At 67.7% G+C, this 55198-nt stretch carries 57 protein-coding genes (2 of these 57 only partly in view); 12 read left to right on the top strand and 45 right to left on the bottom strand.

What is annotated here, in order from left to right:
• Both CCZ27_RS05575 and CCZ27_RS05570 read left to right on the top strand, forming a co-directional pair.
• Positions 1 to 195: the final stretch of a TonB-dependent receptor gene (locus tag CCZ27_RS05575; protein ID WP_232516572.1), read on the top strand. The gene continues 1785 nt to the left of window position 1, outside the view; the window shows 195 of its 1980 coding nt (coding positions 1786–1980); the start codon falls outside the window, past its left edge; its stop codon occupies positions 193 to 195.
• Entirely contained in the window at positions 195 to 1418 is a 1224-nt protein-coding gene (locus CCZ27_RS05570; protein ID WP_198363270.1) for a PepSY-associated TM helix domain-containing protein, read from the top strand. Before CCZ27_RS05575 ends, CCZ27_RS05570 begins: the two co-directional genes overlap by 1 nt.
• 18 nt (positions 1419 to 1436) lie before the next feature.
• Here the strand turns inward: CCZ27_RS05570 and CCZ27_RS05565 are convergent, their stop codons facing one another.
• From CCZ27_RS05565 to CCZ27_RS05440, 29 genes are all read right to left on the bottom strand, one after another.
• The gene (locus tag CCZ27_RS05565) at positions 1437 to 2285 is read right to left on the bottom strand and encodes an amidohydrolase family protein (RefSeq protein WP_096446317.1); all 849 of its coding nucleotides are present in this window, start codon (positions 2283 to 2285) and stop codon (positions 1437 to 1439) included.
• Positions 2282 to 3430: an FMNH2-dependent alkanesulfonate monooxygenase gene (gene ssuD, locus CCZ27_RS05560; protein WP_096446315.1), complete on the bottom strand. Its 1149-nt coding sequence runs from the start codon at positions 3428 to 3430 to the stop codon at positions 2282 to 2284. Before ssuD ends, CCZ27_RS05565 begins: the two co-directional genes overlap by 4 nt.
• 250 nt (positions 3431 to 3680) lie before the next feature.
• Positions 3681 to 4799, bottom strand: a complete 1119-nt coding sequence (sfnG, locus tag CCZ27_RS05555) for a dimethylsulfone monooxygenase SfnG (RefSeq protein WP_096446313.1) — start codon at positions 4797 to 4799, stop codon at positions 3681 to 3683.
• Between the two features lie 37 nt (positions 4800 to 4836).
• Positions 4837 to 5421 (bottom strand): FMN reductase, encoded by a 585-nt coding sequence (msuE, locus tag CCZ27_RS05550; protein ID WP_096446311.1) that lies wholly within the window; start codon positions 5419 to 5421, stop codon positions 4837 to 4839.
• A 91-nt stretch (positions 5422 to 5512) separates the two neighbouring features.
• Positions 5513 to 5878 carry a hypothetical protein gene (locus tag CCZ27_RS05545; protein ID WP_157748450.1) on the bottom strand — a complete coding sequence of 122 codons (366 nt, stop codon included), beginning with the start codon at positions 5876 to 5878 and terminating at the stop codon, positions 5513 to 5515.
• Between the two features lie 11 nt (positions 5879 to 5889).
• A complete protein-coding gene (locus tag CCZ27_RS05540; RefSeq protein WP_096446307.1) occupies positions 5890 to 6708 on the bottom strand; it encodes an ABC transporter ATP-binding protein in 819 nt (272 codons plus the stop codon).
• A gap of 12 nt (positions 6709 to 6720) precedes the next feature.
• Positions 6721 to 7566, bottom strand: a complete 846-nt coding sequence (locus tag CCZ27_RS05535; RefSeq protein ID WP_198363269.1) for an ABC transporter permease — start codon at positions 7564 to 7566, stop codon at positions 6721 to 6723.
• Between the two features lie 10 nt (positions 7567 to 7576).
• A complete protein-coding gene (locus tag CCZ27_RS05530) occupies positions 7577 to 8548 on the bottom strand; it encodes an aliphatic sulfonate ABC transporter substrate-binding protein (protein ID WP_096446305.1) in 972 nt (323 codons plus the stop codon).
• A 275-nt stretch (positions 8549 to 8823) separates the two neighbouring features.
• The gene (locus tag CCZ27_RS23295) at positions 8824 to 9195 is read right to left on the bottom strand and encodes a hypothetical protein (RefSeq protein WP_157748449.1); all 372 of its coding nucleotides are present in this window, start codon (positions 9193 to 9195) and stop codon (positions 8824 to 8826) included.
• 132 nt (positions 9196 to 9327) lie between these two features.
• Positions 9328 to 9615 (bottom strand): hypothetical protein, encoded by a 288-nt coding sequence (locus CCZ27_RS05525; RefSeq protein ID WP_157748448.1) that lies wholly within the window; start codon positions 9613 to 9615, stop codon positions 9328 to 9330.
• Positions 9616 to 9679: 64 nt separating this feature from the next.
• Entirely contained in the window at positions 9680 to 9967 is a 288-nt protein-coding gene (locus tag CCZ27_RS23290; RefSeq protein ID WP_157748447.1) for a hypothetical protein, read from the bottom strand.
• A 202-nt stretch (positions 9968 to 10169) separates the two neighbouring features.
• Positions 10170 to 11048, bottom strand: coding sequence for a DUF817 domain-containing protein (locus tag CCZ27_RS05520; RefSeq protein WP_096446301.1), 879 nt, complete (start codon positions 11046 to 11048; stop codon positions 10170 to 10172).
• Between the two features lie 171 nt (positions 11049 to 11219).
• Positions 11220 to 11675, bottom strand: a complete 456-nt coding sequence (locus CCZ27_RS23285; RefSeq protein ID WP_157748446.1) for a hypothetical protein — start codon at positions 11673 to 11675, stop codon at positions 11220 to 11222.
• Positions 11672 to 13000 carry a DUF6402 family protein gene (locus CCZ27_RS05510; RefSeq protein ID WP_096446297.1) on the bottom strand — a complete coding sequence of 443 codons (1329 nt, stop codon included), beginning with the start codon at positions 12998 to 13000 and terminating at the stop codon, positions 11672 to 11674. Before CCZ27_RS05510 ends, CCZ27_RS23285 begins: the two co-directional genes overlap by 4 nt.
• Before the next feature lie 670 nt (positions 13001 to 13670).
• The gene (locus tag CCZ27_RS05505; protein ID WP_096446295.1) at positions 13671 to 14771 is read right to left on the bottom strand and encodes a porin; all 1101 of its coding nucleotides are present in this window, start codon (positions 14769 to 14771) and stop codon (positions 13671 to 13673) included.
• 74 nt (positions 14772 to 14845) lie between these two features.
• Positions 14846 to 15601 (bottom strand): ABC transporter ATP-binding protein, encoded by a 756-nt coding sequence (locus tag CCZ27_RS05500; RefSeq protein ID WP_096446292.1) that lies wholly within the window; start codon positions 15599 to 15601, stop codon positions 14846 to 14848.
• Positions 15602 to 15614: 13 nt separating this feature from the next.
• Complete coding sequence (locus CCZ27_RS05495) at positions 15615 to 17033, bottom strand: LLM class flavin-dependent oxidoreductase (protein WP_096446290.1); 1419 nt, start codon at positions 17031 to 17033, stop codon at positions 15615 to 15617.
• A gap of 34 nt (positions 17034 to 17067) precedes the next feature.
• Complete coding sequence (locus tag CCZ27_RS05490) at positions 17068 to 18327, bottom strand: SfnB family sulfur acquisition oxidoreductase (RefSeq protein ID WP_096446288.1); 1260 nt, start codon at positions 18325 to 18327, stop codon at positions 17068 to 17070.
• Positions 18328 to 18361: 34 nt separating this feature from the next.
• Positions 18362 to 19603 carry an acyl-CoA dehydrogenase family protein gene (locus CCZ27_RS05485; protein WP_096446286.1) on the bottom strand — a complete coding sequence of 414 codons (1242 nt, stop codon included), beginning with the start codon at positions 19601 to 19603 and terminating at the stop codon, positions 18362 to 18364.
• A 333-nt stretch (positions 19604 to 19936) separates the two neighbouring features.
• Entirely contained in the window at positions 19937 to 20356 is a 420-nt protein-coding gene (locus CCZ27_RS05480; protein WP_096446284.1) for a type II toxin-antitoxin system VapC family toxin, read from the bottom strand.
• Positions 20353 to 20601 carry a FitA-like ribbon-helix-helix domain-containing protein gene (locus CCZ27_RS05475; protein WP_232516647.1) on the bottom strand — a complete coding sequence of 83 codons (249 nt, stop codon included), beginning with the start codon at positions 20599 to 20601 and terminating at the stop codon, positions 20353 to 20355. The genes CCZ27_RS05480 and CCZ27_RS05475 overlap by 4 nt, the downstream gene beginning before the upstream one ends.
• 225 nt (positions 20602 to 20826) lie before the next feature.
• Complete coding sequence (locus tag CCZ27_RS05470) at positions 20827 to 22155, bottom strand: ABC transporter substrate-binding protein (RefSeq protein ID WP_096446280.1); 1329 nt, start codon at positions 22153 to 22155, stop codon at positions 20827 to 20829.
• A 94-nt stretch (positions 22156 to 22249) separates the two neighbouring features.
• Positions 22250 to 23317: a branched-chain amino acid ABC transporter permease gene (locus CCZ27_RS05465; protein ID WP_096446278.1), complete on the bottom strand. Its 1068-nt coding sequence runs from the start codon at positions 23315 to 23317 to the stop codon at positions 22250 to 22252.
• Between the two features lie 14 nt (positions 23318 to 23331).
• Positions 23332 to 24213, bottom strand: a complete 882-nt coding sequence (locus CCZ27_RS05460; RefSeq protein WP_096446276.1) for a branched-chain amino acid ABC transporter permease — start codon at positions 24211 to 24213, stop codon at positions 23332 to 23334.
• A gap of 64 nt (positions 24214 to 24277) precedes the next feature.
• Entirely contained in the window at positions 24278 to 25075 is a 798-nt protein-coding gene (locus CCZ27_RS05455; protein WP_096446274.1) for an ABC transporter ATP-binding protein, read from the bottom strand.
• Positions 25072 to 26310 (bottom strand): AMP-binding protein, encoded by a 1239-nt coding sequence (locus tag CCZ27_RS05450; protein WP_232516571.1) that lies wholly within the window; start codon positions 26308 to 26310, stop codon positions 25072 to 25074. The genes CCZ27_RS05455 and CCZ27_RS05450 overlap by 4 nt, the downstream gene beginning before the upstream one ends.
• A gap of 50 nt (positions 26311 to 26360) precedes the next feature.
• On the bottom strand, positions 26361 to 26555 hold the full coding sequence (locus CCZ27_RS23280) for a hypothetical protein (protein WP_157748445.1): 195 nt from the start codon (positions 26553 to 26555) through the stop codon (positions 26361 to 26363).
• Between the two features lie 152 nt (positions 26556 to 26707).
• Entirely contained in the window at positions 26708 to 27916 is a 1209-nt protein-coding gene (locus CCZ27_RS05445) for an acyl-CoA dehydrogenase family protein (RefSeq protein WP_096446270.1), read from the bottom strand.
• A gap of 61 nt (positions 27917 to 27977) precedes the next feature.
• On the bottom strand, positions 27978 to 29081 hold the full coding sequence (locus CCZ27_RS05440) for a sigma-54 interaction domain-containing protein (RefSeq protein WP_096446268.1): 1104 nt from the start codon (positions 29079 to 29081) through the stop codon (positions 27978 to 27980).
• 341 nt (positions 29082 to 29422) lie between these two features.
• On the opposite strand from CCZ27_RS05440, the gene chrA reads away from it, so the two are divergent.
• On the top strand, positions 29423 to 30787 hold the full coding sequence (chrA, locus tag CCZ27_RS05435; RefSeq protein WP_096446266.1) for a chromate efflux transporter: 1365 nt from the start codon (positions 29423 to 29425) through the stop codon (positions 30785 to 30787).
• Between the two features lie 30 nt (positions 30788 to 30817).
• Here the strand turns inward: chrA and CCZ27_RS05430 are convergent, their stop codons facing one another.
• The 12 genes from CCZ27_RS05430 to CCZ27_RS05375 all read right to left on the bottom strand — a co-directional run bounded on the left by CCZ27_RS05430 (position 30818) and on the right by CCZ27_RS05375 (position 40533).
• Complete coding sequence (locus CCZ27_RS05430; RefSeq protein ID WP_096446264.1) at positions 30818 to 31423, bottom strand: DUF938 domain-containing protein; 606 nt, start codon at positions 31421 to 31423, stop codon at positions 30818 to 30820.
• On the bottom strand, positions 31416 to 31781 hold the full coding sequence (locus CCZ27_RS05425; protein WP_096452211.1) for a hypothetical protein: 366 nt from the start codon (positions 31779 to 31781) through the stop codon (positions 31416 to 31418). The genes CCZ27_RS05430 and CCZ27_RS05425 overlap by 8 nt, the downstream gene beginning before the upstream one ends.
• 195 nt (positions 31782 to 31976) lie before the next feature.
• A complete protein-coding gene (locus CCZ27_RS05420; protein WP_157748444.1) occupies positions 31977 to 32555 on the bottom strand; it encodes a class I SAM-dependent methyltransferase in 579 nt (192 codons plus the stop codon).
• A 129-nt stretch (positions 32556 to 32684) separates the two neighbouring features.
• Entirely contained in the window at positions 32685 to 34556 is a 1872-nt protein-coding gene (locus tag CCZ27_RS05415) for a family 2A encapsulin nanocompartment cargo protein cysteine desulfurase (RefSeq protein ID WP_096446260.1), read from the bottom strand.
• A complete protein-coding gene (locus tag CCZ27_RS05410; protein WP_096446258.1) occupies positions 34525 to 35463 on the bottom strand; it encodes a family 2A encapsulin nanocompartment shell protein in 939 nt (312 codons plus the stop codon). The genes CCZ27_RS05415 and CCZ27_RS05410 overlap by 32 nt, the downstream gene beginning before the upstream one ends.
• Positions 35464 to 35560: 97 nt before the next feature.
• Positions 35561 to 35797: a helix-turn-helix domain-containing protein gene (locus CCZ27_RS05405; RefSeq protein WP_096446256.1), complete on the bottom strand. Its 237-nt coding sequence runs from the start codon at positions 35795 to 35797 to the stop codon at positions 35561 to 35563.
• Complete coding sequence (gene epsC, locus CCZ27_RS05400; RefSeq protein WP_096446254.1) at positions 35781 to 36749, bottom strand: serine O-acetyltransferase EpsC; 969 nt, start codon at positions 36747 to 36749, stop codon at positions 35781 to 35783. Before epsC ends, CCZ27_RS05405 begins: the two co-directional genes overlap by 17 nt.
• Positions 36746 to 37723, bottom strand: coding sequence for a cysteine synthase A (gene cysK, locus CCZ27_RS05395; protein ID WP_096446252.1), 978 nt, complete (start codon positions 37721 to 37723; stop codon positions 36746 to 36748). The genes epsC and cysK overlap by 4 nt, the downstream gene beginning before the upstream one ends.
• A 54-nt stretch (positions 37724 to 37777) precedes the next feature.
• Positions 37778 to 38290: a rhodanese-like domain-containing protein gene (locus tag CCZ27_RS05390; protein ID WP_096446250.1), complete on the bottom strand. Its 513-nt coding sequence runs from the start codon at positions 38288 to 38290 to the stop codon at positions 37778 to 37780.
• 263 nt (positions 38291 to 38553) lie between these two features.
• A complete protein-coding gene (locus CCZ27_RS05385; protein WP_096446248.1) occupies positions 38554 to 39237 on the bottom strand; it encodes an RBBP9/YdeN family alpha/beta hydrolase in 684 nt (227 codons plus the stop codon).
• Between the two features lie 43 nt (positions 39238 to 39280).
• The gene (locus tag CCZ27_RS05380) at positions 39281 to 39496 is read right to left on the bottom strand and encodes a TOBE domain-containing protein (protein ID WP_096446246.1); all 216 of its coding nucleotides are present in this window, start codon (positions 39494 to 39496) and stop codon (positions 39281 to 39283) included.
• Between the two features lie 29 nt (positions 39497 to 39525).
• Positions 39526 to 40533 carry a sulfate ABC transporter substrate-binding protein gene (locus tag CCZ27_RS05375; RefSeq protein WP_096446244.1) on the bottom strand — a complete coding sequence of 336 codons (1008 nt, stop codon included), beginning with the start codon at positions 40531 to 40533 and terminating at the stop codon, positions 39526 to 39528.
• A 210-nt stretch (positions 40534 to 40743) separates the two neighbouring features.
• On the opposite strand from CCZ27_RS05375, the gene CCZ27_RS05370 reads away from it, so the two are divergent.
• The 4 genes from CCZ27_RS05370 (at position 40744) to CCZ27_RS05355 (ending at position 46684) form a co-directional block, all read left to right on the top strand.
• Complete coding sequence (locus tag CCZ27_RS05370; protein ID WP_096446242.1) at positions 40744 to 42342, top strand: ABC transporter substrate-binding protein; 1599 nt, start codon at positions 40744 to 40746, stop codon at positions 42340 to 42342.
• A 175-nt stretch (positions 42343 to 42517) separates the two neighbouring features.
• Positions 42518 to 43345, top strand: coding sequence for a class I SAM-dependent methyltransferase (locus CCZ27_RS05365; RefSeq protein ID WP_096452209.1), 828 nt, complete (start codon positions 42518 to 42520; stop codon positions 43343 to 43345).
• 426 nt (positions 43346 to 43771) lie between these two features.
• On the top strand, positions 43772 to 45973 hold the full coding sequence (locus CCZ27_RS05360) for a PhoX family protein (protein WP_096446240.1): 2202 nt from the start codon (positions 43772 to 43774) through the stop codon (positions 45971 to 45973).
• A gap of 66 nt (positions 45974 to 46039) precedes the next feature.
• Positions 46040 to 46684: a PEP-CTERM sorting domain-containing protein gene (locus CCZ27_RS05355; RefSeq protein ID WP_096446238.1), complete on the top strand. Its 645-nt coding sequence runs from the start codon at positions 46040 to 46042 to the stop codon at positions 46682 to 46684.
• Between the two features lie 188 nt (positions 46685 to 46872).
• Here the strand turns inward: CCZ27_RS05355 and CCZ27_RS05350 are convergent, their stop codons facing one another.
• Positions 46873 to 47271 carry a RidA family protein gene (locus CCZ27_RS05350; RefSeq protein ID WP_096446236.1) on the bottom strand — a complete coding sequence of 133 codons (399 nt, stop codon included), beginning with the start codon at positions 47269 to 47271 and terminating at the stop codon, positions 46873 to 46875.
• A 179-nt stretch (positions 47272 to 47450) separates the two neighbouring features.
• Between CCZ27_RS05350 and CCZ27_RS05345 the strand changes: the two genes are divergently transcribed.
• From CCZ27_RS05345 to CCZ27_RS05330, 4 genes are read left to right on the top strand one after another with little or no spacing between them, the layout of a single operon-like run.
• The gene (locus CCZ27_RS05345; protein ID WP_096446234.1) at positions 47451 to 48428 is read left to right on the top strand and encodes an ABC transporter permease; all 978 of its coding nucleotides are present in this window, start codon (positions 47451 to 47453) and stop codon (positions 48426 to 48428) included.
• The gene (locus CCZ27_RS05340; protein ID WP_096446232.1) at positions 48425 to 49351 is read left to right on the top strand and encodes an ABC transporter permease; all 927 of its coding nucleotides are present in this window, start codon (positions 48425 to 48427) and stop codon (positions 49349 to 49351) included. Before CCZ27_RS05345 ends, CCZ27_RS05340 begins: the two co-directional genes overlap by 4 nt.
• Complete coding sequence (locus CCZ27_RS05335) at positions 49348 to 50358, top strand: ABC transporter ATP-binding protein (RefSeq protein WP_096446230.1); 1011 nt, start codon at positions 49348 to 49350, stop codon at positions 50356 to 50358. The genes CCZ27_RS05340 and CCZ27_RS05335 overlap by 4 nt, the downstream gene beginning before the upstream one ends.
• On the top strand, positions 50355 to 51392 hold the full coding sequence (locus CCZ27_RS05330; RefSeq protein WP_096446228.1) for an ABC transporter ATP-binding protein: 1038 nt from the start codon (positions 50355 to 50357) through the stop codon (positions 51390 to 51392). The genes CCZ27_RS05335 and CCZ27_RS05330 overlap by 4 nt, the downstream gene beginning before the upstream one ends.
• 121 nt (positions 51393 to 51513) lie before the next feature.
• Here CCZ27_RS05330 and CCZ27_RS05325 read toward each other — a convergent pair whose 3' ends face one another.
• The gene (locus CCZ27_RS05325) at positions 51514 to 52710 is read right to left on the bottom strand and encodes a Fic family protein (RefSeq protein ID WP_096446226.1); all 1197 of its coding nucleotides are present in this window, start codon (positions 52708 to 52710) and stop codon (positions 51514 to 51516) included.
• Positions 52711 to 53024: 314 nt separating this feature from the next.
• Here CCZ27_RS05325 and CCZ27_RS05320 point away from each other — a divergent pair, with 314 nt between their 5' ends.
• Positions 53025 to 53585 (top strand): Uma2 family endonuclease, encoded by a 561-nt coding sequence (locus CCZ27_RS05320; protein WP_096446224.1) that lies wholly within the window; start codon positions 53025 to 53027, stop codon positions 53583 to 53585.
• Between the two features lie 42 nt (positions 53586 to 53627).
• On the opposite strand, the gene CCZ27_RS05315 is transcribed toward CCZ27_RS05320, so the two are convergent.
• Together CCZ27_RS05315 and glf are read right to left on the bottom strand one after the other, a co-directional pair.
• Positions 53628 to 54611: a hypothetical protein gene (locus CCZ27_RS05315; RefSeq protein ID WP_096446222.1), complete on the bottom strand. Its 984-nt coding sequence runs from the start codon at positions 54609 to 54611 to the stop codon at positions 53628 to 53630.
• Positions 54608 to 55198, bottom strand: the 3' portion of a protein-coding gene (gene glf / locus CCZ27_RS05310) for a UDP-galactopyranose mutase (protein ID WP_096446220.1). Its footprint extends 564 nt past the window's final position; only the last 591 of its 1155 coding nucleotides appear in the window; its start codon lies beyond the right edge, outside the window; its stop codon occupies positions 54608 to 54610. The genes CCZ27_RS05315 and glf overlap by 4 nt, the downstream gene beginning before the upstream one ends.

Raw genomic sequence — 55198 nt, 5'->3', positions numbered from 1 at the left:
ACCGGCAAGTTCGGCGGCTATGCGCTGGTGAACGTGTCGGCCGCCTATCGCGTGTCGAAGGCGGTGGAGGTCGAACTGCAGGTGCGCAACCTGGGCGACCGTTATTACGAATACGTGTGGTACGACGGCAGCCAGTCCCTGCATGCGCCGGGCAGCCCGCGCAGCATCCACGCGATGCTCACCGCGCGGTTCTAGTGGACGGCGCGGCACCCCCGGAGCAGGTGCGGCGGCCGGCGCGGCGCCAGGCCCGGCGCATCTGGCTGGCCGTCCATCTATGGACCGGCCTGGGGCTGGGAGGGTTGTTCGCGCTGCTGGGGCTCACCGGCAGCGTGCTCGTGTTCTACCTCGACATCGACGCGGCATTCAATCCGGCGATCCGGGCGGCGCACGCGGTTGCCGCGCCCGTGTCCGCCGATGCCGTCCACCACCGGTTGCGCCAGGCGTTTCCCGGGCGCGACGGGCCATGGCGGATCGAGATGCCGCTGTCGCCCGACTCCCCGGTGACGGCGCGCTATTACAGGCCGGCGGAACGCGCCGGGCGCAGCTTCGCGCCGCTGATGGTCACGCTGGACCCGGAAACCCTCGCCGTCACCAGCAGCCGGTTCTGGGGTGACACCGCGATGACGTGGATCTACGACCTGCACTACAGCCTGCTGCTGGACCGCGCCGGCGTGACGCTGGTCGGCATCGCAGGGCTGCTCGCGATGGTTTCGCTGGCAACGGGCCTCTACCTGTGGTGGCCTTCACGCGCGCGCTTCGCGGCGGCGCTGCGTCCCGTTCCGCGCGCCGGGGCGGTGCGGCGGAACTACGACCTGCACGTGATCGGCGGCGTCTACGGCCTGATCGTGCTGGCGGTGGTGACGCTCGCCGGCAGCGCGCTCGCCCTGCCGGAAACGGCCCGCAGCCTGGTGTCAGCGTTCTCGGCCCCGTCTCCGCCGCCCCGCCTGCCCGCCGTCCCGCCGCTGGAGGAAAGCCCTCCCCTGTCGCTGGACGCCGCGGTCGCCCTGGCGGGCCAGCGCTTCCCGGGTGCCGAAGTGCGCTGGATCGAGACCTCCGGCGCCGGCGGCACGCCGGTTTCGGTCCGGCTCCACCAGGCGTTCGAGCCGGGACGGAGATTCCCCCGCACCCAGGTCTGGTTCCATCCGGCGACCGGCGCGGTCCTCGCCATCCGCGACCCCGCCGGGAACGGCGGCGGCGACACCGTGTTCGACTGGCTGCATCCGCTGCACAACGGCGAGGCGTTCGGAACCGCCGGGCGCGTCCTCGCCTGCATCGCCGGCTTCCTTCCCCTGCTGCTGTTCGTCACCGGTGTGATCCGCTGGCGGCAGAAGGTCCGCGCACGCGAAAAAAGCCGGACGGCCCGCCCTGCGTTGGAGCGGCGGGTCCGTCCGGAACACCCAGGATGCGCCAGGCCCTGACCGCCGGCCGGCGGAATATCAGCCCTGCAGCCCGAACAGCCGGGCGGCGTTGCCGTACAGCAGTTTGTCCAGCACCGGCTCGCGAAAGCCGAGTTCGAGGAAATCGCCGATCGACTGGCGGATGGGGCGGAACGGATACGACGAGCCGAACAGGAACTGGTCGGCCAGAAAGCCGTTCACCGCCTCGACGTAAAGCTTGCTGCCGGCGATGAACAGATACATGTCCGGCACCAGGTGGATGTTCTCGTAACGGAACGCCACACCGATGGCCTGCGACACGTTCGGCCACCAGCCGTGGTAGCAGACGATGGGCAGTTGCGGAAACGCGCGCGCCACGTTGGCCAGCGGCGCGGGATCGTTGAAGCGCGGGTCCGGCGTGGTCGGCCCGGTCATCAGGAACACCGGCACGCCCAGTTGCGCGCACACCTCGTAGATCGGGAAATAGGTCGGATCATCGACATGCCGCGCCGGACTGCCGAAGCCCGGCTCGATGTCGATGCCCGCCAGCCCCAGTTCGCGGATCGCGCGCTCGGCCTCGTCCACCGCGCCGCGGCCCTGGATCACCGGATCGACGCCGGCGATGCCCAGCAGTTCGTCGTGGCCGTGGGTGATGCGATGGATCAGCTCGTTGGGCAGACGCTGGGACGGCGTGTGCCGCCCCACCACCACCGCCTTCGCCAGCCCGGCATCGCGCACCTCGGCGAGAAAGCCTTCCTGCGTGTGCGAACGGGTGAAATGCTCGTCGCTGCCGCGGGTGCCGACGCGCCGGTTGAGCCAGCGCGCGGTGTCGTATTCCGGCGTGCCCGGCGTGGCACCGAAGAAGTCGTGCAGGAAGGCCGGCCGGCAGCGCATGTCGATGACTTTCATGCAGCGGCCTTCTCGGCGGACCTGGCGTTGACCGTGCTGGCGTCGAACGGCCCGCCGGTGATCACCTGGTCCTGGATCGTGACCGGCGCCTTGCCCGGCAGCAGCGGGAACACCAGTTCGGCGAAGCGCCACGCCTCCTCCAGGTGCGGATAGCCGGACAGCACGAAGCTGTCGACGCCCAGATCCACGTATTCCTTGAGCCGCGCCGCCACGGTCTGCGGGTCGCCCACCAGCGCGGTGCCGGCGCCGCCGCGCACCAGGCCGACGCCGGCCCACAGGTTGGGGCTCACCTCGAGCTTGTCGCGGCGCCCGCCGTGCAGCGCCGCCATGCGCCGCTGGCCTTCGGAATCCATGGACGCGAAGCGCGCCTGCACCTTGGCGATCGTCTCGTCGTCGAGGCGGCTGATCAGCTTGTCGGCCTCGGCCCACGCCTCTTCGTTCGTTTCGCGCACGATCACGTGCAGACGCACGCCGAACCGGACCTTGCGCCCGCGCGCGGCGGCCCGCGCGCGCACGTCGGCGATCTTCTCCGCCACCGCCGCGGGCGGCTCGCCCCAGGTCAGGTAGGCGTCGACGTGCTCGGCGGCGAGATCGTGCGCGGCGTCGGACGAACCGCCGAAATACAGTGGCGGATGCGGCTTCTGCACCGCCGGGAAGAGCAGTTGCGCGCCTTCCACGCGATGATGCTCGCCGTCGAAATCGACCGTCTCGCCGGCCAGCAGGCGGCGCCAGATGCTGAGGAACTCGCCCGCCTCGCCGTAGCGCGCGTCGTGGTCGAGGAAGACGCCGTCGCCGGCCAGTTCGGTGGAATCACCGCCGGCGACCACGTTGAGCAGCAGGCGGCCGCGGGTCGCCTGGTCCAGCGTCGCCGCCATGCGCGCCGCCGCGGTCGGCTTGGTGAGCGCGGTACGCAGCGCGACCAGCAGCTTCAGCCTGCGCGTGACCGGCGCCACGCTGCCGGCGACCACCCACGGATCGAGGCAGCCGCTGCCGGTGGGGATCAGGATGCCGTCGTAGCCGAGGTTGTCGGCGGTCACCGCGATCTGCTGCATGTATTCGATGGTGACGGGCCGGCCGGAATTGGATTTGCCGAGATAGCGGGTGTCACCTGAAGTGGGCAGGAACCAGAAGATGTCGAGACTCATGGAAGATCCTCGTGGACTTGGAATTTGGAGCCGGGCCGCGGGAAGCGGGGCGGATGCGCGGTCGCCGGCCGTGGCTGCGGGAGTCGACGGCGGCGCAGGCCCTCATTGTCCGGATCGCCGGAGAGAACCGAACCAAGAAAACCTGCGTAGCTTTGCGATGCGCAAGATATGCCGCCCGGGCCGTCCCGCGCCGCACCCGGCGTGCGCACCGCCGCCCCGTTCCTGCCCGGCGGGGCGGCGGCCGCGGAACTCAGGCGAGCGCTTCCGTAGCCTCTTCCCTTTCGCCGGAGGCCGTCTGCGCCTTCGCTTCCAGCTCGCGCACGAGCGGCAGCACCTTCTCGCCGAAATAGGCCACTTCTTCCTGGAAGTGCAGGAAGCCGCCGAGCACCAGGTCCACGCCGACCGCCTTCAGCGCGACGATGCGCTCGGCGATCTGCCGCGGCGTGCCGATCAGGTTGGTCTTGAAGCCGTCGTTGTACTGCACCAGATCCTCGAAGGTGGACTTGGCCCAGTTGCCCTCGCCTTCCGGGCTGGCCTTGCCGGCCTGCTTGACCGCGTCGCCGAAGGCATTGACCGCTTCGCTGTCCGCCTTGTCGATGATCTCCTGCAGCACCGCCCTGGCCTCTTCCTCGGTATCGCGGGCGATGATGAAGGCGTTGACGCCGATCTTGACCTCATGGCCGTTGGCCGCCGCCTTGGCGCGGATGTCGTCCACCTGGGCCTTGATGCCGTCGACGCTGTTGCCGTTGGTGAAGTACCAGTCGGACACGCGCGCCGCCATGTCGCGCGCGGCGCGCGAGCTGCCGCCCTGGAAGATCTCCGGATGCGGCTGCTGCAGGGGCTTGGGCTTCAGCGTGTAGTCGTGGAAGCGGTAGAAATCGCCCCGGTAGCTGAAGTTGTCCTGCGTCCAGATGCCCTTGATCACCTCGATGAACTCCTGCGAGCGGCGATAGCGCTCGTCGTGCTCCAGCCAGGGCTCGCCGATGCCGTGGAACTCGCCGCGGAACCAGCCCGACACGATGTTGACCGCCACGCGGCCGCCGGTGAGATGGTCGATGGTGGCGATCTGCTTGGCCAGCACCGCCGGATGCCACGGGCCGGGCAGGATCGCGGCGATCACGCGCAGCTTCTCGGTGGCCGCCAGCAGCGCATGGCTGATCGCCACCGATTCGTGCTGGTACTCGGCGCCGTAGCCGGCGGTGAAGCGGATCTGCGACAGCGCGTAGTCGAATCCTGCCTTCTCGGCGATCTGCGCCAGCTTGCGGTTGTAGTCGATGTCCCAGCTCGTGCGCTGCTCGATCTTGCTGACGACCAGGCCGCCGCTGACGTTGGGCACCCAATAGGCGAACTTGATGTTTTCGCGGCTCATGCCGAATCTCCTTGGCTCGTTCCGGTTCCGGTAAGGATCAGGCTGCCGCCCGCACGTTCTTCTGCACGCTGGACACGGCCGGCGTGCGCGGGCGCAGGAAGGGACGCGCGCGCTCGGCCGCCAGGTCGATGCGCGCCTGCAGCGCGGGGCTGGTGACTGCGTAGTTCTCGAACTCCGCTTCGCTGCCATACACGCCGATCGGCAGCGTGTGCGACTGGAAGAAGCTGAACAGCGGGCGCAACTGGTGCTCGATCACCAGCGCATGGCGGTCGCTGCCGCCGGTCGCCGCCAGCAGCACCGGCACGTCGATCAGCGCGTTGTGGTCGACGAAATCGAACAGGTGCTTGAAGAGCCCGGTGAAGGAGGCGCGATAGACCGGGCTGGCCACGACCAGGAAGTCGGCCGATTCGATCGCCGCGATCTCGGCCTTCACGTCCTCGGGCAGTTGCGACGGATACAGCGCGCCGGCCAGCTTCGGGCCGACCGTCCCCAGCTCGATCAGGCGCACGTCGATCGACGCCTGCTCGCCGAGCGCATCGATCAGCGCCTCGACGAGGGCCAGGGTACGCGAAGGACGCTGCAGGCCGCCGGAAACCGCGACCACCTTGATCTGCTTGCTCATGGATTCACCTTTCGTTGTTGCTTGTGCCGCCACCGGCACTCTCACCGGCCGAAGCACTTCCCATGCCAGAAAAATTCTCTTTTCATTTCATCTACTTGTGGAAAAAACCCGGCTCACTCTGGTGAGTTGCCCGCAACTCGCGGAACGGGCTGCTGCGTTTGCAGCAGCCCGTTGCTGCGCCGGCGACAGCGCCTTCGCCCCGCTGCCGGAACAGCTCGACCAGTTGCTCCACGACCTGGGCGGGCGTGCCGACGATCTGGGGAACCAGCATCCCTTCGCCGTAGAGCCGCCCGACGTCGGCCAGGGTCAGCCCGTCCCGCCGCGACAGCTCCTTGATGATCGAGAAGATTCCCTGCATGCCCTGCACGGCGATGTCCGCGACCGGCGTATGAAGCGGGAAGCGTGAGAAGTCGACGTTCATGTGGCTCGACAGCGTCGACAGGCCGATGATCGGCACGCGCGCCACGCTCAGACGGCGAACGAAAGCGACGCGAAATCCACCGGTTCGAACGGACGCGGCCGGGAAGCGAGTTCTTCCGTCAGGTCGAGGCAATCCAGGCGCTCGCCATTCAGCAGCGACAGCGCCCGGGCATGCACCCTCGCCAGTTCGGGGTCGGCCCGGTCGCGCGGCCGCGCCGCCCGCACCTCCAGTTCGCCGGCGATGCGCCCCGGTCCGCTGGCCATCACCACGATGCGGTCGCTGAGATAGGCCGCCTCGTCGATGTCGTGCGTGACCAGCAGCAGGGTCGTGCCGTGGCGCGCGGCCAGCGACAGCAGCAGGTCCTGCAGCCGCATGCGGGTAAAGGCATCGACCGCGCTGAACGGCTCGTCCAGCAACAGCAGGGCCGGCTGCGCGAAAAGGCCGCGGGCGATCGCGGCGCGTTGCGCCATGCCGCCCGAAAGCTGCTTCGGATAGGCATCGGCGAAGTCGGCCAGCCCCACCTCGGCAAGCAGCTCCCTGACGCGCGGATGGCGGCCTCCGCCGCGGCCGGCATCGAAGCCGACGTTGTCGGCCACCGTCAGCCAGGGCAGCAGGCGCGGCTCCTGGAAGATGAAGCCGACATCCGGCGAATGCAGTTGCGGCAGCCCGCCATTGACCCGCACCCTGCCGCGGTAGTCTTCGTCCAGGCCGGCGACGATGCGCAGCAGCGTGCTCTTGCCGCAGCCGCTGGGGCCCAGCAGGCTGACGATCTCCCCCGCGCGCAGTTCGAAGGCGACGCCGTCGATGACGCGGCGTGCCTCGAAGCGCTTGTCGGCGACGTTCAGTTCGAGAAGCGATCGGGACACCTGCGTGCCTCCCTACGAACGAGCGTTGTCATAGACGTCGCGCCATGCGAGCAGCCTGCGCTCGAGCACCTGCAGCAGGGTGTCGCTGAGCTTGCCGAGCACGGCCAGCACGACGATGGCGACGATCACCAGGTCCGCGCGCGCGGTCTCGCGCCCGTCGGTGAGCAGATAGCCCAGCCCCCGGGTGGCGGCGATCAGTTCCGCCGCGACGAGGAACATCCACGCCAGCGACAGCCCGGTGCGCAGCCCGGTCAGCAGGTTGGGCAGCGCCGCCGGCAGGAAGATGCGCAGCACCAGCCGCCAGCCCTTCAACCCGAAGATGCCGCCCACCTCGACCAGCTTGCGGTCCACGTTCTTGATGCCCGCGACCAGGTTCAGATACACGGGGAAGAAGGCGCCGATCGCGATCAGCGTGATCTTGGGCGCCTCGTCGATGCCCAGCCACAGCAGCAGCAGAGGCACCCAGGCCAGCGAAGGAATCGCCCGCAGCGCCTGGAAGGTCGGATCGAGATAAGCCTCCAGCCCGCGCGACAGGCCCACCGCGGCGCCCACCAGCAGCGCCAGCAGCGCGCCGATGGCAAAGCCGGCCAGCACGCGGACGCTGCTCACCAGCACATGGCCGAACAGTTGGCCGCCGGCGGCCAGGTCCGCCAGCGTGACGAGCAGCTCCGAGGGCGGCGGCAGCAGATGGGCGGAAACCCAGCCCGCGCGCACCAGCGCCTCCCACAGCACGACGATGGCCAGCGGCACGGCCCAGCCCCGCAGTTGCGAGGCGAAGCGGCGCCCCGCCGGACGCCGGGCGCCATCGGCTCCGCCCGCCGCCGGCAAGGCCGGATTCAACGTGGACACCTTGCTCACTTGCGGCCGCTCACTTGATCACGGCGCGCGCATGCGACGGGTCCACCAGCGCGCCGACCACCGCGCCCACGTCGGTTCCCTTGCGCACCAGATCCTCCTCGACGAGGATGGGCGCGGCCGCCTTCAGCGCCTCGATGTGTTCAGCGCCCGGCACCGGCTTGCTGAAATCGTTGCGCGACAATTGCAGCTTCGCGACCTCGAGCGGCAGCTTGGCCTCCTCGGCGACCAGCTTCGCCGTTTCCTCGGGATTGGCGACGATCCACTTGCGGGCCTTCTCGTACGCCGCGATCACGCGTTTCACGTAGTCGGGATGTTCGTTCGCGAAGCGCTCGGAAGTGTTCAGGAAGCCATAGGTGTTGTAGCCGACGTTGCGGTACAGCAGCTTCGAGCCGGCCTGCACCTCGCTGCCGGCCATCAGCGGGTCCAGCCCCGCCCAGGCGTCGACGCGGCCCTGTTCCAGCGCCGAGCGTCCGTCGGCATGCTGCAGCGCGAGGATCTCGACGTCGCTCTTCGACAACCCTTCCTGGTGCAGGCTGCGCAGCAGGAACAGGAAGGGATCGGTGCCCTTGGTCGCCGCCACCTTCCTGCCCTTCAGGTCCTTGACCGACTTGATCGGCGAATCCTTGGGCACGACGAGCGCGGTCCATTCCGGCCGCGAATACACATAGACGCTCTTGATCGGATTGCCGTTGGCCTTCGACAGCACGGCCGCCAGTCCGGCGGTGGAACCGAAATCGACGCTGCCGCTGTTGAGGAATTCGAGTGCGCGGTTGCTGCCCTGGCTCAACACCCACTTCACCGGCACGCCATCGGCCTTCAGGTCTTCCTCCAGCCAGCCGAACTTCTTCAGCACCAGGCTGGGCGGCGAATAATAGGCGTAATCGAGGCGGAGTTCGGCCGGCTTGCCGGCCGCATGGGCAACGCCCACCGACAGCAGCAGCCCGGCCGCGAGTCGGCTGAGGTGTTTGAAAGTCTCGAACATGGCTGATCCTCGGAAATTGGATGGACCTGGCCACATCGCAACCATCGTGCCTGAAACGTTTTCCGCGTTCTTTCAGCCCCTTGGGCAGGAACCCGCCCGATCCTGTGCGCGGATCGCAGCAGCCGCGGCGAAGAACTGTTGCGTACGCAGCAGCCGCCACGACGAAGTCTCATGAGGTGACGCACCCCTTCGTTCTGGCAGGTCCGCCATTTTTCCGCCAACCGTGAGCCGAGTGCGTGCAGATCAGGTCAATCCTGTAGCAGAACGCCAGCGCATCACGGCTTGGCAGTCGCCGTCCGATCCCACTCCAGTGCCGGAACGACGACAACCCATCTTTTCATGCCGGGAAAATTTGTCTTGTCGCAAATTACCGAAACATCAGCCAGCCTCTGCCCTTTATTTTCTTCGGACCACGCGGTGCGTAAAGGAACGATACAACGAGGGACGAACGTCTTGCTGTTTGGTTCAAGAAGCTCATAGCTCGTGCCATACGACTTGTTCCATTGATCCATGAACTTCATCGCCTCTTTTCGAATTTCGTACAAACCTTGAACTTCGCCTCTTGTGCGGTCGTCATCAGTGTTCCAGGCCTGGGCAACGTTGCAGGATCCGAAGATCGAGAATGCGAACAACAGGGCATACCGCATTATTTTTCCTTTTCCGGCTCTCCCTCGACGACGAGCGTGCCGATGCTTCTTCCATCGCCACCGCGATGACTGACATGCACCTCTATCTCTCGATTCGCCATTCAGCTCAAGAGTCCGATATCGCGCGGGGGATCATGCAAACAAGTTATACCAGAAACAGACGAGAGCGCTTGGAAACCAGAAAAACAGATGTACGACAAAACGGTAACGCTTGCAGCAGATATAGATGTACCAGACGAGATTCAAAAAAAGCAATGGCAACATTATGAGGCCAGCCGGCACCCACCAGATCCACGCCAAGCCTGGAACGTAGAGCACCAGAGCCATCACCACCCACACGCCGATAAATGGGGAGGCGTTTATGGCCAGTGAAACACGAGCGACTCTCCATTCCTCTCGGTCTCCAGAAAGTATGATCATCAGGTCAATTCTCCCTATATTCTCGATTCGCCATGCAGCTCAAGAGTCCGATATCGCGCGGCGATCATGCCAACAAGTTATACCCGAAAAAGACGAGAGTGCTTGGAAGCCAGAAAAACAGATGTACGACAAAACGGTAACGCCTGCAGCAGATATAGATGTACCAGACGAGATTCAACAAAAGCAATGGCAACACTATGAGGCCAGCCGGCGCCCACCAGATCCACACCAATTCTGGAACACAGAGCATCAGAGCTATCACTGCCCCCACGCCGATAAAAGGGGAGGCGTTTATGGCCAGCGAGACATGAGCGATTTTCCGCTCCTTGCGGTCTCCAGAACGTGTAATCATCAGGTCTATTTCTCCCTATATGCTTGATTCACCAGATCATTCTTCCCCGCCACTCCGGGGGAATTCCAGACTTCCTGTTTTCCGCGACATATCGCCTTCCCTTTTCTTCCTTTATGGGAAGGACACACTTCTCTCCCTTCTGCATGGAAACGCCATCTGCCTTCGTGGCAGCTCTTCACGAATTGCCGGATCGATGGCCGTCTCATGCAGGCACATGGGTACGCTCCTTGATGTGCTTGAGGTTGGCGACGATGGTGAAGGTCATGATGATGAGGAGCGACCAGGAACTCCATTTGCCGACATGAACCGCGGACCACGCGCCAAGCTGGTTTGGATACTTCCAGATACCGAAGAAGGTGCTGATGTTCTCGGCGAGCCAGATGAAGAATCCGATGAGGACGAACGCGAGCAGCAACGGCATTTTTCGATCCCGGTCCAATGGGCGATAGATCACGGTGGATCTGGCATACAGGCCGAGAGCGCATGCGGCGATATACCAGCGGTAGTCGCCGATGTAGTGGTGGGTGAAGAAGTTGACGTAGATGAGCAGCGCCATTACACCAGCCATCCAGTAGGGAGGATGATGGGCGATACGGACTTCGAGAAGCCTCCATGCCTGAATGATGTAGCTGCCGATGGCCGCGTACATGAAACCCGAGAACAGGGGTACGCCGTAGAGCTTCGTGTACGCAAAGTCGGGATAGGCCCAGGACTTGATGCCGCTTGAAGTCTTGAACGCTTCGAGGGCGAAGCCGATGACATGGAAGAGCGTGATCGTCTTGAGTTCATCGATGGTTTCGAGCTTCGCCCGGACCATCCAGACCTGAATGGCGACGGCAGCGATGAGCAGGGCGTCGTAGCGAGGTACGCCCCACAATCCGTCGCGCGGAATCGCGAACACGGCGACGAAGAACAGACCGGCAAACAGGCATGCACGGGCTTCCTTGATCCCGAAATACAGGAATTCGGCAAGGAAGCGGAACGACCCTGCAAGGTGCGGCCTGTCGACGTGGCTCGACAGATGATCATCGAGCACGCTCAGGCGCAACAGAGAAAGTCGGGCGAGAATTCGGGTGGTCATGTCATGCGCGGATTGATAGCTTGTCATTGAATCGGCGGCCAACAGGGGGCGAGAAGATTCGTTTTCAGGTCATGGTTTGATCTGCAGCCCTTTCATCCAATGCCTGGCACGATGAATCCGAGCGGTCTGATGCATTCGAAATCGAAGAGGCACAAAAAATTTCCGCCATGTTCAGAACGGCCACGGCCGGGGCAGTCGGGCACGTATCCAGTCCCACGTCGTCGGCGGCATCGCCATTCTTGTCCCGAAGCCACTCCCGTCCCCGTCGTTGTAGATCAAGTAGTCGTCGCCATACTCCAGCTTGTGGAGCCATCGCGACTCCCAAAGCGGCTCAAAGTATCGCTCTGCCAGCAACTCGCCATCCATGGAGAACACCCGGATACGCGCCCTGTCCGGAACACTATAAAACGACCGGGTCTGATCGTGAGGCAAACGGTCTAATCCGCAAATGCTGACATTGAGCGGCTTCCCCTGAAAGACATGGACGCCACCATTCAGTTTCGCAGTGTATTTTTCGCAAGATTCGTAATTGTTGAGTGAATAGAAATAGTTAAATAGCAATACGAATGCAATGTATGGAATACCCACCGCCATCAGGCACTGCCGGAGGACTCGTTTCCAGTTCATGGTTTGATCTGTTGCCTTCTTTCACCAAGGTCCAGCACGATGGGCGTAGGCAGCTTGATTCGCTCGAAACTGGAGAAAATGGCGAAATCTCCGCCGCGCCCCTTGAGTTTGCGCCAGTGCCGGAAGTCACGGTTACGGACGGGATAAAAGACTTCCTTTTTCCGCAGGTGCCTTCCGATGTCGACCGGCTTGTCCAGATGTGCGGGCAAAGGCGGCAGATAGGACTTTGGTTCATTGCCGCTCTCGTGGGCGAGAATATCGGAATATTTTGAAATCAATTCCGAGGCAGCCGCATCCCGGGCAATGATGACGCCATGACGGTTCCAGTGCCCGAGATATTGAGACACAGTTTTATCGTCATTGAACGCATAGCTATCCCGCGCATACACATAGATATGTGTGACCTCCACCCGCGTGCGTGTGCAGCGATACCAGATCGGCCCGTACCAGTTGTACTGCTCGGTCGACACCTGTGCCAGGGCCACTGCGGCATAGAACGAGAAGTTGGCCAGCGAAGCCGTCAGATCATTCACGAGGCTGGCGTAGTCGTCGAGGGCATCAAACGTCGTGACATTGACCCGTTGAAACTGGAATTGCCGATGAAACGCCTGTTTGTCGTTATTGCAGTAGGCGAGTGTATCCAGCGTGGCGTAGTAATAATTGTTGCGCTGCTGGTCAATGAAATATTGAAACTGCTTGAGCAGTTCCTCCCTTGCCCTATCGTTGAAGATGTTTTCGGGCGTACTTGCTTTCAGATTTGTTGCTAGCAGATGCGCATGGCGTTGCCGAACACGGCCGAAGCCCAATATCCATTTGAGCTTGAAGGTATCGGTATCGACAAAATCCGGGGCATGGGTTGCTGTGGGGTCATCCAGCGCATATACCTTGCCGTTGAACCAACGCCGCGCACAGTAGGCGGCGTATTTGAAGCCCATGGCTTCCATGCCTTCCGGCAGGTCGAGCATGTCGAAGGGTGGAGGCGTTACGCAGGCTTCGTCCCTGAGGCGCTCTTGTGCGGCGGCCGGCGCAGCGGCGGCGGGCGGTGGGGCGGACTGGGCCGGCGGGGACTTGGCGTTGTCCTTTCCCGTCTCGGCAGCGGCAGGTTGCGCCGGCAGTTGGGGTTTGGGCTTGTTTCTATCTTCCGGCAGCGGCGGCGGGTCCTTGTCCATCGAAATAGTGGCCTGGGTCTCGATCGGCCGGCAGCCGAGCCCGCCGTCGCGGACCTGCCACTGCTTGCCCTCCCGAACGTGATAGGGGTATCTGCCCCGGGCCAATTCCAGGTAGTGCTCCGTTATGCGATCCACCACTTTGACGAGAAAGGACACCTCTAGCCTCCAGTGCGGAGCACGGCCACGGCGGATGGCGCCATATGCACGTCGATGGGCCGTTCTGAATCGGGGCTGTCGTTGTCGCAGGCATCCATGGCGGCGTTTCCTCGGGCAAGTGCGGCGCGTCGGCGTGGCGCGCGGATCATCGATGGCGGGGCATCGTTTCCGATGCGGTCACCGGCACGCACTCCCTGTGCTTCGGAATGCTGTGGGGCCGAGTTACCGAGGGCTCGACGAGACCGGGCAACGTGCCGCCTGTATATGGCGCACGGAATTTCCCACCAATTCACGCGGCGATGTTTTGCTCGTGGGGCGGAAATCTTTGGTCACTGGAATGGATGGTGAAAATTTTCCCGGGAAGGCGCCTTCTGGGCCTCGGACATCGCTCATCCGCGGGAATCGGACGGGGCCGGCCGCATCGCGGCGATCGTGCGCGAATCGGCTCTTTTCTTGGACGCACCTGAAGAGAACGAGCGAAGCCCGGTGCGGGGCCCGAAAAAAGAACCGCGCACTGCCGCATGTGCAGCAGTGCGCGGAGAGGCGCGGGGAAACGGCGCGGATCGGGCTCGATCAGATCCGCTTGTTGAGCACGCGGGCGAGGCGGTCGCCGCCGGGGCCATGCGCGCGCATGGCCCCGGCCCGATGTCGCCCGTAGCGGAACGACCGCTCAGAAGCCGTGGCGGATGCCGGCGGCAAAGCCGGTCTGGTAGCCGTCGCCGGCGTTGTAGCCGGCGCCGACCGAGCCGGACAGGTTGGTGGAGTCGCGGGCCGCGCGATTGTTGTCGATCTTCGCGTAGGTCGCATGGATCGCCGTGCGCTTGGACAGCGCATGCTCGTAGCCGACCGCCCACTGGCCGGCCTTTGCATCATCGCCGCCGGCGACGGCCTCCGTCTTGCGCGCCACGTACGAGGCCAGGACCTTGCCCGCCGCGCCGGCCGGCACCGTCACGCCGACGAACCACTGCTTCGTCTTCTCGCCTTCGGTCGCGCCGGTGTCGGGGCTGAAGTCGCCGTTGTCCGCGCGGCGGATGCCGTAGGCCGCGGCGAGCTTGGCGACGCCGAAGTCATAGGTGCCGGCGAGGTCGTAGACGCGGACCTTGTCGCCGTCGTACAGGCCGGTGGATTTCGCGCGCAGGTCCTGGATGTGCAGGCCGACATGGAGCGGACCGCTGCGGTACTGCGGCAGGATGGACAGCGCGCGCACGTCGCCGACGTCGCCCGCGCCGCGATTGCCGGGCGATTCGTTGCCGTAGCCGTCCAGCGTGAAGGCCGCGGTCACCGAAAAGCCTCCCCAGGACGGCGACACGTACGTCACCAGGTTGTCCCAGCGATACTCGGAAAGATAGACGTTGTTGTACTGGCCCACCGTCACGCCGCTGAAAGGATCCACGGTGGAGGTGAGCACGTAGCCCGGCGTGTATTGGCGCCCCGCGCCCAGCGTGCCGAAAGCGCCGGCGAGGCTGACGAAAGCCTGACGGCTGAAGGTGCCGCCGCCGGCCGACGTGCCGGTGTCGGCCGCGATGCCCTGCTCCAGCACGAAGCCGGCCTGCAGCCCGTTGCCGAGATCCTCGTTGCCGCGAAAGCCGAGGCGCGTCGGCGTGCTGGTGCCGGAGTCGATCGCGGAACGGTTCTTTACCCGCGAGTCTATGTTGTCGCCGCTGAAGCGGTAGCCGACATCGACCGTGCCGAAGATGGTCACGCTGGATTGCGCGAATGCCGGGGCACCCGCAAGGCCGGCGACGGCCAGTGCAAACAGTCTTTTCTGCATGTCATTCCCTGTGAGGTGGTTGGGTCTTGAAGCGATGGGTCTCGTCGTTATCGGGTCTGGTGCCGGCGCGCCGTTCAGGCAGCGACGCCCGCCCCCAGGTACAGGTCGTGGATGTCGCTGCGCGCGGCCAGCTCGGCGGCGCTCCCCTGCGCCACGACCCTGCCGCTTTCCAGCACGTAGGCGTGGTGCGCGTGGCGCAGCGCCACGCTGGCGTTCTGCTCGGCGAGCAGGAAGCTGACGCCTTCGTCGGCGTTGAGCCTGGCGACGATGGCGAAGATCTCGTCGACAATCAGCGGCGCGAGGCCCATGGACGGTTCGTCGAGCAGCACGACGGCGGGCCGGGCCATCAGTGCGCGGCCGATGGCGACCATCTGCTGCTCGCCGCCGGAGGTGTAGCCCGCCGCCGATCTGCGCCTTTCCTTCAACCGCGGGAAGTAGTGGTAGATCCGCTCCAGCCCGGCCTTCACCTCCTGCCGCGAACCGCCGCTGGCCAGCGCGCCGGCCAGCAGGTTCTCCTCGACGCTCAGGTGCGGAAAGCAATGGCGCCCCTCCAGGACCTGGACGAGGCCGTTGCGCACGAGCACGTCGGGCGCGCTGCGCGTCACGTCCTTGCCGCGGTACAGCACGCGGCCGCCCACCACCTCGCCGCGCTCGGCTCCGACCAGCGCCGAGATCGCCTTCAGCGTGGTGCTCTTGCCCGCGCCGTTGGCGCCGAGCAGCGCGACGATGCGGCCCTCGCCGAGCGACAGCGACACGCCGTGCACGGCCAGGATCACCTGCTCATAGACGACCTCGATGTCGTCGACCTGGAGAATCGGCATTGCAGTCATGGCTGATCCCCGGTCAGGCGACGGCATCTTCGAGCGCGCGCCCGCGGGCGGCGGCTTCCTCCGCCTTCACGCGCTCGATGTCGCGGTAGCGCGCCGCCGGATGGCTTGCCGGCAGGTACGGCCCTTCGCCGAACAGCTTCTCGCGCAGCGTGCCGGGCTTGTAGGCGGCCGGATAGACGCCGCGCCGCTGCAGTTCGGGCACGAGGTAACCGACCACGTTCTCGAAGGTTTCGTGCGCCACCGCATAGGCCAGGTTGAAGCCGTCGACGCCGGTGTCCTCCACCCACTCCTGCAGGATGTCGGCCACGGTGGACGGCGAGCCGACGAACACCGGGCCGAGGCCGCCGAGACCGCCCCAGCGCGCCAGCTCGTCGATGCTCCACGACTTGCCGCCGCCGGCCAGGTGCTCGACCACCGAGACGATGGCGTTGGTTTCCACCTTGCGCACGAGGTCGGTCGGCGCGTACTGGCCGAAATCGATGCCGCTCCAGCCCGACATGAAGACCAGCGCGCCGTCGTAGGACGAGTGGCGCTGGTATTCCTCGAACCTGGCCTGCGCCTTGGCGTCGGTCTCGTCGACGATGATCGTCACCAGGTTGTAGACCAGCACCTTGCGCGGATCGCGCCCGGCGGCGGCGGCCTGGCGGCGCACGTCGGCGACGTATTCCCTGAGCACTTCCTTCAGCGGCGAGGCGACGAACACGCATTCCGCATGGCCGGCGGCGAAGGCTTTGCCCGCGCCCGAGGCGCCCGCCTGGTAGAGCACCGGCGTGCGCTGCGGCGAGGGCTCGCACAGGTGGTAGCCGGGCACCTCGAAATACCGGCCCTTGTGGCCGATCTCGTGCACCTTCTCCGGGTGGGTGAAGATGCCGCGCCCGCGGTCGCGCACCACGGCCCCTTCCTCCCAACTGCCCTCGAACAGCTTGTAGAGCACCTCGACGTATTCACCGGCCACCTCGTAGCGGTCGTCGTGCCGGCGCAGGCCGCCCTGGCCGACGTTCCTGGCGCCGCTCTCCAGGTAGGAGGTGACGATGTTCCAGCCCACCCGGCCCTTGGTGTGGTGATCGGCCGTCGACAGCCGCCGCGCGAAGGTGTAGGGGTGCTCGAACGAGGTGGACGCGGTGATGCCGATGCCGAGGTGCTCGGTCACCATCGCGATCGGCGCCGCGAGCTGCAGCGGATCGTTCACCGGGATCTGCGCGGCCTGTTGCAGGGCGTGGTAGTTGCTGCCCTTGTAGACGTCGTAGTAGCCGATCACGTCGGCGATGAAGATGCCGTCGAAGATGCCCCGTTCGAGAATCCTGGCGAGATCGGTCCAGTACGCCAGGTCCTTGTACTGCCACGAGCGGTCGCGCGGGTGGGTCCACAGCCCCGGGGACTGATGGCCGACGCAGTTCATCTCGAAGGCGTTGAAGCGGATGGTCTTGCTCATGGGGCGTGGTCCTCCGTGCGTGGCGGCCGGATGCTCAGTTCCACGGGTGGCGCGGCGGATTGATGCCGTTCAGGTGGAAGTTGCCGACGTGGAAGTACTTCCAGCGCACCGGGTCGTGCAGCGTGTGGGTGCGGGCGTTGCGCCAGTGGCGGTCGAGGTTGTGCTCGCTCAGCGTGGAACGGGTGCCCGCCAGCTCGAACAGCTTGTTGGTGGCGGCGATCGCCACCTCGGTGGTGAGCACCTTGGATTCGCTGGTGGCCAGCGTGGCGCGGTTGACCGTGCCCTCGTCCGGGGCTGCCAGCGCATCGTCGATCGCCCGTCCCGCGCGCTCCAGCAGCGCTTCGGCCGCATGCAGCCGGATCACCAGTTCGCCGACCGCGCTGACGGTGAACGGGTCCTCGCCCGCCGACTCCTTGCCGCTGTCGATCCACGGCCGGCTGCGCGTGCGCACGAAGGCGACGGTCTCGGCGATGGCAGCGGCAGCGATGCCGGCGTCGATCGCCGACTGGATGATCTGCGAGATCGCGCCGGCCGCGGTCGGGCGCTCGAAGGCCGCCACCGGCACCAGGCGGCTCGCCGGCACGCGCACGTTCTCGATCCTGATCGAGCCGGAGGCGGTGGTGCGCTGGCCGAAGCTCGACCAGTCGTTGATGACGGTGAGGCCGGGGGCGTCGCGATCGGCGAAGACGAGATAGCCCTTGCCTTCGTCATCGACCGCGACGATGGGCACGATGTGCGCCAGCAGCGCGCCGGTGGTGTAGAACTTCTGGCCATTGACCACCACGCCGTCGCCCTCGCGGCGCAGCCGCGTCTCGAACGCGGCCACGTTCTTGCTGCCCTTTTCCGAGAACGCGTTGCCGAAGCGGATGCCCTGCAGCACGAGGCCGAACAGCGCCTTCTTCTGCTCTTCGGACGCATCGAGGTCGATGTGGGCGACGAGGGCCAGATGGTTCTGGGTGATCTGCGCGATGCTCGAATCCGCCTCGGCCAGGATGCGGATCACCTCGGCCACCGTGGCATACGACACCCCGGCGCCGCCGTAGGCCCTGGGCACGGTGATGCCCCACAGGCCGCTCTGCGAGTAGGCGTCGACCTCGGCGATCGGCAGGTAGCCTTCGCGGTCGCGCAGCGAGGCTTCGACGGCGAACCCGGCGGCGAGCCGGCGCGCCACCTCGATCGCCTCGGCGTCGCTGCGGATGACGTGGGCGGGCTGCGACGGACGCGGCAGCGCGGCGAACGGCGCGGCGGTATTGACGCGCTGGCGGGTTTCGGGACCGGCTTGAAGCGTACTCATTCGGGGCACTCCTTTCTCGGGGTTGCGGGTGGAATCACTTGCTGGCCGCGGGGCTGCCGCCGATCTGCCAGACGTAGGGCGGCTCGGTGCCGTTGATCGACCAGTCGCCGACGATGCGCGCCTTGTAGACGAGCGGGTTGTGGGTGGCGACGGTGCGCGCGTTGCGCCAGTGGCGGTCGAGCGCCAGGCGCTCGCTGGCGGACGAGGCGCCGAGCGCGTCGAACAGGTCGGCGGTGGCGCGCAGCACGAGGTCGGCGATGACCACTTGCCCCTGCGCCGACTCGATCTCGGCATCGATGTTGGCGGCCTTCTCCGCCGCCTCGTCGCCGCCGAAGCGGGCGAGGTAGGCACGCTGCGCCGGCTCCGCCGCGCGCACGGCGATCGCCGCGGCGGCATACGCCTGCGCCGAGATCTCGCCGACCACCTGCTGGATCTGCGGATCGAGCCTGGCCAGCGGCGCGTTGCCGGTGCTGAAGATGCGCTTGCGCCCGGCGACGTGCCGCGCGACCTCGCGTTCCGCGGCGCGCGCGATGCCGGCCAGCGTCGCCAGATGCACGAGCTGGTAGAAGGCGGTCTGGTACTTGAAGCGGGTGGAGAAATCGATGACGTCCTCGGCTTCCACCACCGCGTCCTCGAAGACCGAGGTGCCGCTGCCGGTGGTGCGCTGGCCGAAGCCGTCCCAGTCGTCGAACTGCGTCACGCCCGGCTGCGCGGTGCGCACCGCGGCGATGACGTCGGCGCCGGTGTCGGCGCGGCGCGCATAGACGTCGATCCAGTCGGCGAAGATGCTGCCGGTGCTGTAGTACTTGCGCCCGTTCAGCACCCAGCGCCCGTCCTTGGGCGAAACCAGCGTGATGACGTCGCCGATCTTGACGTCGCCGACCTCCGTCCACGCGTTGCCGAAGGTCTCCCCCGCGACGAAGCGCTTGAACCAGACGTCGCGCTGCTCGCCGGCGGGCGCGTTCAGGCGGTCCTCGACGAAGGCGAAATGGCCGCGCAAGGCCTGCGGCAGGTTGGAATCGGCCGCCGCCAGCTCGATCAGCAGCGCGAACAGTTGCGGAAGCGAGGCCCCTGCCCCGCCATGTTCGACCGGCACGCGCACCGCGCCGAAGCCCGCTTCCTTCAGCCACTTGATCTGCTCATGCGGCAGCGTGCGCGTGCGCTCGCGCTCGACGGCCCCTTCGGCGATGCGCGCGAAGATGGGACGGAAGCGGCTCGCAAGCTGCTCGTAGTCGGTTCCGGTCGACAGGCTGGAAAACTCGTCGCGATGGGTCATGGCTGGGCTCCAAAGTGGATGGGGTCGGAAGACAGGCCCCTTGAGCACCTTCCATGCCAATTTATTTTTCTTTTTATAAACAACAGGTTGAAGAATTCACCCGGGAAGATCGTGCTGCACCGCAACCAGATGGGAAACGTTCTGATGCGCAGCCAGCAGCACGGCCGGACAGGGGCAGGGGCATGGGCGAGAAATCGCGGCCTCGCGATCCCGCGCAGACGCCGCCGGCGCGCGCCGGCTATCGGGATCTGGCGCTGCTGGTGATGGCGACCGCGCCGTGGCACTCCGGCCCCGGCAGGCCGCCGCCGGGAGCGCGGAAAGAGGATTCCCGCCCTATGCCGCCCACGGGTTGATGACGGCGACTCCGGCAGCCTCGAACGGGCTCGCGTCGCGCGTGGCCACGGAAAACCCGTTGGCGGCGGCAATGGCGGCGATATAGCCGTCGGCCGTGGCGATCGCCAGGCCCGCCGCGCGAGCCTTCGCCATCAGCGCCGCATAGGCTTGCGTACATGCGGAATCGAAAGCCAGCAGGCGCCCGGCGAACAGCGGCAACACCTGCTTTTCCAGGCTCTCATGCAAACCGGCCCGCCGCTTGCCGGCCGGCAGCAGCGCCACGCCGGCGCGCAGTTCGGCCACCGTGACGGCGGACAGGTATAGCGTTTCGAGCGGCTGCGCGTCGATCCACTCGACCACGCGGGCGTCCGGAGCACGGCGCAGGGGCTCCGAGACCACGTTCGTGTCGAGCAGGATCATTCAAAGCTCGCCGGCCGGGCCGGGGTCTTGTCACGCGCCTGCTCGAAGACGGCGAACTCTTCATCGGTCAGCCCGGCCCGGCGGCCGATGTCGGCCAGCAGGGAGCCCAGCTTCACCCGCCCTTCCGGCTTCACGGCCGATTCCAGAATCTCGCGCACCTCCGCTTCCGTGCTGCGGCCGTGCATGGCGGCTCGCACGCGCAGGGCGCGATGCACCTCGTCGGGCAGATTGCGCACTGTCAGCATGGCCAATTCAAGACTCCTCGTTGCATTCGATGCATGCACTTTATATTCGTGCATTCAACCATGCAAGCCTCGTCGCGCAGCGCGCTCTGAACACGCTGCCCGTCGAGATCCAGGATCGTCCTGCGCCGGCTGCGGCACTTCTCCCGCGGCCAGCGGCGGAACCCGCCCTGTCGCGGAGGAAGCGCCGGCGCGGACCGGCGGCAGCGGGGCAGAAGGACGCCCGGCTCAGCTCTCCTTCGCGCAATCGCGCGGCGTGATGCCCTTTTCCTTGGCGTACTTCTGCGCGGATGCCTCGATGATCGGGCGCAGGAAGGCGCGGTCGGCCTGGACCCAGTCGCTGACGAGCTTCCATTGCTGGCCGTCCCACTGCTGGAAGCGCACCGCGCCGCCGCCTTCATGGTCGGCGCAGGACAGGCGCAGCGGCTGCACCAGGCCGAGCGCGCCGAGTTCCTGCAGGCGCTTGTCGTCGAGGCGCAGGTTCTCGAAGCCCCAGCGCACCTCTTCGCCGCTGAGCGGCTTCTTGCCGAACTTCGCCTGCGCGATGCGCACCGCCTCGACGTTGAGGATGCCGTTCACCACGCCCAGGTTGTAATAGACGGTGCCGAAGCGCTTCGGATCGGCCAGGTTGCCCTTGCCGGCATCGACGACGTCCTTCCTGATGCCCTGCAGCACCGGGAAGCCGGAGCCCGACGGATGCGTCGTGATCGACACGAAGCCCTTCGCGGCGGCGCCGGCGGGGGCGGCGTCCTCTTCCGAATTGCTCCAGATGTTGCCGATGACGCGGTCGACCGGGTAGCCGACCTTCTGCGCCGTCTTCAGCGCCACCGGGTTCATGACGCCCCAGCCGCGCAGGATCACGTAGTCGGGCTTGATCTTGCGGATGTTGAGCCACTGCGACTGCTGCTCGTTGCCCGGATGCGGGACTTCCAGCAGGGTCAGCTCGAAGCCGTAGCGGCCGGCCAGCTTCTGCAGCACCTCGTTGGTCTCCTTACCGTAGGGCGAGCCGTGGTACAGCGTGACGATCTTCTTGCCGCGCAGCTTGTCGATGCCGCCGGCCTGCTGGCCGATGTAATTGACGATCGCCGAAACCTCGGAATACGGGTTCAACTGCAGCGGAAAGGCGTAGGGGAAGACGCTGCCGTCGGTCGAATCGGTGCGGCCGTGGTTGATCGTGACCAGCGGCAGCCTGTCGGCCGTCGAGCGGTCGAGCGTGGCGTAGGCGATGCCGACCGACAGCGGATTGGTGGCCGCGGCCGGCGCGCCGTTGAGGCCCTTCTTCAGCCGCTCGTAGCACTCGACGCCCTTCTCGACGACGTACTCCGTCTCGCATTCGCTCCAGGTGAGCTTCACGCCGTTCACGCCGCCGTTGGCATTCACGTACTGCAGGTAGTCGATGAAGCCGCCGAAGAAGCCGGTGCCGCCCGCGGCATAGGGGCCGATGCGGTAGCTCTGCAGCGGAAAGTACTGCTCGGCGGCGGCCTGGGCGCCGAGGCTGGCGGTGCCGAGCGCGAGCGCGGCGAGCAACGGCCTGCGAAGGGATTTGCGATGGAACATGGAATGCGACTCCTTGGACTGGTTTTGGTCGAAGCGTCGTCTCTGCCGAGACACGGGGTGGAAAAGACGGGATGCGGCGCGGCGGGGCGCCGGCTCAATAGCGCAGCGGCCAGCGCCGCGCGCGGGCGCGGAACTGCTGCCACAGCCGGGCGAGGCCGTCGGGCTCGCGGATCAGGAAGGCGATGATCAGCGCGCCGAAGATCATCTTCTGGATGTTCTCCAACTGGCCGGCATCGACCAGGCCGGCCGGCAGCAGCCCGGCGAGGTTGGACAGCAGCAGCGGAAACAGCACGATGAAGGCCGCGCCCAGGAAGTTGCCGAGGATGCTGCCCATGCCGCCGATGATGATGATGAACAGCACCTGGAACGAACGCGCGAGGTCGAAGCCGTGCGGCTCCACCGTGCCCAGATAGGTGAAGGCCCACAGCGAGCCCGCCACGCCCAGGTAGAAGCCGCTGATGGCGAAGGCGAGCAGCTTGGCCTTGGGCAGCGAAATGCCGATCACCGCGGCCGCGGTATCCATGTCGCGCACCGCCATCCAGTTGCGGCCGAGTTCGCTGCGCACGATGTTGCCGGCGAGCCAGGCCAGCGCGATGACGATCGCCAGCGTGAGCAGGTAGCGGCCCGCGGGCGAACCCAGGTCGATGCCCGCGATCTGCAGCGGCGGCGCGGTGATCACGCCCGAGGCGTTGAAGTCGGAGAACCAGCCGAACTTCACCAGCGCCCACGGGATCAGGAACTGCGCGGCCAGCGTCGACACGATCAGGTAGAAGCCCTTGATGCGCAGGCTGGGCAGGCCGAACACGATGGACAGCAGCGCCGCGACGACCCCGCCCAGGCCGAAGCTCGCGAGCAGCGGCAGCCCTTCGACGCGCAGGTTGAAGTTGTAGGCGGCGAACGCCCCGGCGGCCATGAAGGCGGCCGAGCCGAGCGACAACTGGCCCGCATACCCGGTGAGCAGGTTGAGGCCGAGCCCGGCCAGCGACAGGACGAGGAAGGGGATCAGGATCGCGCTGAACCAGTAGTCGTTGCCGAGCAGCGGCACGACGACGACGGCGAAGGCCAGCAGCGCGCCGATCGCGATGCGGTCCTGGCGCAGCCGGAACACGCGGCGGTCCGCCGCGTAGGTGGTGCTGAACTGGCCGGCTTCGGTGTAGAGCATGGATAGGTCTCCGGTCAGACGCGTTCGATCGCGCGTTCGCCGAACAGGCCGGCTGGGCGGACGAGCAGGAACAGGGTGGCGAGGAGGTAGGGGAACCAGTTCTCGATGCCGCCATCGACCAGCGGCCCGATGTAGATCTCGGCCAGCTTTTCCGTGGCGCCGACGATGAGGCCGCCGGCGATCGCGCCGCCGACCGACGAGAAACCGCCGATGATCAGCACCGGCAGCGCCTTCAGCACCACCAGCGACAGCGAGAACTGCACGCCCAGGCGCGCCCCCCACAGCAGGCCGGTGATGAGCGCGACGAGGCCGGCCACCGCCCACACCGCCGCCCACACCCGGCGCAGCCGGATGCCGACGGCCTGCGCCGCCAGCGTGTCGTCGGCCACGGCGCGCAGCGACAGGCCGATGCGGGTCCGGTTGAATAGCAGCGACAGCACGAGCACCAGCGTGGCCGCGGTCGCCGCCGCGAAGAGGTCGAACTGCGACACGAAGAGCCCGCCCACTTCCAGCGGCACGTCGTCGATGCCCAGCTCCAGGCCATGCACCTGGGCGCCCCACAGCGCCTGCGCCGCGCCCTCGATGATGTAGGCGAGACCGAGCGTGGCCATGAACAGCGTGATGTGCGAGCGGTTCGCCAGCGGGCGCAGCACCAGCCGTTCCACCGCGAGCGCAAGCAGCAGCATCGCGGCGAGCGTCGCCGCGAAGGCGAGCCAGAACGGCACGCCGAGCTCGACCAGGCTGACGAAGGTCAGCGCGGCGAACAGCACCATCGCGCCCTGGGCGAAGTTGAACACGCCCGACGCCTTGTAGATCAGCACGAAGCCGATGGCCACCAGGGAGTACATGACCCCCGACAGCAGCCCGCCGACCAGCACTTCGAGAAAGAAATCCATGTCAGATCCTGTTTGACGCTGCGCCGACGGCTCCAGCCGGAGCGGAAAGACGGCGCACCGCGAATCAATGGCGGGTGCCGAGGTAGGCGGCGATCACGTCCGGATTGCGGCGCACCTCTTCCGGCGGGCCGTCGGCGATCTTGCGGCCGTAGTCCAGCACCACGACGTGATCCGAAATGCCCATCACCACGCCGATGTCGTGCTCGATCAGCACCACCGTGGTGCCGTATTCGCGGTTGATGTCGACGATGAAGCGGCTCATCTCGGCCTTCTCGGCCGCGTTCATGCCCGCCATCGGCTCGTCGAGCAGCAGCAGCGCGGGCTCCGCCGCCAGCGCCCGCCCCAGTTCCACCCGCTTCTGCAGGCCGTAGGGCAGCTTGCCCACCACCGTCTGGCGCCACGGCTGGATGCGCAGGAACTCGATGACTTCCTCGGCGCGGCGCCGCTGCTCGTCGTCCTCGCGCCCGGCACGGCCGATCCGCAGCGCCTGCTCGACCCAGGTGCTGCGGCGCCTGAGGTTGCGGCCGGTCAGCACGTTGTCGAGCACCGTCATGCCCTTGAACAGCGCGATGTTCTGGAAGGTGCGCGCGATGCCGCGCTCGGCCGCGTGGTGCGGGCGCATGTGGCGCCGGACCTCGCCGTCGAAGCTGACCCGCCCCTGCTGCGCGCGATAGACGCCGTTGATGACGTTGAGCAGCGAACTCTTGCCGGCGCCGTTGGGGCCGATCAGCGCGCAGATCTCGCCGCGCCCGACCTCGAAGCTGATGTCGGTGATCGCCTTCACCCCGCCGAAGGACAGGGAGATGCCGTCGAGCCGCAGCAGCGGCCCGGAATGCGCCGTCCGCGTTGCGCCGCCCGTCATGCCGGCTCCCAGTCGCCGCTGCCGTCGAACGCGTCGGGCGGCGCGGACCGGAATTCCACCCAGCCCCGGTGCGGCTGCCGGGGGTCCACCGCATGGCGCTGCCAGCCGGCGGCCTCGGGCCACACGCGCACATGCACGCCGAGCGCCGCGAAGAAGCGCAGCGATTCCGCCGGCAGCGGTTCGCCGATGATGAGCGGCGTGCGGGTGCGCGTGAAGCCGATGACGTCGCGCAGGGGTCGCCGCACGAGCCAATGGCCCAGCACGCGGCGTAGCGGGCCGGGGCGCGGCGCCAGCGCCCAGTCGATCACGCCGCGCTGCCATGTGCTGCGCGGCGGCAGCCGCTCGCGCGCCCACTGTTCGACGCGCCGATAGGTCGCGCAGGTCCCCGCCACCAGGGTCGGGCCGATCTCGCGCCGGTCGTTGTCGCGCGTCGCCAGGTTCTCCGGGAAATTCAGCCTGAACCCGGCGAGCAGCCACGGCGCCACTAGGTAGCGTGCCTGCGCGCTCGCCGCGAAGGCGCGTGCCGCGAAGGCTTCCTCCTGCGCGCCGAGCCGCTCCTGCTCCACCAGCGCACGGCCATGCCCGAGCAGTTCGTCGTGCCGGAGCCGCTGCACGTGGAGTTCGCCTTCACCATCCCGGCGGTAGATGGCGAAGGCCGGCTCGTCCGCGCGGGCGCGGTTCCCGCGGCTCCCACTCTCCGCCGCCTGCTCCCCGCCTTCGCCGAGCAGATCCCGATACGCCGTCGGCGTGACCTGCGGCAGATCGGACCGCCCTTCCGCCTTCACCGTCGCGCGCACGCCGCGCCCGTCGGCATATGCCAGCAGCCGGGGCGCGAGATCGGCGGCCAGCACGCGATCCACCTGGTCCCGCCCTTCCGCGAACACGAAATCGGGCGCCAGTTCGGCGAGAAGGCGCAACTGCCCGGCCGCCTCGTCATGGGGGTCGAGCAGCACCGCCACACCGCCCAGCCGCTGCGCGGCGAGCGAGAACAACAGGGCTTCCGGGCGGGGATGGCTGACCACGACGAGCCGGTCCTGCGCGCCGAAGCCCAACCGCCGGAGACTGCCCGCGAGACGGCGCACCTCGGCATGGACCTCGCCCCACGTCCGCGCCTGCCAGACCCCTTCGCGCTTGTGCCTCAGCGCGACCTCACCGCCACGCCGCGCCGCCTGCAGTTCCAGCCACGACGGCAGGCTTGCCGTATCGTCGGACGGTTGTTTTCGGGTAGTGCTCACGATGGGCTCCAGATGCCGTTTCCACCCGCACAGCAACCCTCGTGCCAGTTTCATTGTCCTTTAAAAACAATCCACTGGACGAACCCCTCAGCCGCTTCGTGCTGCGGCGCAAACAAGAAAAATCCCGTCTGCTGCCTGCGCAGCAGGCGCCGGACCATCCGCATCGCCCGGTTTCGCGAAGGCTCCTGCGCCAAAGAAGCGGGCGTTGCAGCCGCGAAGGCAGCGGAGCCTTGCTGCAGATTCACGCACCTTCCGTGCGCATGGCGTTCAGCGGAAACAACGACGCCACGCCGCCGCCCGGGTAAGGGCAGCGGCGTGGCGATCGATCCCTGCAGTTCGGGACGCCAGCCCGCCGACGGCTTTCCCGCCGGACGCGGAGCCGGCTGCGGGGCTGGCTTCAGGAATAGAACGACGGCTTCGGATAGTTGCCGTTGAGCACCCAGTCCCCCAGTTCGCGGACCTTGTAGTCCAGCGGATCGTGCAGGGTGTGGACGCGCAGGTTGCGCCAGTAGCGGTCCAGGCGCAGCGCCGCGGTGGTGGAGCGCGCGCCGGTCACCTCGAAGATGCGGCTCGTCAGGTCCAGCCCGCCGCGCGTGGCGACGACCTTGGCGGTAGCGACCGCGAGGGCAACCTCGCCGCGGCCGGCCTCGGTCAGCGCGAGCCCTTCGTCCCAGGCGGCGTCGAAGCGCGCCGCCGCATGGTCGGCCAGCTTGCGCGCGGCTTCCAGCGCGACCCAGAAGTCGCCGTAGTGCGCCAGGATGTAGGGGTCTTCGGTCACCTGCGCGGCCGGCGAAGCCGACCACAGGCGCGTCTGGGTGCGCGTGTAGCCGCGCGCCTCGGCGACCGCGCCTTCGGCGATGCCGAGGAAGATGTTCACGAAGATCAGTTGCGCCAGCAGCGGCCGCAGGCAGGCGAAGGGCGAAGACAGCGGGCCGGGGTCGGACAGGATCTCGCTCTCGGCCACCGCGACCCGCTCGAACAGCGCGCTGCCGCTGTCGGTCTGGCGCTGGCCCATGTTGTCCCAGTCCTCGAACAGCGTGATGCCGGCACGCCGGGTCGGGATCGCGGCGATGATGAGCTTGCCGCCGGCATCGTCCTCGACGGCCGAAGCCAGCAGCATGTCGGAATCGAGCGCCCCCGAGCAGAAGCTCTTGCTCCCGGAGAATTCGCGCCCGCCCTGCACGCGGCGGGCCACGGTGCGCTTGTCGAGCGGGTTCAGGGCGTTGCCCCAGAACCAGCCCTGCCTGACGGTTTCGGCCAGCCAGGGCTCCCATTGCGCCGGCGTGCCGAACAGACGTACCGATGCGAGCTGCAGGTGGTGGAAGGCGAAGACGTGCGCCACCGAGCTGTCCGCCCTCGCGAGCTGGCGCACGATGGCCAGCGTTTCCGCCCAGCCCGCACCCTGCCCGCCGTACTCGGCCGGAATGCTCAGCTCGAGCAGGCCGCTCGCACGCAGCAGGTCCCGCTCCGTCTTCGGCGTGCCGCCGGCGAGGTCTCTGGCCGCGGCCGTCTCGGCGAATCGCTCGGCGAGCCCGGCGGCGATGGCGGCCGCGGATGCCTCCGCCTGCCGGGTGTGTTCGGGGATGTCGTGTGCGGCGAGGCTCATCGTCGGGCGTCCTCCACGGCCATTGGCCGGGTCATGTCAGGGAAAAGCGGTGAAGGGTCGGTCATGCGTCGGCAGCGGCCAGCACCTCGGCCGCGCCGTCGCCGATGAGACCGAAGCGCTTGAGCTGGGTGCGCAGGATGTTGCGCGAGATGCCGAGCTGGCGCGCAGTGCGGACCTGGTTCTCGCGGCAATACTCGAAAGCGGTGGAAAACACAAGATTTTCGATGCGCTCATAGACGTCGGGCGCGTCGTCCTCGAGCAACTGGCGCACGCCGGCGCGGATCGCGGCAAGGCCGTCGGTGCAGCCGAACGCGGGCACGGCGCCCTGCTCTCCGGGGCGCGGCACGACGAGACCGGGCAGGCGCAGATCGGCCGGCGTGATGACGCCGTTCTGGCACACGATCAGTGCGAAATGCACGACGTTCTCCAGCTCGCGGATGTTGCCGGGCCAGCCGTAGGCCGCCAGTTCCGCCTCGGCTTCGGGGCTGAGACGCGGGGCCTCGATGTCGAGCCGCTGGCGATAGTAGTCGATGAAGTACTCGACCAGCGGCAGGATGTCGCCCGGCCGTTCGTGCAGCGCCGGCAGCGCCACCGGGGCGACGTTCAGGCGGTAGTAGAGATCGAGGCGGAAATGGCCGGCCTGCACCGCCTTTTCCAGATTCACGTTGGTCGCCGCGACCAGCCGCACGTCCACCGGAATCGGCTTGCGCGACCCCAGCCGCACCACCTGCCGCTCCTGCAGCACGCGCAGCAGCTTGACCTGCATCGGCAGCGGCAGGTCGCCCACCTCGTCGAGGAACAGCGTGCCGCCGTTGGCAGCCTCGAACCAGCCGGCGCGCGCCTGCTGCGCGCCAGTGAAGGCGCCCGCCTCGTGGCCGAACAGCTCGGCCTCGACCAGGTTCTCGCTGAAGGCGCCGCAGTTGACCGCCACGAAGGGCCCGCTGCGCCCGCTCCGGGCATGGATGTGGCGCGCGATCAGTTCCTTTCCGGTGCCGGTCTCGCCGATGACCAGCACATTGGCCTCGCTCGGCGCGATCAGTTCGATCTGGCGCAGCAAGCGCAGGGATTTCACGTCATGGAAGATCAGCGCCTTCGCGCGAATGGACAATGCCGCCTGCCCCGCATTGGGCAAAGTCAGCAGCCTTGCGGTGTTCGATTCGTTCATGGGCTCTCTCTGTTGGCGCCGGCACCGTACGCCCGAAGCGCAGCCGCAGGCGCTGCGACTGGAGAAGCGGGACGTCGACGCGGGGCATATTTCGATGTTTCGAGATTAGAGGCTGGGCCGCCAGGCGCGAACGAAGGAATTCTGCTTTGATTTTCACGATCCGGCCAAAGGCACGGCCGGCGGCAACCCCGCCGCACCGCGATCCGCCGCCCGATCTCCCGGTCGGGCGGCCCCGGCGGACGCCGCCGTGGTGACGCGCGCGACGCACATTTGCGATCATGGCGCTTCGCCGGCCGCGACGGCCCCGTCCCCGGCGATCCCCATCGACACGGATCGCATCCATGGACACCTCCCGCGCGCAACACGCCCCCGGCGGCACGGCACCCGCATCCAGGGTCGGCTTCCGGCAGGCCCTGGCCTTCTGGTTCAAGCTGGGCTTCATCGGCTTCGGCGGCCCGGCAGGGCAGATCTCGATCATGCATCAGGAACTGGTCGAGAACCGGCGCTGGATCTCCGAGCGGCGCTTCCTGCATGCACTCAACTACTGCATGGTGCTGCCCGGCCCCGAAGCGCAGCAGCTCGCCACCTACATCGGCTGGCTGATGCATCGGACGTGGGGCGGCGTCGCCGCCGGGGCGCTGTTCGTGCTGCCGTCGCTGCTCATCCTGATCGGCCTGTCGTGGGTCTACATCGCCTTCGGCGACGTGCCGCTGGTCGCCGGGCTGTTCTACGGCATCAAGCCGGCAGTCACCGCCATCGTGCTGCACGCGGCGCACCGCATCGGCTCGCGCGCGCTGAAGAACGGCTGGCTGTGGAGCATCGCCGCGGCGTCCTTCGTCGCCATCTTCGCCCTCGGCGTGCCCTTCCCCGCCATCGTCGCGGCCGCGGCGCTGGCCGGATTCGCGGGCGGACGCATCGCCCCCCGGCATTTCACCGCGGGCGGAGCACACGGCAAGGCCGGCAGATCCTTCGGCCCGGCGCTGATCGACGACGACACGCCCACGCCGCCCCATGCGCGCTTTCGCTGGAGCGGGCTGGCACGGGTACTCCTGGCCGGCGCCCTGCTGTGGTCGGTGCCGATGGCGGTGCTGACGCTCACCCGCGGCTGGGACGACACCCTCACCCAGATGGGCTGGTTCTTCACCAAGGCGGCGCTGCTGACCTTCGGCGGGGCCTACGCGGTGCTGCCGTACGTGTTCCAGGGCGCGGTGGAGCACTACGGCTGGCTGTCCGCAGTGCAGATGATCGACGGACTGGCGCTGGGCGAAACGACGCCCGGCCCGCTGATCATGGTGGTGGCCTTCGTCGGCTTCGTCGGTGGATACCTGAAATCGCTGTTCGGAGCGCAGGCGCTGTTCCTGGCCGGCGCGGCGGCGGCGGCGCTGGTGACCTGGTTCACCTTCCTGCCGTCCTTCCTGTTCATTCTCGCCGGCGGGCCGCTGGTCGAATCGACCCACGGCGACCTGAAATTCACCGCGCCGCTGACCGCGATCACTGCCGCGGTGGTGGGCGTGATCCTGAACCTGGCGCTGTTCTTCGGCTACCACGTCCTGTGGCCGCAGGGCTTCGCCGGGCATTTCGACTGGACGTCCGCGCTGATCGCCATCGGGGCGGCGGTGGCACTGTTCCGCTACAAGCGCAACGTGATCCACGTCATCGCCGCGTGCGCGGTGATCGGCCTCGCCGCGAAAATGCTGCTGCCGTAGCGCCCCTGCAGCACCGAGGCCGGAGACACCCTATGCGCGGCGAAACACCAGGCTCAGATTGTTGGCCGGCATGTCGATGACTTCCTCCAGCCCGAAGCCGTGGGCCCTGGCCGCCGCCTCCACCGCTTCGAGATCGCGCACGCCGAAGCCCGGGTCGACGCCCCGCAGCCATTCGTCGAAGGCGGCATTGCTGGGCGCGGTGTGCCTGCCGCCGCGCCTGTAGGGGCCGTACAGGTACAGCACCGCGCCGGCCGGCAGGATTTCGGCCGCGCCCTGGAACAGCGCGTCGGTGCTGGACCAGGGCGAATAATGCACGACGTTGATCGCCACCACCGCGACGGCGTGCGCGACGGGCCATGGGCGGCGGCGAACGTCCAGCCGCACGGGCGGGGCGACGTTGGCCAGGCCGGCATGCGCGCGCCAGGCGGCGATCGATTCGAGGGCAGGCTCGTCCGTTTCGGTCGGCTGCCAATCCAGTTCGGGAAGGTGCCCGGCAAAATACACCGCGTGCTCGCCGGTGCCGCTGCCGATCTCCAGCACCGTGCCTGCCGCCGGCAGCAGGCGCCGCAGGATGGGCAGGATGAAATCGCGATTGCGCTCCGTCGCGGGCGCGAACCGGCGGCGGTCCTCAGTCATTTGCCACCAGCCTCGCGCATTCGTCCATCAGGGAACGCGACAGTTCGGATTCGTAATTGGGGTCGAGTGCTTCCATCATCTCGTGCGCCGTGTAAAGCCCCGCTTCCCTCGACAGCGAAGCCGCGATCCGGCGCGCAAGCCCGTCGCTGCGCTCCGACAGGAGGCGGCGGTCGGCCAGGGGCAGACTGCGCCGCGTGCGGCCGAGCCAGTCCGCAGCCAGGGTGGCACCCTGCGCCTCGGTCGGCCACCGGCCGTGCTCGTACCAGATCGAGAGGCGTTCCGCCGTCAGCGCAAAGACCAGCGCGGCACGCGTGCCGCGGCTTTCGGCAGGGGCAGGAGGGGTGGGCGGCAGGTTCATCGTCATGACCTCTTGCGGAGGTGCGTACCCTACCACGGGCGACGGGGGCCGGATCGTCGGACAGCGTCCCGCCGTTCCCGGCTCATTGCCCACGACCACATCAGCGGCTGCGTGAGCAGCACCTCGGCGAGATGGAGGCGTCCCCCGACGACGGGTGCCCATGCGGGAACGGCGCCCGGGCGGCACCGCCTGCCCTCACCCCGATCGCTCCGCGTCGTAATAGTTGTTACCGCCCCTGTCGATGAATGTGCCGACGACCCGAAACCCGGCTTCCTTCAGGCACGCTTCATAGCCGGCCTGCCCCAGTGAGCGGCATTCCAGGCCGGTGCTCATGTCCGGCCAGTTGCCTCTCTCGATGGGAGCCGTGAACAGGAATCGGCCCCCGGGCACCAGGATCGTGGCGACCCTGGAAATCAGCGCGCGCTGCTCCGGTTCCGGCAGCAGGAAAACCAGGCCGATCGCGACGGCCGCATCATAGGTTCGACCGAAGAAGTCGCTTTCCTGCACCCTGGCACATTGAACCGGGATATCGGGAAAGCGGGACTCGAACGCCGCGACTAGCGTCGGGGAAGCATCGACCGCCCGGAGCCGCAGCCCCGCGGCATGGAGGACCCGCGTTACCGGATAGCCACCGCCGCACGCCAGTTCGATGACGGCGGAGCCGGTGCGCAGAGTGCGGCTCCAGCGGTCCACGGCCTGCGCGCCGGTCGGCGACCCGTCGCGCGCCTGCAGGAACGCGTGAGCGTGAGCCTCATAGGCATCGGCGGAATCCATCGTCATTTGCCCCGGCTTACCGTAAGCCTGCAGTCTGACAGATCGATGCGACGCCCCGGCCGCGGACGGACAAAGGGCCACGGATCGCTCCGTGGCCCTCTTTCTTCGAACGTCGGCGGCCGCGCCGGATCAGCGCCTCGCTCTGCCCGACGCCAGCCGCTGCAGTACCGCGACCAGCGTGTCGACTTCCTCGCAGGTGTTGTAGAAGGCGAGCGACGGGCGGACCGTCGCCTCGAGGCCGAAGCGGCGCAGGATGGGCTGGGCGCAGTGGTGGCCGGAGCGCACGGCGATGCCTTCCTCGTTCAGCGCCTTGCCCACCTCTTCGGTGGTGTAGCCGTTCAGCACGAAGGACAGCACGCTGGCCTTGTCCTTGGCCGTGCCGATCAGCTTGAGGCCGGGAACGGCGAGGAGCCCGTGAGTCGCGTACACGAGCAGGTCGTGCTCGTAGCGCGCGATGTTCTCCATGCCGATGCGCTCGACGTAGTCGATCGCCGCGCCGAGGCCGACCGCATCGGCGATGTTGCCGGTGCCGGCCTCGAAGCGGGTCGGCGGCCCGTGGTAGATCGTCTTCTCGAAGGTCACGTCGGCGATCATGTTGCCGCCGCCCTGCCACGGCGGCATGTCCTCCAGCAGCGCGCGCTTGCCATACACCGCGCCGATGCCGGTCGGCGCGAACACCTTGTGGCCGGAGAACACGAAGAAGTCGGCGTCGATGTCCTGCACATTCACCCGCATGTGCGACACCGACTGCGCGCCGTCGACCAGCGCCGTGGCCCCCGCCGCATGGGCCATCGCCACGATCTCCTTCACCGGAACGACGGTGCCGAGCGCGTTCGATACCTGCGTCACCGCGACGATGCGGGTGCGGCCGTTGAGCAGCTTGCGGTACTCGTCGAGCAGCACCTGGCCGGAATCGTCGACCGGGATCACCCTGAGCTTCGCCCCCTTGGCGGCGGCAAGCTGCTGCCACGGCACGATGTTGGCGTGATGCTCGAGGTGGGACACGACGATCTCGTCGCCCTCGTCCACGTTCTGCCAGCCCCAGGTCTTGGCGATCAGGTTGATGCCTTCGGTGGCGCCGCGCACGAAGATGATCTCCTCCGGCGACCCGGCCCCGATGAAGCGCGCAACCTTGTCACGCGCGCCCTCGTAGGCGTCGGTCGCCCGCGCCGCCAGTTCATGCGCGGCGCGGTGGATGTTGGAGTTCTCGTGCCGGTAGAAATACGCCAGCCGGTCGATGACCGCCTGCGGCTTGTGCGTCGTCGCCGCGTTGTCGAACCAGATCAGCGGCCGGCCGTTGACCCGTTCCTGGAGGATGGGGAAATCGCGGCGCACGGCCTGGACGTCGAACGGGGCACGGGCCGCCGGCGTCGCGGCGGGCACCGGACCGGCGTCCGGCTCGTCCAGGAAGTAGAACGCCGGGGCGCCGGCGCCGGCCGGCTGCGCCCCCGGTACGGTAGCGCGCGAATCCGCGCCGAGCCCGGCGAGCAGCGCACGCAACTGCGCATCGCCCGGCAGCCCGAAGGATTGCGCGCTGACGCGGTCCTCCGGCACCGACGCCGCTGCCGTTTCCGGCCCTTCCGGCAATGCCGACGGATACGCGCTGGCTTCGCCCAGGAAATAGTACGGCGACGACGGCACGCCGTTCGGAACGCCGGCGGGCTGCGGCGGCGCGACGATGGGCAGTGCGGCGGCATAGGCTTCCGGCACGCCGTACGCGGGGTTGCCCGCGCCGCCCGCGGCGGATGCGGCATCCACCACGGGCCCGGGCGCGCCGGTCGGCGTGCCGTCGATCGGCGCCAGGGACGGCGCGCGGTTGCCGAGCGCAATCTCGGTCTGCGGCGGCTGCGGCGGCGGACCGAATGGCAGGCGCGCATCCGGCAGCCCGGTCGGCAACTGGGCGAAGAACTCGCCCGCGAGCTGGGTCAGCACCGACACGTCGGGCAGGCCGGCAGGGGCGGCCAGCCCGTTACTTGTAGGTGTCGAGAGCGGAATAGTCATGGTACTTGCCCACTTCAACGTCATCGAGCACGGCCAGCGCGTCTTCGGTGTGAACCACCAGCGAGCAGTAGAGCGAGATCAGGTAGGACGCGATCGCGTTGCGGCTGATGCCCATGAAGCGCACCGACAGCCCCGGCCCCTGCTCGCCGGCGACGCCGGGCTGGAACAGGCCGGATACGCCCTGGCGCTTCTGGCCCACACGCAGCAGCAGGATCTTGGTCTTGCCGTCCTCGACCGACACCTTGTCCGACGGCACCAGCGGGATGCCGCGCCAGGTGATGAACTGGGCGCCGAACAGCGACACGGTGGGGGGCGGCACGCCGCGGCGGGTGCATTCGCGGCCGAAGGCGGCGATGCCCAGCGGATGCGCCAGGAAGAAGGCGGGCTCCTTCCACACCTTGGAGAGGAGATCATCGAGGTCGTCCGGGGTCGGCGCGCCGGTCAGCGTGGAAATGCGCTGATCATCCGCCACGTTGGCGAGCAGGCCGTAGTCGGGGTTGTTGATCAGTTCGGACTCCTGCCGCTCCTTGACGGTCTCGATCGTCAGGCGCAGTTGTTCCTTGATCTGGTCGTGCGGGCTGCTGTAGAGATCGGAGATGCGGGTGTGGACGTCGAGAACCGTGGTCACCGCGTTCAGGAAGTACTCGCGCGGCTGCTCCTCGTAATCAACGAAGATCTCCGGCAGATCACCCTCGTCTTCGCGCTGCGAACATGAAACCCGCACGTCCTGCGGGTTCTTGACCTTGTTCAGGCGATAGATGCCTGCCTCGACCGGCAGCCATTCCAGGAAATGCACCAGCCAGCGCGGCGTGATGGTCGCCAGTTGCGGAACGGTCTTGGTCGCGTTGGCCAACTGGCGGGCCGCGGTGTCGCCAAGAGCGTGATGCACCTTGTTCTCTGCTGCCATGTTCGACTCCTTACGTCAAAAACAGATATGGATATGAAAAATCCAGATAACGGGAAGTATCTGTCCGCCCCTGCGCTGCCTCAACGGGCTATCGCCATCAGTCCGGAGACGGCCCGCGGACGCATTCGCACCGCGCGATCAGTTCGGACAGTCTCGTCTGCAGCGCCCTGGCGAGCTTCTGGGCGGTGATCAGCGACGGCACGGCATCGCCGCGCTCGATCTCGCCGATGTACGAACGATCGAGGCCGGCCATTTCCGCGAGCTTTTCCTGCGACCAGCCTCGCACCGCCCTCAGATCGCGAACGACGGGGCCAAAGTTAGATGTAGGCCCCATCGCCTCCCTCGAGCCGCTCGTGGCGCACGCCCGCCTGGGTGACGTTGCTGCCCGGAGGCACGCTGCGCGTCAGCCAGACGTTGCCGCCGATGCGGGAACCGCTGCCTATCGTGATGCGGCCGAGCACGGTGGCGCCGGCGTAGATCACGACGTCGTCCTCGACGATGGGATGGCGCGCGCCGCCCTTCACCAGATTCCCCTCGGCATCGGTCTCGAAACGCCTGGCGCCGAGCGTGACCGCCTGATAGAGGCGCACCCGCTGGCCGATCACCGCCGTCTCGCCGATGACAACGCCGGTGCCGTGGTCGATGAAGAAGCCGCCGCCGATGCGCGCCCCGGGATGGATGTCGATGCCGGTCTGCGAATGCGCGATCTCGGAGAGGATGCGCGCGACCAGCGGCACGCCGAGCGTGTACAACTCGTGGGCGAGGCGGTGATGGATCACCGCGAGCACGCCGGGGTAACACAGCAGCACCTCGTCCACGCTGTGCGCCGCAGGGTCGCCATCGAACGCGGCCTGCACGTCGGTGTCGAGCAGCTCGCGCAGGCGGGGCAGCCCGGCGGCAAAGGCGCGCACGATGTCCACCGCCCTTGCCGAGATTTCGTCGGGGCTGCCGCCGTCGTGCCGCGCCTCGTAGGCGAGTTCCAGCCGGACCTGGTGCAGCAGCGCGTTGAGCGCGCTGTCCAGCGTATGCCCGACGTAGAAATCCTCGCCTCCGCGGCAGAGGTCGGCGGGCCCGAGGCGCATCGGAAACAGACCGCCGCACAGGGCGGCCGCGATGTCGCGCAGCGCATCGCGCGACGGGAACTCGCGCACGCCGAATTCGCGTTTGCGCTGTTGTGCAGCACGCCAGCGCTCGCGCGCCTGGCGCAATTCGGCGACGATGCGTTCGAGGCCCCACCCGCCCTCGACGTTGGCCGCCGGCGCAATCACCGGCGTCGGGGATCTCATGCCGCGATCCCCGACGGGTCGAACAGGCCCTCGAACAGCACCGAACTCAGGTAGCGCTCGCCGGAGTCCGGCAGGATCACGACGAGGGTCTTGCCCGCGTTGGCCGGGTCCTTCGCCAGCCGTGCCGCCACGGCTACCGCCGCGCCGCACGAGATGCCCGACAGGATGCCTTCCTCGCGCGCCAGGCGCCGCGCGTATTCCACCGCCTCGTCGTTCCCGACCTGCTCGACCTGGTCGACCAGCGACAGGTCCAGCACCTCGGGAACGAAGCCCGCGCCGATGCCCTGGATCTTGTGCGGCCCGGGCTTGAGTTCCTGCCCGGCCAGCTTCTGCGTGATCACCGGACTGGCCGACGGCTCCACCGCCACCGACAGGATCGCCTTGCCCTGCGTCTTCTTGATGTAGCGCGACACGCCGGTGATGGTGCCGCCCGTGCCCACGCCCGACACCAGGATGTCGATCGCCCCGCCGCTGTCCTGCCAGATCTCCGGCCCCGTCGTGCTCTCGTGGATCCCGGGGTTGGCCGGGTTCTTGAACTGCTGCAGCAGCACGTACTTGCCCGGATCCGAGGCGGCGATCTCCTCGGCCTTCGCGATCGCGCCGCTCATGCCCTTCGCGCCCTCGGTCAGCACCAGCCTGGCGCCATAGGCCACCAGCAGCTTGCGCCGCTCGATGCTCATCGTCTCGGGCATCGTCAGCGTCAGCGGGATGCCTTTCGCCGCGGCGACGAAGGCCAGCGCGATGCCGGTGTTGCCGCTGGTGGGCTCGACCAGTTCCTTGCCCGGGCCGAGCAGGCCGCGCTTCTCGGCATCCCAGATCATCGCCGCGCCGATGCGGCATTTGACCGAGTACGCCGGGTTGCGGCCTTCGATCTTGGCCAGCACGGTGGCGCTGGCGCCGTCGATGATGCGGTTCAAGCGGATGAGCGGCGTGCGGCCGATCGATTCGGCATTGTCGGTATACCAGTGGGACATGATGGATCCTGTAAGAATGGACTGACGGAAATCGGGACCGGGCGTGCGGGCTGGTCAGTCCTGCGCCCAGGGCAGGCCGGCAAAGCGCCAGCCGTTGAACGTGCCGCGCCGCTGCTGCTCGTCGAGATCACCCTCGAAGCCTTCGAGGACGTTGAAGACATTGGTGAGGCCCGCCTTCGCCGCCGCCTCGGCCGCCAGCGCCGAACGCTTGCCGCTGCGGCACAGCAGCAGCACCACCGCATCCTTGCCCGTCTTGAATTCCAGTTCGCGCACGAAGCGCGGATTGCGGGTCAGCCCGGTACCGGTCGCCCACGCCACGTGCAGGGAGCCGGGCACGTGGCCGACGAACTTGCGCTCCTCGGCGCTGCGCACGTCGACCAGAGCCGCTTCGTGGGCGCTGAACAACGCCCAGGCTTCCTGCGGCGTGACGCCGCCGGCATAGGGCAGCCCGTGCTCCGCGGCACGCCGGCGGGCGACGGCGAGGATGGGATGCCCGGCGGCGACGGGCGTCCCATCCCCGGCTGCGGGCTGTTCGGTTTCACGGATGGCTAGGGCGGTTGCGGTCATGGCAGTCTCCTGGTTCGCTCGCGGGCCGGTCGCCGCGCTGTCGATCGGCCTCGGTCCGTACCGGTGTTGTCGGGAATTGCGTGTTCAGGTCTCGGAAGTTACGCCGGGGTGACGCGCCGGCGAACCAATAAAAAATCAGATCGTAAGCACGAAAACGGGATAGTCCGGCGCGGCGTCCGGGCACAAAAAAGCCGCCTCGAAAGGCGGCATTCCAATGATCGGCGCATTGCGGAAAGCATATCTCCCGCCCCGCAGGAGGCGGATCACATGTCCCGTCCGACCAGCCGGTTGAGCGTGAAGCGCGTGTGATGGCGAACGCGCGCCAGCGCGCCGTGCCGCCCCCGCTGCGAATTCGCCTCGCCCGAGATGGTGCCCAGCGGCACGTCGTCATGCACGCGCTGCATGGCGGTGAGCAGTTCCAGGCCGAAGGGCCAGGGGCCGAAGCCCGATTCGGTATTGATGTGTCCCGCCTCGCCGATGTCGATCAGCCGGCTGCCCCAGCGCTCGGCCCAGAAAGCCGCGCTGTCGAGTTTCACCCACGGGTCGTTGCTGCTCGCGACCACCGTGCTGGGGCACTCCAGCGGCGTTTCGGGCAGCCAGGCGGCGATGCACTCGCCCTCGTCGCCGACCGCGTCGCGCAGGCCGAAAGGCCCGAAGCGCAGCGGGTCCGCCGGTGCGACCAGCAGCACGCCCGCCACCTTCTCGGGGCGGTCGGCGGCGGCGACGACGCTGGCGAGGCAGCCGAAGCTGTGCGCCACCAGCCACACCGCATGCGGCGCCGCGTCGATCTCGCCGCGTACCGCGCCCGCCCAGCGGGCGAGGACCGGCGACTCCCAGTCGATGTCCCGCACCCGCTGCGCGCCGGGCAGTTGCTCCTCGATCCAGCTCTGCCAGTGAAGCGGGCCGCTGCCGTGGAACCCGGGGACGATCAGGGTCGTGTGCTGCATGGCGCGCCCTCCTACATCCGACACGGACACATCGCGGCGCGACTCAGAGCGTGGCGATCGACACTTCGGTCGATTTCACCAGGGCGACGACTTCCGAGCCCGGCTTGAGGCCGAGTTCATCCACCGAGCGCGTGGTGATCACCGAGGTGACGATGCCCGAGGGCGTCTGCACGTCCACTTCGCTGACGACGTCGCCGCGGATGATCTCCTTGACCTTGCCGCGAAACTGGTTGCGTACGTTGATGGCCTGAATGGTCATGATGCTGTCCTCCGCCCGGCGCCGCCGGGTTATTTGGCGTAGATCTGGTCGAACACGCCACCGTCGCTGAAGTGGGCGTCCTGCACCTTCCTCCAGCCGCCCAGCTCGTCGACCGTGAAGGTCTTCACCTTCGGGAAGCGGGCGACGTCCTTCGGGTCGGCCAGTTCGGGCTTGATCGGGCGGTAGTAGTGCTTGGCGGCGAGCTTCTGCCCGGTCGGCGAATACAGGTATTCGAGATAGGCTTGCGCGACCTTCTCGGTGCCGCGCTTCTTCGCGACGCCATCGACCACGGTGACCGGCGGCTCGGCGAGGACGGAGACCGAGGGCACGACGATCTCGAACTTGCCCGGCCCCAGTTCGTTGACCGACAGGAAGGCTTCGTTCTCCCACGCCAGCAGCACGTCGCCGATGCCGCGCTGCACGAAAGTGTTGGTGGCGCCGCGCGCGGCCGAATCCAGCACCGGCACGTGCTTGAGCAGCTCGCCGACGAATTCGCGCGCCTTGGCCTCGCTGCCGCCGGGCTGCTTCAGCGCATAGCCCCAGGCCGCGAGGTAGTTCCAGCGCGCGCCGCCGGAAGTCTTGGGATTGGGCGTGATGACCTCGACGCCCGGCTTCACCAGGTCGCCCCAGTCCTTGATGCCCTTCGGATTGCCCTTGCGCACCAGGAAGACGATGGTCGAGGTGTAGGGCGAGCTGTTCTGCGCGAGGCGCTTCTGCCAGTCGGCGGGGATCTTGTCGCCGTGGTCGGCGATCGCATCGATGTCGTAGGCCAGCGCCAGGGTGACGACGTCGGCTTCCAGGCCGTCGATCACCGCGCGCGCCTGCTTGCCCGAACCGCCGTGGGACTGCTTGATGGTGACGTCCTCGCCGGTCTTGCTCTTCCAGAACTTGGCGAACTCGGGGTTGAACTCCTGGTACAGCTCGCGCGTCGGGTCGTAGGACACGTTGAGCAGCGTGGTTGCGGCGTGCGTGGTGCCGACGAGGCCGGTGGCCAGGGCGAATGCCAGCAGGGTACGGCGGGTGGCGTTGAAGCGCATGTCGTTCTCTCCCGAGATCGTTTGTCGATGACGAAAATCTATCGCTTCGGCCGAATTCGCCGAACCAAGAAAAAACGCATTGCTTATTCGATTCTTCGATTCGCCGCGGCAATGCGGGCGGCCCCACCGTTCGGCTGCGGCGATGTCGGCCCGAGGCGCCGTTCTGCGCTATCGTTCGCCCTCGTCCAAGAACCGTCCGGAGCCATACGCATGGCAAGCGCAGCGAAATTCCGCCGTTCCTTCCCCCTCGCCGCCGGTGCCGCCGCGCTGGCGGTTGCCCTCCTCGGAAGCGCCACGCCGTTCGCCCGCGCGGCGGAACTGAAGATCGGCCTGTCGTCGGAAGTCACCACGCTGGACCCGCATTTCTTCGCCACCGGCCCCAACATCGCCTTCCATCACCACCTGTACGACAGCCTTGTCGACGTCGATCCCGAAGGCCGGCTGATCCCGGCGCTGGCCGAATCGTGGAAGACGGTGGACGAAACCACCTGGGAATTCAAGCTGCGCCGCGGCGTCAGGTTCCACGACGGCAGCGAACTGACGGCCGAGGACGTGCTGTTCTCGCTCGAACGCCCGGCGCAGATCGCCAACAGCCCCGGCCCCTTCATCAGCTATACCCGGCCCATCGTCGCCAGGCAGGCGGTGGACCGCTACACCGTGCGGCTGAAGACGGCCGGCGCCTACGGCGCGCTGCCGCTGGATCTCTCGTCGGTATTCATCGTGTCGAAGAAGGCCGCGGCAAACGCCGCGCAGGATCGCTTCAACAGCGGCGCCGCGGCCGTCGGCACCGGGCCGTTCAAGCTGGTGGGCTTCCGCAAGGGCGAGAGCATCGAGATCGCCCGCAACGACGCCTACTGGGGCCCGAGGCCGGAATGGGACACGGTCCGGTTCAAGGTGCTCGCCAGCGACGCGCCGCGGCTGGCGGCGCTGCTGGCCGGGGACGTCGACCTGATCGAGGCGGTGCCGCCGGCCGACCTCGCGCGGCTGAAGACCAATCCCAAGGTGACGCTGGCGCAGCACACCACCTGGCGCACGCTGTTCTGGCACCTGGACCAGTTCCGCGACAACTCGCCCTACGTCACCGACAAGGCCGGCAAGCCGCTGGCGAAGAACCCGCTCAAGGACGTGCGCGTGCGCCGGGCGATCTCCAAGGCGATCAACCGCGAGGCGCTGGTCGGGCGCACGCTCGAAGGTCTTGCGCAGCCGGCCTCCAACCTGAACTCGCCGGGCATCTTCGGCTACGACGCCGAACTCAAGGTGGAAGCCTACGATCCTGAAGGCGCGAAGAAGCTGCTGGCCGAGGCGGGCTACCCGGAAGGCTTCGGCCTCACGCTGCACGGGCCCAACAACCGCTACATCAACGACGAGCAGGTGGTGCAGACGGTCGCCCAGTTCCTGAACCGCGTCGGCATCCGGACCAGGGTCGAGACGCAGCCGCTGTCGGTGTATTTCGGCAAGGCGCGCGCCAGCGAATACAGCATGGCGCTGCTCGGCTGGGGCTCGCTGGCCAGCGACTTCACGCTGCGCTCCATCGTCGGCACGCCCGATCCCGACACCGGCTGGGGCACCTGGAACTGGGGCAGGTACAGCAACCCGACGGTGGACAAGCTGGTGCGGCAGGCGCTCGGCTCGGTGGACGCGGCCAGGCGCGAGGACTTCGCCCGCCAGGCCGTCAAGGCGGCGATGAGCGACTACGCGGTGATCCCCTCGCACCACCAGATCGCCACCTGGGCGCTGCGCAAGGGCCTCGACTACGGCGGCCGCATCGACGAATTCACCTACGCACACGAGGTGCGCAGCGCGAAATAGGGCCGGGCCGGCGGGCGGCACGCTGCCCATGCCGGCCCGGATGCCGCCGCTGCGCGCCATCCGGCCGGCCATCGGAAGTGCGGTCGCATCGCCTCGCCCTGCGCCCGGACCTCGCCCCGGGGATCTTCGTACCCCACCGACACGGCAGCTTCCGCCAACGACAGGAATGAACGACATGCGCCTCTTCACCCCCTCCCTGCTTTCCCTCGCCGCCGCGGCCCTTCTGAGCCTGCAGCCGGCCGGCCCCGCCCGCGCGGACGATGCCGGACTGCGCCAGTGGATCGACGGAGCACAACGCAGCGAACGCAACCGCGCCCGCGACCCGGCGCGCAAACCGGCCGAAACACTGGCCTTCTTCGGACTGCAGCCGGACCAGACCGTGGTCGAAGTCTGGCCCAGCGTGGGAGCCTGGTGGTTCGAGATCCTCGCGCCCTACCTGCGCGACCGCGGCCGCTACGTTGCCGCCCTGCACGCGGGCGCGCACAACCCGCCGGCGGCCAAGGCCGAGCACGACGCCATCGAGGGCCGCATCGCGAACCGGCCCGAGCTTTACGGCAAGGTCGAGATCGCCCACACGCCCGGCCTGCCCGACACGGTGAAGCCGGACTCGGTGGACCTGCTGCTGACCTTCCAGAACCTGCACAACTGGATCACCGACGGCAACGCCGACGAGCACCTGCGGGAATTCCACACCGTGCTGAAACCCGGCGGCGTGCTCGGCATCGTCGATCACCGCGCGCGCACCGACCGCCCCGCCGACGAACAGTCGAAGGCCGGCTACCTGCGCGAGGACGAAGTCGTCGCGCTGTTCGAGAGGCACGGCTTCAAGCTGGCCGGCCGTTCCGAGATCGCCGCCAACCCGCGCGACACCAAGGACCATCCGCAAGGCGTCTGGACCCTGCCGCCCACCCTGCGCCTGAAGGACGTGGACCGCGAGCGCTACCTTGCCATCGGCGAGAGCGACAAGTTCACGCTGAAGTTCGTGAAGATCGCACGCCCCTGAGGCGAAGGGGCGCGGGCCGCGAACTCGCTGCGCCCGCGGGTTCGGCGGCGAGAGAGCGATCGAAACCGGCCGCGTCCAGGTCATCCATGCTGCCGGCCACGCGCGCGTGGCCGGCAGCCAGGCACGCAGGCCGATCCTGCCCCGGCCGGGCGATCGAAGCCCGGGCGGCGCATCGCAGCGGCCCCGCCGTTCGCCTTCCCGGCCGTACCCGTTGCGGTTAACCCGCCAAGTGCTCCGCCCGTTTCCATGGCTGCCGTCGTCATATGGCCTATTTGATTGTCAATACGCCTAGTTCTTTCAGGCTACGGCAGCCGGTACTGAAGTGTCACTTCACCTTGATAGCGTCTGCCGGGCAAGCCTGCTGATCGCGACGCCTTTGTGTCGCCTTGCGCTCGATTCCCCCAATACCGCAAGAGGAAACCGCCCATGAAAGGCATCAAGCACCCCAAGAACGACCTGACGATCAACCCGTCGGGCAATGAATCGATCCACGACGTCATCGGCCGTGTCGATCTCTCCCGCCGCCGTTTCGTCCAGGGCACCGCCAGCGCCGGCATGCTGGCCGCCGCCGGCGGCGTCACGCTGTCGGGCCTGGTCGGCACCGTCGAAGCCGCGCCGATCCCCGGCAGCACGGGTTTCGCCGGCATCGGCTTCGACAGCATTCCCGCCAGCCTGGCGATCGGCGGCCGTGTCGCCGACGTCGTGGCCGTGCCCGCCGGCTATACCGCCAAGCTGCTCGTTTCCTGGGGCGACCCGATCGCCATCGGCGGCGTTCCCTTCAAGGCCGACGCCAGCAACACCGCCGCCGAGCAGGCCCTGCAGTACGGCATGCACACCGACGGCATGCACTTCTTCCCGTTCTCCAGCCGTGGCCAGGTGCTCAGCGACCGCGGGCTCCTCTGTGCCAACAACGAGTACACCCACGAGGCCATCCTGTTCCCGGCCGGCCAGACCGGCAGTGACGTGCTCGGTGGCGGCTACACCATCGAGAAGGCCCGCAAGTCGCAGTCGGCCCACGGCGTGTCCATCGTCGAGATCCGCCGTGTCGGCAGCAACTGGACGGTGGTGGCGAACTCGATCTACGGCCGCCGCCTGACCTCCAACACGCCGATGCGCCTGTCCGGCCCCGCCGCCGGCCACGCCCTGCTCAAGGCCAACGAGCACGTCATCACCCCGACCGGCACGACGCCCACCGGCAACCAGACCGACGGCTACGTCGCCAATGGCACGATCAACAACTGTGCCCATGGCATCACCCCGTGGGGCACCTACCTGACCTGTGAGGAGAACTGGAACGGCAACTTCGGTTCCACCACCGGTTCGGTCAATACCAACGTCGCCACCGAGATCGGCAAGCTGAACAACCGCTACGGCCTTTCCGCCAGCGGCAACGGCTATCGCTGGCATACCGTCGATCCGCGCTTCGACATCTCCGTCAACCCGAACGAGCCGAACCTGTTCGGCTGGGTGGTGGAAGTCGATCCGTTCTCGCCCACCAACACGCCGGTCAAGCGCACCGCGCTGGGCCGCTTCAAGCACGAAAGCGCCCAGTACGTGGTCGACAGCGCCAACAACCTCGCCTTCTACCAGGGCGACGACGAGAGGAACGAGTACATCTACAAGTTCGTCGCGTCCGGCAAGTTCAACCCGACCAACCGTGCCGCCAACCTCGACCTGCTGGACAGCGGCGTGCTGTATGTCGCCAAGTTCAACGCCGATCTGACCGGCGAATGGATCGCGCTGCTGCCGGGTACCATCGGCGCGGGTGGCGTGGCCCTGCGTGACAACCCGAACTTCTCCGGCGCCGACGACGCCGAAGTTCTGGCCAAGATCCTCATCAAGACCCGCATGGCGGCCGACGCCGTCGGTGCCACGATGATGGACCGCCCGGAATGGACCGGCGCGCGCCCGCGCGTCAACGGTTACGACGAGATCGAGGTCTATTGCACGCTGACCAACAACAACCGCCGTGACCCCAGCACCTCGATCAACGTCAACAAGCCGGACGGCAGCACCGCCGCCGGCTCGGCCCGCCCGCCGGTCGACGCCGCCAACCCGTCCGAGAACAACATCTACGGCCACATCATCCGCTGGCGCGAAACCGGCAAGAGCGTGCTCGCCACCACCTTCACCTGGGATCTCTTCGTCCAGGCCGGCGACACCCAGACCGCCAAGACCCCGAATTCGACCAACGACTTCAAGGGCAACATCGTCGCCGATCCGTACGGTTCCGCCGACTTCGGCGCGCCGGACGGCCTGTGGTTCGACTGGTTCGGCCGCCTGTGGGTACAGACCGACCAGATCGGCGACGGCAGCGGCGACTGGGTGAACATCGGCGCCAACAGCCTGTCCTGTGCCGATCCCAACACCAAGGAGTTCCGCCGCTTCCTGACCGGCCCGAACCGGTGCGAGGTCACCGGCATCACCATGACGCCGGATGGCAAGACGCTGTTCGTGGGCATCCAGCACCCGGGTGAAGATTCGCCCGCGACCGACCCGGCCCAGTACTCCACCTGGCCGGCCGGCCAGTGGGCGACCCGTGCCGACGGCACGCCGCTGCCGGGCGGCCGCCCGCGCGCCGGCGTCGTGGTCATCACCAAGGACGACGGCGGCATCATCGGCGCCTGATCATCGATCGATGCCCGGCCGCCGCGGCGGCCGGGCGTTCAGACACGCATTGAAAGGAATACAGACATGAACAAGTTCAGCATCGTCGCCGGCCTGCTGCTGGCCGCCTCCGCCGCGACCGCCCAGGCCGCCGGCACCATCGACAGCCTGTCCCTGGTCCCGAGCACGGCCACGGTCATCGATTTCGGCAGCGAATTCGGCCATGAGATCAACGGCAGCTACAACATCGGCGCCGCCTACTTCTCGTCGGCCACGCAATACACGCTTGGCCAGTACGCGTTCGATCTCGGCGAAAACGGCCTGTGGGGCGGTGACGTCCGCTTCCTCTCGTTCGACAACATCGGCTCCACCACGCTCGACATCAGCTTCAACGGCCTGACCACCAAGGGCTTCGCCTTCGACTTCAGTGCCTGGCAGGATCTGGGTTCGAGCGAGCCGGTTTCGGTCACCGTCAGCTATTTCGATGCCGCCGACAGCCTGATCGGCAGCCACGAAGTGAGCATCCCGGCCTTTGGTTCCACCACCTACAACGCGTTCCTCACCACCGGCTACGTCAGCGACAACGCCGACATCGCCCGCATCAGCATCGCTGGCGACGGCGTGGTCCTGGACAACCTGACCTTCACCACCCCGGTGCCGGAACCCGAAACCTACGCCATGCTGCTGGCTGGCCTGGGCCTGCTGGCCGGCGTCGCGCGCCGCCGCGGCTGAGTTCGCCGCGCACGAAAGGGATGGCGGGTCGAAAGACCCGCCATCCCTTGGCGTGCCGATGGTCGGGCCGGCTCCGCCGGCCTGCTCGAGGGCGCTTCCGGGCGCCCTTCTCATTTCTTGATGGCCGGTCCCGGAGGATCAGGCGCAGATCGGCAACGCGCCGCGGAGAACGGCGCGGAGCGCGCCGCTCAGCGTGCGGCGATCCCCTCGATCTCCACCAGCAGCCCATCCATCGACAGCCGCTCGATGCCCACCAGCGTCACCGCCGGCGGCTTGCCGGCGTCGAAATAGGCGGCACGGATGTCGCGGATGCGCGGCGTCTGCGCCGGCTGCAGGCCGACGATGTAGAAATTCACCTTCACCAGATCCTGCATCGTCGCGCCCTGCGCGCGCAGCGCGATGTCGAGGTTGTCGAGCGTGCCCTTCAGTTGCGCCTCGAGATCGTCCGGGTTGCGCACCCTGCCTTCGCGGTCGCAGTCGATCTGGCCGGCGATGAAGATGAGCCGCTGCGCGCCCTCGACCGAGAAGGTCTGGCTGAACGCCTTGCCGACGAAGAGTTCGGGCGGGTTGATGACCCTGGTTTCCATGTCTGTGCCTCGTGATCGGTGGAAAGGATGAGCCTGCGGGCGGCAAGTGTTCCATGCCTTGCCGCTCCCGGCCAGCCCGCGGGCTTCTTCGAACCGGGCCGTGGCTGCTATCCTCCGTCCGGACCCCGCCCCGCCGGCCGCTCCTTCCCCGGCCACCGGCCACTGCCCTTCCGCCCCCGATGCCCCTTTTCATCCTGCGACGCGGCCTCCAGGCCCTCAACGTGCTGTTCGTGATGTCGCTGCTGGTGTTCGCCGGCGTGTATGCGATCGGCGACCCGCTCGACCTGCTGGTCGACCCGAACGCCACCCGCGAGGACATGGCGCGCGCCGCGGCGGCGCTCGGTCTAGACCAGCCGCTGTGGGTGCAGTACGGCCGCTTCCTGGCGAACGCGCTGCGGGGCGACCTGGGCAACTCCTTCATCCACGGCGTGCCGGCGCTGGGGCTGATCGCCGAGCGGCTGCCGGCGACGCTGGAACTGGCCGTCGTCGCGATGCTGATCGCGGTGCTGCTGGGCATCCCGCTCGGGCTGTGGGCGGGGCTGAAGCCGGATTCGGCGGCGGGCAAGGCGATCATGGCCGGCTCCATCCTCGGCTTCTCGCTGCCCACCTTCTGGGTGGGGCTGATGCTGATCATGGTGTTCGCGGTGCAGCTCGGCTGGCTGCCGGCCAGCGGCCGCGGGCCGACCACCGGACTGCTGGGGGTGCAGACCTCGCTGCTGAGCGCCGAGGGCTGGCGCCACCTGCTGCTGCCGGCGGCCAACCTGGCGCTGTTCAAGCTGTCGCTGATCATCCGCCTCACCCGCAGCGGCACGCGCGAGGCGCTGCTGCAGGACTACGTGAAGTTCGCCCGCGCCAAGGGCCTGTCCAATACGCGGGTGGTGGGCGTGCACGTGCTGAAGAACATCCTGATCCCCATCGTCACCGTGGTCGGGCTGGAATTCGGTTCGCTGATCGCCTTCTCGGTGGTCACCGAATCGATATTCGCCTGGCCGGGCATGGGCAAGCTGCTGCTCGATTCGATCACCCAGCTCGACCGCCCGGTGGTGGTCGCCTACCTGCTGCTGATCGTCACGCTGTACATCGCCATCAATCTGGCGGTGGACCTGCTGTATGCCGCACTCGACCCGCGGGTACGGCTGGCCGGAGCACGGCAATGAGCGAATCGCCCGAAGCCGCGGCCGTCGCGCCGCCCGCACCGGCCGCGGAGCGCCCGCTGCGCCGCTTCGTGAGCGCGTACGCCGAGAGCCGGGTCGCACTCGCCGGCCTCGCGCTGCTGCTGGCCATCGTGCTGGCGGCCGCGTTCGCGCCCTGGCTGGCGCCGCAGAATCCCTACGACCTGATGCAGCTCGACGTGCTCGATGGCCGCCTGCCGCCGGGCAGCGCCAGCGGCGACGGCAGGCTGACCTACCTGCTCGGCACCGACGAACAGGGCCGCGACATGCTGTCGGCCATCCTGTACGGCCTGCGCATCAGCGTCGGCGTGGGCGTGGCGGCCACGCTGCTGGCGCTGGCGATCGGCATGGCGCTGGGGCTGGCGGCGGGCTACTTCGGCGGGCGCTTCGACGCGGTCCTGATGCGCATCGCCGACATCCAGCTCTCGTTCCCGTCCATCCTGGTGGCGATGATCCTGCTCGCGCTGTTCGGCCAGGGCATCGACAAGATCGTCGTGGCGCTGGTCGCCTCGCAATGGGCCTACTACGCGCGCACCACGCGCGGCACGGCGCTGGTCGAGCGGCGCAGGGAATACATCGACGCCGCGCGCCTGCTCGGCCTGTCGACGCCGCGCATCCTGTTCCGCCACCTGCTGCCCAACTGCCTGCCGCCGCTGATCGTGGTGGCGGCGCTGCAGGTGGCGGCGGCGATCGCGCTGGAGGCCACGCTGTCCTTCCTCGGCCTCGGCCTGCCGGTCACCGAGCCCTCGCTCGGCCTGCTGATCTCCAACGGCTTCCAGTACCTGTACTCCGGCCGCTACTGGATCAGCGTGTTTCCCGGCGTGGCGCTGCTGCTGATCATCCTCGCCATCAACCTCGTCGCCGACCGGCTGCGCGACGTGCTGAACCCGAGGCTGCACGAACGATGAGCACCGCCGCCCCGCCCACCCTCGTCGTGGAACACCTGACCACGCGCTTCGCCACCCGCACCGGCACCGTCACCGCGGTCGACGACGTCGGCTTCAGCGTCGCGCCCGGCGAGGTGCTGGGCCTGGTGGGCGAATCCGGCTCGGGCAAATCGATGACGGGCTTTTCCATCCTCGGCCTGGTCGACCCGCCGGGCGAGATCGCCGGCGGCAGCATCCGGCTCGACGGCCGCGAGCTGCGCGGCCTGCCGGCGCACGAATGGCGCGCGCTGCGCGGGGACCGCATCGCGATGATCTTCCAGGACCCGATGATGACGCTGAATCCGGTGCTGCGCATCGACACGCAGATGATCGAGACGGTGCGCGCGCACCGGCGGGTCGGCCGCGGCGAGGCGCGCGAACGCGCGCGCGACGCGCTCGCCCGCGTCGGCATCCCCTCGCCCGACGAGCGCCTGCGCGCCTATCCGCACCAGTTGTCGGGCGGCATGCGCCAACGGGTGGCGATCGCCATCGCGCTGCTGAACGCGCCTGACCTCATCATCGCCGACGAGCCCACCACCGCGCTCGACGTCACCATACAGGCGCAGATCCTGTTCGAGATGCAGACCCTGTGCCGCGAATCCGGCACCGCGCTGATCTGGATCACGCACGACCTCGCGGTGGTCGCCGGTCTCGCCGACCGGGTGTGCGTGATGTACGCCGGCCGCATCGTCGAACAGGGCAGCACGGCGCAGGTACTGGAGGCACCCGCCCACCCCTACACCCGCGGCCTGCTGGATTCGACCCCAGCGGCGAACGCCGCGCCGCACGGCGCCGGACGCCCGCGGCCTCTGCGCCAGATCCCCGGCATGGCGCCCTCGCTGCACGCGCTGCCCGCGGGCTGTGCCTTCCGGCCGCGCTGCGCACGCGCCAGCGCTGCCTGCGAACGGGCGCCGGCACTCGTCGAGGCCGCGTCCGGCCATGCGGTGCGCTGCTTCCACCCGCTCGCGGCCGGCGAGAGCCTGCGATGAACGCCCCGCCGGCTTCCGCGACCAACGCTCCGGCGCAGGCCGCCACCGCGCCACTGCTCGAACTGCGCGGCATCGCCAAGCAGTTCGGCGCCTCGCCCGACTGGATCGAACGCCTCGGGCAGCGCCTGGGCTGGCTGCGGCCCGCCGCGGCGGTGCATGCGCTCGACGGCGTCGACCTCGCCGTCGCGCAGGGCGAAGTCGTCGGCCTGGTGGGCGAATCCGGCTGCGGCAAGTCCACGCTGGGCCGCATCGCCGTCGGCCTGCACGCCCCCACCCGCGGCACGCGGCTGTGGCGCGGCACCGACGTCGACGCCCTCCCCGAAGCCGAGCGCCGCCGCGTGCAGCTCGGCATCCAGATGATCTTCCAGGACCCGTACGCGTCGCTGAACCCGCGCATGCGCGTGCGCGACCTGCTGGCCGAGGCGCCACGCGTGCATGGGCTGATCTCCCGCGCCGAACAGGCCGGCTTCGTCGCCGGGCTGCTGCGCCAGGTCGGCCTCGATCCGGCGATGGCCGAGCGCTTTCCGCACCAGTTCTCGGGCGGCCAGCGCGCCCGCGTCGGCATCGCGCGGGCGCTGGCGGTGAAGCCCGGATTCCTCGTCTGCGACGAGGCAGTGGCGGCGCTCGACGTGTCCATCCAGGCCCAGGTGCTGAACCTCTTCATGCGGCTGCGCGAACAGCTCGGGCTCACCTGCCTCTTCATCAGCCACGACCTCGGCGTGGTGCGCCACCTGTCGGACCGCGTGGCGGTCATGTACCTCGGCCGCATCGTCGAGAACGCGCCGGTCGCCGACATCTTCGCCCGCCCCGCCCACCCCTATACGCAGGGCCTGCTCGCCGAAGTGCCGACGCTCAAGGTCGAAAAGAAACGCTTCCTCGCCATCCGCGGCGAACTCCCCTCCCCGCTCGCACCGCCGCCCGGCTGCCACTTCCACCCGCGCTGCCCGCACGCCTTCGACCGCTGCCGGCACGAAGCGCCCAGGCTGCGGGAAGTCGCGCCGGACCACGCCTCGGCGTGCCATCTGCACGATTGACCACGGGCGGCGCCGGCCGCCTCGCCGCTCTCCGGACGACGAGCCGCGCGAGCGGAACGACAAACGGTCCGCGGACCGGCGCGACTCCGCCCGCCCGCGAACCGTCCCGCCGCGCGTGCCGCTAACTCTCGCTCGCCGCTTCCGGATACAGGCGCGGCATCAACAGGTGCAGCACATCCAGTGGAAAGCCGATGCGTACCGGCCCTTTCGGGCTCGAACTCTCGAGCAGCCCCGTCTCGAGCAGGCGGGCCATCAACGAGCGCGCGGTGCGCTCCGCGAGCCCGGTCATCTGCGCGAACTCGCCCCTGGTAAGCTCGCCGGCCAGAAAGAGGTAATGGAGCGGCAGGGTCGCTTCCCGGCGGATCTGCCTGTCCTGCTGCGACTGCACGGTAAGCAGGGTGTCGATCCGCTGCTTGATGTCCGGGAGGTCCAGCATCTTCGTCATGAAGGACACCTGATCCTCGCAGAAATCGAGGAACAGGGAGCACCACGCCCGCAGCGCCTTTTCCGACAGGTTGCCGCGTCCGTCGAGGTCGCCCTGCCGCGGGGCATCCGCGGCATCGAGGCCGGCGTAATAGTCGTCCACCCGCCGCGCCATCGCCCGCGCAACGGACCACAAGCCGCCGGTCAGCGGAAACAGGGCTGCGTGCGTCATCAGCCGGGCGGCCCGGCCGTTGCCGTCGCGGAACGGATGAATCCACGCAAACCGCTGATGCGCGGCGCCGATGATGAAAAGGCGCGACTCCCAACTGCCGGCTTTCCCGTACGCCTTGTCGAATCGCGACAGGAACGCCCCGATCGCCGTGTGCGCCGGCGGCTGGTGGCGACCGACAGCCACGTCATCGGCACGAAATTCGCCCGGCTCGACGACATGGCCATCGTCCGTCATCCGGTCTTCAGGGGTGAGCTTCGCATACAGAAGCTCGTGCGCCTTTCTTGCGCAGGCTGACGACAGCGCTTCGAGCCCCGCCGGGACGAGCGCCTCCAGCTCGCGTTCGGCGGCGATGTGCGCCACCGCAATCCGCTGCCTGCGGGCGACGTCGGGCGCCGACGAGAACTCGCGCCTCAACGCGCGGGCGATGTCCCGGGGATGCGTGCTTTGCCCCTCGATCCGGTTGCTGTAGTACGAATTCATCGCCCGCAGCAACTCGCGCAACTGCGTCATCGTGACCGGATGCAGCCGCCCCGTGAGCGCATGCGACTGCGCCGCGATGGACGCACCGCGGGCACGCAAGGATTCAAGCTCCCGCTGGGGGATCAAGGGTTCGAACTGACGGGGTTCGGTATACGCCGCCAGCAGCCGGGGCGGTTGGTTCATCTGCCGATCTTCCTGCCGATTGAATTCCGGAAATTCTACTTTAAACAGAAAGGCTTGAAGCCTCTATCCCGCATATTTCCAGCGTTCTCCTGCCGATCTTCCTGCCGGTCGCGATCTCACCGGGAAACCCGGCAGGCGTACCGCGTGGCCGCGATCTCCAGCCGGTACGTCGAGACCGGCGTTACGCGGCAATCGCCGCGAGCCCATTCAGCCGGCCCGCGGAGCAAGCGCGGCTCGCGCCCGCCGCGGCCGCATGGACACGTCCGGGGGCCGCGGCCATAATCGGTCGCAGTCGCCTGCTTCCGGAGCCCGCCATGGCCTTGCCGCAACCCACGCCTCCCTTCACGGCCGAGGACTATCTACTCTGGGAGGAGCAGCAGCCCGAAAAGCACGAATACGTGCACGGCGAGACCTTCGCCATGGACGGCGCCAGCCGCCGGCACGTGACGATCTCGGGGAACGTCTTCGCCGCGCTGGATGCGGCCCTGGAAGGCACGCCCTGCCGCACCTACATGGCCGACATGAAGCTCCGGGCCGAGGCCGACGAGGCTTACTTCTACCCGGACGTGCTCGTCACCTGCGATGCGGAAGACCACAAGGCCGAACAGTTCATGCGTGCCCCCACGCTGGTGGTCGAAGTGCTGTCGCCCGCCACCGCCGCCTACGACCGCGGCGACAAGTTCGCCGCGTATCGCCGCATTCCATCGCTGAAGGAATTCGTCCTCATCGACCCCGACCGCCGGCGCATCGAACACTATCGCCGCACGCAGGAAACCGTCTGGGAACTGCACGAAATCGAACCCGAGGCACCGCTCGTGCTGCCGGGCCTCGAAGTGACGATCCCGTGGGATCGCATCTTCCGCAACGTGGACTAGCGTCGGGCAAGCCCGGGTTCGGCAGCGGACCCGGACTGATTTCTATCTGCCGAAATACGCGGAGGCCAGTTCCAGCACTTCGGCGTCGAAATTCCCTTTTTCGTCGAGAAAGGTCTGCCGGGCGCTGTGGAACCGGGAAGCATGCGCTTCGGGATGGAGCGCCATGTGGGCCGCCAGTCCGGCTATTTGCGGATAGGCGTAGACATCCGGGCGGTACATGCGGGCGATCGGAAAATCCTCTTCGTTGGCGCCGGCGCCCGAATTCCCGAGGATGATGGCCGCGCCGAGCAGCAGCGCCTCGCGAGCCATGCGGTCCTTGCCCGGGAAATTGCCCAGGTCGATGAACACGCGGGAGGTGGAAAAGATCTCATACACCTTTTCCCTGGGCAGGCCCGCGATACGGACGATTTCCACGCCGGGGCAATAGGCTTCGATCAGCGCGGATATCGCATCCAGATCGACGATCACCTTGTTCCCGGCATTGAGTGCGACCCTGAGGGGCCGCTGCGAAACGGCCCCGGCATCGCCCCGCGGAACGACGGTGTAGTCCGTCAGCCTGCGCGGATCGAGGCCCACTGCCTGCAGGAAGCCTTCCGCATAGCGCGACTGCGCGGCATGCCGGATCGAGGGATGGCGCAGAAAATTCAGGTTGATGCCTCCCAGCGCCTTGAAGGCATTGTCCACGCTGAGCCACCAGATCATCACTTCCTTTCCCAGGAAGAGCGAAATGACGGAAAGATAGACCTCGGGAAGCACGAAGACCACCCGCTCCTCCGGCGAATAACGCGTGAAGGGCTCGTATCGGTACGGGTCGTATTCCTCGATCCCGTGGGCCTTGGCCGGCAACTCGAAGGGAGTGCCGGGCACCGGATCGAGGTTGTATTCCTGGAAGGCAATGATGTCCGCCGGTTCGTGCAGCCACATTTCGGCCTCGAAACCCAGGCGCAGGAGGGCGTCCGACAATTGAAAGCACGCTTCCGGCCCGCCCGTTCGCGCCCCCAGCGGGCACAGGATGACGAATTTCATGGCAGTGTCTGTTTTCCCGGATTTTTCGACGTCAATCTTTCCGCCACGGAATCAGCCACCTTGATGGCCGAGGCGACGACCTGGTCCATATTGTAGTAACGGTACTGCGCCAATCGGCCGACGAAGGATACCGTCGGCCATTTCATGGCCTCGGCTTCGTACTGCTTCAGCAATGCCTCGTTTTCCGCGCAGGGAATCGGATAATACGGATCGCCTTTGGCCGACGGATATTCGCGCACCAGCGAAGATCCCGCGCACCGCTGGCCCGTCAACTGCTTGAACTCGGTGATTCGCGTGAATTCTTCCTCATTGGGATAATTCACCACCGGGGCCGGCTGCACGAACCCGTCCTCCCCCACCGAATCCGTGTGGTAGTGCTCGAAACGGAGGCTGCGATAGGGGAGCGGCCCGAAACGGTAATCGAAGAATTCGTCGATCGGGCCGGTATAGACCGTATGCCTCGCGGTCGATCGCGAGGGTTCGCTCGCGTAGTCCTGCCCGAGGGCGATTTCGATCCGGGGATGATCCAGCATGCGGGCGAACATCGCCCCGTATCCGTCGCGCGGCATGAACTGGAAGCCGTCGCC

This window comes from Thauera sp. K11 (genome assembly GCF_002354895.1).
Lineage (GTDB): Bacteria > Pseudomonadota > Gammaproteobacteria > Burkholderiales > Rhodocyclaceae > Thauera > Thauera sinica.
This window is presented reverse-complemented; position numbering and strand designations above follow the sequence as displayed.

Bases quoted from the DNA above. Each gene is read 5' to 3' on its own strand.
- CCZ27_RS05455 (WP_096446274.1), bottom strand. From the start codon at position 25,075: ATGACGGGCGGCGCAACGCGGACGGCGCATTCCGGGCCGCTGCTGCGG.
- CCZ27_RS05460 (WP_096446276.1), bottom strand. From the start codon at position 24,213: ATGGATTTCTTTCTCGAAGTGCTGGTCGGCGGGCTGCTGTCGGGGGTC.
- CCZ27_RS05335 (WP_096446230.1), top strand. From the start codon at position 49,348: ATGAGCACCGCCGCCCCGCCCACCCTCGTCGTGGAACACCTGACCACG.
- CCZ27_RS05425 (WP_096452211.1), bottom strand. From the start codon at position 31,781: ATGAACCTGCCGCCCACCCCTCCTGCCCCTGCCGAAAGCCGCGGCACG.
- msuE (WP_096446311.1), bottom strand. From the start codon at position 5,421: ATGAGCAAGCAGATCAAGGTGGTCGCGGTTTCCGGCGGCCTGCAGCGT.
- CCZ27_RS05445 (WP_096446270.1), bottom strand. From the start codon at position 27,916: ATGAGCCTCGCCGCACACGACATCCCCGAACACACCCGGCAGGCGGAG.
- CCZ27_RS05320 (WP_096446224.1), top strand. From the start codon at position 53,025: ATGGCCTTGCCGCAACCCACGCCTCCCTTCACGGCCGAGGACTATCTA.
- CCZ27_RS05360 (WP_096446240.1), top strand. From the start codon at position 43,772: ATGAAAGGCATCAAGCACCCCAAGAACGACCTGACGATCAACCCGTCG.
- CCZ27_RS23285 (WP_157748446.1), bottom strand. From the start codon at position 11,675: ATGAACTGGAAACGAGTCCTCCGGCAGTGCCTGATGGCGGTGGGTATT.
- CCZ27_RS05380 (WP_096446246.1), bottom strand. From the start codon at position 39,496: ATGACCATTCAGGCCATCAACGTACGCAACCAGTTTCGCGGCAAGGTC.
- CCZ27_RS05475 (WP_232516647.1), bottom strand. From the start codon at position 20,601: ATGCTGACAGTGCGCAATCTGCCCGACGAGGTGCATCGCGCCCTGCGC.
- epsC (WP_096446254.1), bottom strand. From the start codon at position 36,749: ATGAGATCCCCGACGCCGGTGATTGCGCCGGCGGCCAACGTCGAGGGC.
- CCZ27_RS05365 (WP_096452209.1), top strand. From the start codon at position 42,518: ATGCGCCTCTTCACCCCCTCCCTGCTTTCCCTCGCCGCCGCGGCCCTT.
- CCZ27_RS05485 (WP_096446286.1), bottom strand. From the start codon at position 19,603: ATGACCCATCGCGACGAGTTTTCCAGCCTGTCGACCGGAACCGACTAC.
- CCZ27_RS05490 (WP_096446288.1), bottom strand. From the start codon at position 18,327: ATGAGTACGCTTCAAGCCGGTCCCGAAACCCGCCAGCGCGTCAATACC.
- CCZ27_RS05385 (WP_096446248.1), bottom strand. From the start codon at position 39,237: ATGCAGCACACGACCCTGATCGTCCCCGGGTTCCACGGCAGCGGCCCG.
- CCZ27_RS05345 (WP_096446234.1), top strand. From the start codon at position 47,451: ATGCCCCTTTTCATCCTGCGACGCGGCCTCCAGGCCCTCAACGTGCTG.
- CCZ27_RS05355 (WP_096446238.1), top strand. From the start codon at position 46,040: ATGAACAAGTTCAGCATCGTCGCCGGCCTGCTGCTGGCCGCCTCCGCC.
- CCZ27_RS23290 (WP_157748447.1), bottom strand. From the start codon at position 9,967: ATGATTACACGTTCTGGAGACCGCAAGGAGCGGAAAATCGCTCATGTC.
- CCZ27_RS05470 (WP_096446280.1), bottom strand. From the start codon at position 22,155: ATGTTCCATCGCAAATCCCTTCGCAGGCCGTTGCTCGCCGCGCTCGCG.
- CCZ27_RS05520 (WP_096446301.1), bottom strand. From the start codon at position 11,048: ATGACCACCCGAATTCTCGCCCGACTTTCTCTGTTGCGCCTGAGCGTG.
- CCZ27_RS05465 (WP_096446278.1), bottom strand. From the start codon at position 23,317: ATGCTCTACACCGAAGCCGGCCAGTTCAGCACCACCTACGCGGCGGAC.
- CCZ27_RS05565 (WP_096446317.1), bottom strand. From the start codon at position 2,285: ATGAAAGTCATCGACATGCGCTGCCGGCCGGCCTTCCTGCACGACTTC.
- CCZ27_RS05315 (WP_096446222.1), bottom strand. From the start codon at position 54,611: ATGAAATTCGTCATCCTGTGCCCGCTGGGGGCGCGAACGGGCGGGCCG.
- CCZ27_RS05505 (WP_096446295.1), bottom strand. From the start codon at position 14,771: ATGCAGAAAAGACTGTTTGCACTGGCCGTCGCCGGCCTTGCGGGTGCC.
- CCZ27_RS05330 (WP_096446228.1), top strand. From the start codon at position 50,355: ATGAACGCCCCGCCGGCTTCCGCGACCAACGCTCCGGCGCAGGCCGCC.
- chrA (WP_096446266.1), top strand. From the start codon at position 29,423: ATGGACACCTCCCGCGCGCAACACGCCCCCGGCGGCACGGCACCCGCA.
- CCZ27_RS05495 (WP_096446290.1), bottom strand. From the start codon at position 17,033: ATGAGCAAGACCATCCGCTTCAACGCCTTCGAGATGAACTGCGTCGGC.
- CCZ27_RS05410 (WP_096446258.1), bottom strand. From the start codon at position 35,463: ATGGCAGCAGAGAACAAGGTGCATCACGCTCTTGGCGACACCGCGGCC.
- CCZ27_RS05370 (WP_096446242.1), top strand. From the start codon at position 40,744: ATGGCAAGCGCAGCGAAATTCCGCCGTTCCTTCCCCCTCGCCGCCGGT.
- cysK (WP_096446252.1), bottom strand. From the start codon at position 37,723: ATGTCCCACTGGTATACCGACAATGCCGAATCGATCGGCCGCACGCCG.
- CCZ27_RS05420 (WP_157748444.1), bottom strand. From the start codon at position 32,555: ATGGATTCCGCCGATGCCTATGAGGCTCACGCTCACGCGTTCCTGCAG.
- ssuD (WP_096446315.1), bottom strand. From the start codon at position 3,430: ATGAGTCTCGACATCTTCTGGTTCCTGCCCACTTCAGGTGACACCCGC.
- CCZ27_RS05430 (WP_096446264.1), bottom strand. From the start codon at position 31,423: ATGACTGAGGACCGCCGCCGGTTCGCGCCCGCGACGGAGCGCAATCGC.
- CCZ27_RS05480 (WP_096446284.1), bottom strand. From the start codon at position 20,356: ATGATCCTGCTCGACACGAACGTGGTCTCGGAGCCCCTGCGCCGTGCT.
- CCZ27_RS05325 (WP_096446226.1), bottom strand. From the start codon at position 52,710: ATGAACCAACCGCCCCGGCTGCTGGCGGCGTATACCGAACCCCGTCAG.
- CCZ27_RS05530 (WP_096446305.1), bottom strand. From the start codon at position 8,548: ATGTTCGAGACTTTCAAACACCTCAGCCGACTCGCGGCCGGGCTGCTG.
- CCZ27_RS05440 (WP_096446268.1), bottom strand. From the start codon at position 29,081: ATGAACGAATCGAACACCGCAAGGCTGCTGACTTTGCCCAATGCGGGG.
- CCZ27_RS05405 (WP_096446256.1), bottom strand. From the start codon at position 35,797: ATGGGGCCTACATCTAACTTTGGCCCCGTCGTTCGCGATCTGAGGGCG.
- CCZ27_RS23295 (WP_157748449.1), bottom strand. From the start codon at position 9,195: ATGCGGTATGCCCTGTTGTTCGCATTCTCGATCTTCGGATCCTGCAAC.
- CCZ27_RS05350 (WP_096446236.1), bottom strand. From the start codon at position 47,271: ATGGAAACCAGGGTCATCAACCCGCCCGAACTCTTCGTCGGCAAGGCG.
- CCZ27_RS05525 (WP_157748448.1), bottom strand. From the start codon at position 9,615: ATGATCATACTTTCTGGAGACCGAGAGGAATGGAGAGTCGCTCGTGTT.
- CCZ27_RS05500 (WP_096446292.1), bottom strand. From the start codon at position 15,601: ATGACTGCAATGCCGATTCTCCAGGTCGACGACATCGAGGTCGTCTAT.
- CCZ27_RS05340 (WP_096446232.1), top strand. From the start codon at position 48,425: ATGAGCGAATCGCCCGAAGCCGCGGCCGTCGCGCCGCCCGCACCGGCC.
- CCZ27_RS05415 (WP_096446260.1), bottom strand. From the start codon at position 34,556: ATGACTATTCCGCTCTCGACACCTACAAGTAACGGGCTGGCCGCCCCT.
- CCZ27_RS05375 (WP_096446244.1), bottom strand. From the start codon at position 40,533: ATGCGCTTCAACGCCACCCGCCGTACCCTGCTGGCATTCGCCCTGGCC.
- CCZ27_RS05390 (WP_096446250.1), bottom strand. From the start codon at position 38,290: ATGACCGCAACCGCCCTAGCCATCCGTGAAACCGAACAGCCCGCAGCC.
- sfnG (WP_096446313.1), bottom strand. From the start codon at position 4,799: ATGAGCCGCGAAAACATCAAGTTCGCCTATTGGGTGCCCAACGTCAGC.